The organism is Bacteroides sp. OF04-15BH (genome assembly GCF_003477995.1).
Classification (GTDB): Bacteria; Bacteroidota; Bacteroidia; order Bacteroidales; family Bacteroidaceae; genus Paraprevotella.
This window is the reverse complement of the sequence record NZ_QUEM01000021.1, coordinates 1-57,671: the sequence shown is the minus strand read 5'-3', so window position 1 is coordinate 57,671 and position 57,671 is coordinate 1. Positions and strand designations below refer to the sequence as shown.

Here is a 57,671-nt window from a genome sequence, read left to right as displayed (position 1 = left end):
TTATCATTTGACCCGAAAATTTTCATTTACCCTTAAACATATAAACTAATAAAATGATGCATTTAATTTGGATTGCAGTATTGATTCTGGGAGCAGTGGGACTGGTTTCCGCACTGGTGCTCTTCGTGGCCTCCCGGAAATTTGCTGTTGAAGAAGATCCCCGAATTGGCGAGGTGAGCGAGGTGCTGCCTCAGGCCAACTGTGGTGGATGTGGTTATCCGGGCTGCTCGGGCTTTGCCGGTGCTTGTGTCAAGGCGGCAGACGCTGGAAGTCTGGATGGTATGCTTTGTCCCGTAGGCGGACAGCCGGTAATGGAGCGTGTAGCCTCTATTCTGGGCATGTCGGTAGCTGCCGCTGCGCCTAAGGTGGCTGTGGTGCGTTGCAACGGATCATGTGCCAACCGCCCGCGTGTGGTGAGCTACGACGGTGTGAAGAGCTGTCGTGCGGCCCTGATGACCGGAACCGGTGAGACCGCCTGTGCGTTCGGATGTCTGGGTTGTGGCGACTGTGTGGCTTCCTGCCAGTTTGGCGCCATTTCCATTAATCCCGAAACCGGACTGCCGGTAGTGGATGAAGAGAAGTGTACGGCCTGTGGCGCTTGTGCCAAGACCTGTCCGCGAAAGATCATCGAGCTTCGCCCGAAGGGACCGAAAGGACGCCGCATGGTGGTTACCTGCGTGAACCGTGACAAAGGCGCTGTGGCCAACAAGGTATGTCAGGCTTCTTGTATCGGTTGCGGCAAGTGTGTGAAGACTTGTCCGTTTGAGGCCATCACGCTGATGAACAATCTGGCTTACATCGACCCGGAGAAGTGCCGCCTCTGCCGCAAGTGCGAGGAAGCCTGTCCGAAGGGAGCCATCCACGCCATCAATTTCCCGCCGCGCAAACCGAAGGCTGAACCTGCGGCAGCGGCACCAGCGAGTGAGAAAACGGAACAGCCGGCGGCAGAAAAGACCGCAGCCCGTTCTAATGTTGAATCAAATTAATGGGGATAGACTGTGAAAACATTCAAGATAGGCGGGGTGCATCCCGCTGAAAACAAACTGACGGCCGAGGTGCCGTCACGGCCTGCTGCCATCCCGGCACAGGCGGTGTTCTCTATGTATCAGCACATCGGTTCACCGGCAAAACCGGTAGTGAAGAAAGGCGATGTGGTGAAAGTGGGAACTTTGCTGGCTGAGGCCGACGGATTCGTTTCCGCTCCGATTTACTCATCCGTATCGGGAACCGTATCCAAAGTAGACGCTATTGTCGATGCCAGCGGCTATCGCCGTCCGGCCATCATCGTTGATGTGCAGGGCGATGAGTGGGAAGAGGAAATCGACCGCTCAACTGATCTGGTCACTTTGGCCGACCGTCCGGAACTGACTTCTGAGGACATCGTGGCCCGCGTAAAGAAAGCCGGTATCGTCGGAATGGGTGGCGCCACCTTTCCGACCCACGTTAAATTGACTCCTCCTCCGGGCTCCAAGGCCGACTGTGTGGTGATCAATGGTGTGGAGTGTGAGCCTTATCTCACTGCCGACCACCGACTGATGCTCGAAAAGACCGACGAGGTGCTTGTCGGCATTTCGCTCATCATGAAGGCCGTGAAGGTAGAGAAAGCCTATGTGGGTATTGAGAATAACAAGCCCGATGCCATCGCCCGCATGCAGGAGAAGGCAGCCCGCTATCCGGGCATTGAGATCGTGCCGCTGAAAGTGAAGTATCCGCAGGGCGGTGAGAAGCAGCTGATTCAGGCTATTACCGGCCGCGAGGTTCCGCCTCCTCCGGGACTGCCTATTCAGGTAGGTGTGGTCGTACAGAATGTCGGTACCGCTTTTGCCATCTATGAGGCCGTGATGAAAAACAAACCGCTTGTGGAGCGCATGATCACCGTAACCGGTAAACCGTTGGCGCGTCCGGCCAATCTGTGGGCCCGTATCGGTACTCCGATGAAGGCGCTGATTGACGAATGCGGCGGTATGCCCGAGGATTGCGGCAAGGTGATCGGCGGCGGTCCGATGATGGGTAAGGCCCTGATGAATCTGGATGTGCCGGTGTGCAAGGGTTCTTCCGGCCTGTTGCTGATGAATGACAAGGAATCCCGCCGTGCAGCCATACAGCCCTGTATCCGCTGCGCCAAGTGTGTGGGTGCCTGTCCGATGGGACTGGAGCCTTATTTGCTGGCCACTGCTTCGGCCTTCAAGAAGTGGGATGTGGTCGAGGCAAACGACATCGTTTCCTGCATCGAATGCGGTTCCTGCCAGTTTACCTGCCCGTCCAACCGTCCGATGCTCGACAATATCAGAATAGGAAAATCAACTGTGATGGCGCTGATCAGAGCGCGTAATGCTAAAAAATAGAACAATGGCAAAGAAGTTAATAGTATCGCTGTCACCGCATGTGCATGGAGGCGACAGTGTTCAGCGAAATATGTATGGCGTATGCGTGGCTTTGATTCCCACCTTGCTCGCCTCATTAATCTTTTTCGGACTGGGAGCCGCAATCGTGTTGGTTACTTCCGTCCTCTCCTGTGTGTTCTTCGAGTGGGCCATTTCCCGCTTCCTGTTGCACAAGGAACAGCTCACCATTACCGACGGTTCAGCCGTACTGACCGGTCTGTTGTTGGGCTTCAACCTGCCGTCCAATCTGCCGGTATGGATCATCATTATCGGTGCGCTGGTAGCTATCGGTGTGGGTAAAATGACCTTCGGTGGCTTGGGATGCAACCCGTTCAACCCGGCGTTGGTGGGACGTGTATTCCTGCTGATTTCTTTCCCGGTGCAGATGACCACCTGGCCTTTGCCCGGACAGCTTACCTCTTATCTGGATGCACAGACCGGAGCCACTCCGCTGGCGGTGATGAAAGAAGCCGTGAAGACCGGTGACACCTCCGTGTTGGAAAAACTCCCGAATGCCTTTGACATGCTGCTGGGACAGATGGGAGGTTCCTTGGGCGAAGTCAGCGCTCTGGCCATTCTGATCGGTCTGGTGTATATGCTCATGCGCAAGATCATCACCTGGCATATCCCGGTTTCTATCCTGCTCACCGTATTGGTGCTGAGCGGTCTGCTGCACTTGTATAACCCGGCTTACGCCGATCCGGTGAATACGTTGCTTTCCGGTGGTCTGTTGTTGGGTGCCTGCTTCATGGCTACTGACTATGTCACCTCACCGATGACCCCGCGCGGACAGATCATTTATGGTATCGGTATCGGTGCCATCACCGTGATCATCCGTACCTTCGGAGCCTATCCGGAAGGTATGTCGTTTGCGATTCTGATTATGAACGCATTCACTCCGCTCATCAATACCTATAACAAACCAAAAAGATACGGGAGGGTTGCCAAATGAAAAAACTGAAATCTAATCTGGTAAATATGACGGTAGTGCTGACCGTTATCTCAGTGATTGCCGGCGGTGTGCTGGCCTATGTGAATCAGGTGACCCAAGGACCGATTGCCGCCATCAACGAGCAGAAGTTGCAGGACGGTATCAAACAGGTGATTCTGGGCACGACAGACGGTGAACTCAATGTGGAGCAGCCCGACACGCTCGACGGTGGTTATGTGCTTTACAAGACCGACAAGGGAACAGCCGTTATGGCCATTGAAAACGGTTTCGCAGGACCGATCTCTGTGTTGGTGGGCTTCGACGAGCAGGGTGCTGTCAAGGGATACACCATTCTGGCCACATCAGAGACTCCGGGTCTGGGTGTCAAGGCAGATACCTGGTTCCAGAAAGACGGTAAGGGAAGCATCATCGGCCGTAACCCGGGCGAGAAGGAACTGGTGGTTTCCAAGGATGGAGGAGATGTAGATGCCATTACGGCTTCGACCATTACCAGCCGTGCTTTCCTGAAAGCGGTGAACAATGCTTATCAAGTATATAAGAACAACGGACAGTGGACCGACACCAACAGCGGTGCTTCGCAGAAAGCACATTAATATATGTGGAAGGTTTATTGTTGAAACATACGGAAAAGGAGAATAAATATGAATAACTTTAAAGTTTTGATGAATGGCATCATCAAAGAGAATCCTACCTTTGTGTTGCTGCTCGGTATGTGTCCGACACTCGGAACTACCTCATCGGCTCTGAACGGTATGTCTATGGGACTGGCCACCACCTTTGTGCTGATCTGCTCCAACGTAGTCATCTCGCTCATCAAGAATCTGATTCCGGATACCGTGCGTATCCCGGCTTTCATTGTGGTGATTGCTTCGTTTGTGACTGCCTTGCAGATGATCATGCAGGCTTTTGCTCCCGATATCTATGCGTCTCTCGGTCTTTTCATCCCGCTGATTGTGGTGAACTGTATCATTCTGGGCCGTGCCGAGGCCTTTGCAAGCAAACACGGCGTGGTTCCGTCCTTCTTCGACGGTCTGGGTATGGGTCTTGGCTTTACGCTGGCACTGACTATTCTGGGTGCGATTCGCGAATTGCTGGGTACTGGCAAACTGTTCGGAATGACTTTGTGGGCCGAGGATTACGGAATGCTGATGTTCGTGCTGGCGCCGGGTGCATTCCTGGTTTTGGGTTATCTCATAGCCATTGTCAATAAGATAAGAAAGGTATAACCTCATCAAAAAAGTCATTATGGAATTATTCTATCAATACATTATCGTTTTTATCACAGCGATATTTGTCAATAACGTCGTTCTTTCCCAGATTCTGGGAATCTGTCCTTTCCTCGGTGTATCGAAGAAAGTAGACACCGCCCTGGGTATGTCGGCAGCCGTTGCCTTTGTGCTTGTACTGGCCACACTGGTGACCTTTGTATTGCAGAAATACGTGCTCGATCCCAATGACCTGGGTTATTTGCAGACCATCGCCTTCATTCTGGTGATTGCCGCTTTGGTACAGATGGTCGAGATTATTCTGAAGAAAGTATCTCCGGCCCTGTATCAGGCTCTGGGAGTTTTCCTTCCTCTTATCACGACCAACTGTGCGGTGCTGGGAGTTGCCATTCTGGTAATCCAGAAAGATTTCGACCTGCTGATGGGTGTCTGGTATGCCCTGAGCACTGCGCTCGGTTTCGGACTGGCATTGACTATCTTTGCCGGAATCCGCGAACAGCTGAGCATGATGCCGATTCCGAAGGGAATGCAGGGAATGAGTATCGCGCTGGTTACAGCCGGTCTGCTGGCAATGGCCTTTATGGGCTTCAGTGGAGTAGATAACGGACTCAAACTCCTGTTTCAGGTAGGCTGATCCGTCCGTTTAACAATAAAAAGGCCCGAAGAACGCTCTTCGGGCCTTTTTTCTGAAAAAATATTTTCATTTTTGAATGGCGGTATCATAAATAATGTCTATATTTGCTGTATAAAACATTAACAACAACATTTAACTGATATGAAAGAAACTATTTTGGTAACCGGTGGAACAGGTTTCATCGGCTCACACACGACAGTAGAACTTCAGGCTGCCGGATATGACGTAGTAATTGTAGATAACTTGTCAAACTCTCGCGAAGATGTATTGGATGGCATCGAGAAGATTTCTGGTATCCGTCCTGCTTTCGAGAAGATCGACTTGTGCGATTTCGAAGCTACTGAGAACGTGTTCAAGAAATATCCAAAAATCAGTGGTATCATTCACTTTGCAGCAAGCAAGGCTGTAGGTGAGAGTGTAGAGAAGCCTTTGAAATACTACCGCAACAACATCCTTTCATTGGTTAACTTGTTGGAGTTGATGCCTAAATATAACGTTAAGGGTATTATCTTCTCTTCTTCATGTACTGTTTACGGTCAGCCGGACGTATTGCCTGCAACTGAGGAAACTCCTATCAAGAAGGCTGAGAGCCCATACGGAAATACAAAACAGATCAACGAAGAGATCATTTACGATACAGTAAAGAGCGGTTCTCCTATCAAGGCTATCCTGTTGCGTTACTTCAACCCAATCGGTTCTCACCCATCTGCAATCATCGGTGAGATGCCAAACGGTGTTCCTCAGAACTTGATTCCTTATTTGACTCAGGCTGCTATGGGTATCCGCAAGGAGTTGAGCGTATTCGGTGACGACTACGATACTCCAGACGGATCTTGTATCCGCGACTACATCTACGTAGTAGACTTGGCTAAGGCTCACGTATGCGCTATGACTCGTATCATGGAAGATAAGACTACAGAGCCTGTTGAGGTTTACAACGTAGGTACCGGTAAGGGAACCAGCGTATTGGAGTTGATCCACGCCTTCGAGAAGGCTACCGGCGTGAAACTGCCTTATAAGATTGTAGGCCGTCGTCCGGGTGATATCGTTAAGGTATGGGGTAATGTAGACAAGGCCAACAAGGTGTTGGGCTGGAAGGCAGAAACTCCGCTGGAAGACGTATTGGCAACTGCATGGAAATGGCAGTGCGCTCTGCGTGAAAGAGGTATTATGTAATTCGATTACAATTTGTAATTAAGATATTCATTACGTTGAACACTTTATGTGTTCCTATGCAGAAGGTGTGATGCATTCTGAAGTATGTGAATATGACGGAGTGTTACTTATGAACTCATTCATAGACAGATCTTCTGTATTAGTGTTTTGTCGTGTTTTATTTTGTGTTTGTGTTGTTGCTATCCCCCGACGTGAGTCGGGGGATAGTCTTTTTGTAGGACTGTTTGATCATCGTGATTATGGATTTGATAGAGACTTTTTATAATGATATATTGGCAGCTCTCGGGCTGGACAAGATGGATGCGTTGGGCCGTCTGGCCTTTTACCGTTTGATGATTCTGCTTTTGAGTGCTTTGCTCATGTGGTTTGCCTTCTGGTTTTTCAAGCGGATTCTGAAGCCTGTGGTGAGCCGTATTGTGGAACACACTCAGGTGTCGTGGGATGATCATCTGTTTAATGAGAAGGTATTGAACACCACCTGCCACCTCATTCCTCCGATTGTGCTGTTCCTGATGGTACCGGTTATCTTTTATCCTTTCCCCGATATACGGATGCCGGAACAGGATGAGGCTTTCCGTCATTTCTGTTATGCCATGACCAAGATTTACATGGTGGCAGTGGTGATTCGCTGGTGTTTTGTGGTGCTCTCCAGCATCCGCCTGATTACCGACGAGATGCTCGACCACCGCAACAGTTATGTGTTGGGAGTGATTCAGCTGTTTAAGATTATCATTGGCTTTGTGGGTTTCATTATCATTGTGAGCATTCTGATCAACCGTTCGCCGGTGGCTCTGTTTGCCGGACTGGGTGCTGCGGCCACAATTCTGATGTTGGTGTTCAAGGACTCCATATTGGGACTGGTGGCCGGAGTGCAGCTTTCGTCCAACGATATGCTGCGCAAGGGGGATTGGATTACCGTGCCGCAGAGTGGAGCAGACGGTTATGTGGAGGAGATTTCCCTGTCTACGGTCAAGGTCCGCAATTTCGACAATACTATCACCACCATTCCACCTTATTCTTTGATCAGCCAGTCGTTTCAGAACTGGCGCGGAATGCAGACCAGCGACGGCCGTCGGGTGCGCCGTTCCCTGTTGATCGACACCACCACCATTCACCGTTGCAGCGAGCAGGAATGCCGCGAGATTGCTGCTACGGGACTGATTGATGTGGCGGCTTGTCCGGAGAACGAGCGTGTGAATCTGATTCTTTTCTGCCGGGCCATGGAATGCTTCTTGCGGAGCGAAAACGAGCTGGTGAATACGGATATGAAACTCATGGTGCGCCAGATGCCGGTTACGGCGCAGGGATTGCCCGTGGAGTTCTATTTCTTTCTGAGAGACAAGGAGTGGGTAACCTATGAACACAATATGAGCACGCTGATTGCCCGTATCATGACACTAGTGCCCCGTTTCGGACTGAAGCTTTACCAGGCTCCTTCGGGACGCGATTTGCTTGTCTTGAATGCGGCGAGAGAGGCGGAAAGCCAGCATGTTTCCGACGTGCCAAGCGGACGTTGAAAATGTTTTTTGAAAAAGATATTCCTGCGTCGTTCGGGATGGTTCAGGCAAGCAGGGAGGAGAGAATAAGAATGCCCGAAGGGGATTCGGAAAAACGCTCCCGACAAAATTTTCAATCCGTTTCGATGTTTTGAAAATTTCGTCCTGACGATTTTTTGATGCGATAAAAACAAGAATGAGGCATGTCCATGGCGGGCATGCCTCATTCTTGTATAGAAATACCGGGAAACTGTGTTCCGTTGGTCTATAATGACGATCAGAAGTAAGGATTGTTCTCCCGTTCGAAGCCTACGCTGGTCGGTTCGCCGTGACCAGAATAAACCTTCACGTCGGCGGGCAGTGTCATGATCTTGTTTCTCAGACTGCTCACCAGTTGCTCGTAATTGCCACCGGGGAAGTCCGTGCGACCGATGCTCATGCAGAAGAGCGAATCGCCCGAGAAGAGCACCTTCTCTTCGGCACAATAGAAGCAGATGCCGCCCGGAGTGTGTCCTGGTGTGTGAATCACCTGCAAGGTATGGCTTCCGAAGGTTACCTCATCCCCTTCGTTCAGCAAGCGGCCCAGCTCCGGCATGGGATGACGGTTGGCAGAGCCCAGAAACATTTGGCACTGTCCGTCCATATTGTTATAGAGCGCGGCATCCGCCGGATGGCATTCCGGCAGCACCTCATAACGGTTGGCAATGAATCCGCAGCCGAAGATGTGGTCAAAGTGCGTGTGCGTGTAAATCTGATGCACGGGGCGCAGTTGTTCCTCTTCGATATAAGAAGCGATGGCCTGCTCGTTGGCCGCATCATAAGCGCCGCAGTCGATGATGACTGCTTCGCGCGTTTCGTCGCTCACAATGTAGCAGTTCTCCGCCACCATATTGGTGACGATGCGTTTAACTTTCAGCATGTCGTTCAGCAGGTTTTAGAGTGAAACATAAACTACCTTCTTGGTCTCGAAAAACTCCTCGTGGAACACGTCGCTGAGTGATGAGATGGTCACGTGGTTCTTCATCGGCATGGTTTCCTTGTCCAACTCGCCACCCTTCAGACAGATCAGTCCGTTGGGCAGAGCGTTCTTCTGCTCCTTCTTGATGTTCTTGCGGATGATCTTGATGAGATCCATCAGTGGCATCACGGCACGGCTCACCACGAAGTCAAACTGCTGTTTTTCCTCCTCGGCGCGGCAGTGGCGGGTGGTGACATTTTCCAGTCCGAGTGCTTCGGCCACGGCGGTGCACACCTTGATCTTTTTGCCGATGCTGTCCACCAGATGGAACTTGCATTCCGGAAACATGATGGCCAACGGGATGCCCGGGAAACCGCCTCCCGTACCCAGGTCCATAATCTCGGTGCCCGGTTTGAAGCGGATGTAGTCTGCAATACCCAGAGAGTGCAGCACATGATGCTCGTACAGATTGTCAATGTCTTTTCGGGAAATGACATTGATTTTTGAGTTCCAGTCGTGATACAGTTCGTCGAGCATGCGGAACTGTTCGATCTGACGTTCGGTCAGGTTGGGGAAGTATTTTAAAATCTGCTCCATAAGTCTTTGGTTTTGTCCGTTAGAATGTTTTTAAGTTTCTTGTAAGAGAGGTGGATTTCCACCGGTCCGGCTTCGTAGGAGGCCAGTTCGTCGCGCTGGTAATAAAAGCAGATGCCCTCTTCCAGAAGCAGGAAGTTGTCGGTGGCATACATGTTGGTCAGCCGCAGGAATCCCTTTTGGCGGAGCTCTTCGAGCGACTTCACGTCCTGTTCCTCTTCCAGCTCCTGCAAGAGCAGTGCCTCCAGCTCGATGCGGCTGCCTTTCTTGAAGATGCTGTCTGCGGTGAGCAGGACTCCGCTGCGTGCGTCAAAATTCAGAAAAAGTTTCTCCTCATAGGGGGCAGAGCCTCCTTCGTGAAAACTATGCGTCACCTCATACTGAATCAGTTCCTTGCTGCCCGTAAGATGATGGGCCGCAATGGTCCGGCTGTATTCATACCAGGCTTTGGTCACCTGAGTCTTTTTCTCCTGACTGTACAGCTCCTGCAAATCCTCGCGGTAGCGCTTCAGATATTCTGTGGCAAACGAGTCGGCAGCAGCCTGCGGGGCCAGCGATACGCTCCGTTCATACATGCGTTGCATCACCGTGCGGTTGGCCGATCGGCCGATGGAATCCTGAGCGGTCAGATAATCCATCTCAATGCGTATGTGCCTCGAAGGTGCATCCGCATCGTTGTTCAGGCGTTCGGTCCGTTCGGTGCGGAACGTCTTGAATTCATGCTCCGGCGGGGGAGTCTCCTCCTTGCAGGCCGAAGCCATCAGAATGCTGCAAAGAGCCAGCGTTCCGATCAGCATGTTCTGTTTCATGATGTTATGAATATTTTTTCGGATACCGGAAGAGGATGCTCAGCAAGGCGCAGCCTCCCATCAGCATCGGATAGTACAGATACGGGATAATGTTTATCGGATTGATGCCCGCCAGTCCGGCCGCCATCAGCATCTGTGCTCCGTAGGGAATCAGTCCCTGGGCAAAGCAGGAGAAGGTGTCCAGAATGCTGGCACTCTTCCGCTTGTCCACTCCATAGCGCTCGGCGATGTCGTTGGCCAGAGGACCCACGGTGATGATGGCCACCGTATTGTTGGCCGTACACAAGTCCGTGAGGCTCACCAGAGCGGCGATGCTCAGCTCGGCACCCCGTTTGGAGTTCACCTTGCGGGTCAGCATGCGGATGGCATAGTCAATACCTCCGTTGTAACGGATCAGTTCCATCAGGCCGCCGGCCAGCATGGTGATGATGATCAGTTCGCCCATACCCAGGATTCCGCTTCCCATGGCGTCGAACCAGGAATACAAGTCATAGTTGCCGTTGGCAAAACCTACGATACCCGCCAGTACGATGCCCGAGGTGAGCACTAGCATCACATTCAGTCCCATCACGGCTGTGACGAGCACCACCAGATAAGGGATTACCTTGAAAAAGTTCACTTCCGGAATGTGCTGCGGCGAATTGATCTGTGCGCCCATGATGAAATACAGAATCAGGGCGATGACCGCTGCCGGTACCACAATCTGGGAGTTCACCCTGAATTTGTCCTTCATTTCGCATCCCTGCGTGCGGGTGGCCAGAATGGTTGTGTCCGAGATAAACGACAGGTTATCCCCGAAATAGGCACCGCCCACTACGATGGCCACAATCATGGGCAGGTCGGCTCCCGTCTTGGCCGCAATACCGGCAGCAATCGGTGTCAGAGCCACGATGGTGCCCACTGACGTTCCTACCGAAAGCGAGATAAAGCATGAGGCGATGAAGATACCCGCCAGCAGCAGGTTGTCGGGCAACAGATGCAGGGCCAGATTTACGGTGGCGTCGATGGCACCCATGTTTTTTGCCGAAGTGGCAAAGGCGCCGGCCAGAATGAAAATCCAGATCATGAGCATCATGTTCGGATGTCCCGCTCCCTTGGAGAAAATCTTCACGCGTTCTTCCAGTTTCTCGCCGGTGGTGATGGCCACACCGTAGATACAGGCAATCAGAAAGGCTACTACGATGGGCACTTTATAGAAGTCGTTGGCAATGATGCTGGTCACCAGATAGGTGAGCAACAGCACGATGATGGGGCTCAAGGCCCATATTCCTTTTTTGTGATGATGCATAGCAGAATGTTCTATTAATAAGTGGTTTTGGCATTTTTCAGATAAAAGTCACAGTTCTCGGCTGTTAGCAGCTCAATCGGCATGAAGTTCGTGCGCTTGATTTCCTTCTTCAGCACGATGTGGTGAAACAGTGCATCCACACAGCCGTAGCCTTGCTGCCAGGGATGTTGCGCAATCAGGAAGCGGATGATGCCCTGTTTCAGGAAATTCACGTTCGGGTCGAGCATGTCGTATCCCATCATGTGCCAGTCCGTGATGCCCTTTTCCTGAATAAACCGGGCCACGACGTGCGTGTGAGAACAGAAGGTACACACGAAATGCACTTCGGGATGCTTCTCCCGAAAGTCGTTCAGCACTTCATGAGCATTGGGATCCTTGGGACTGATGCTCAGTTCGTGAATCACACTGCCCGGATGGTTCTTGTGGATGAATTCCCGGAATCCTACTTCTCGGTTGTATTGCTGAAGCGAAGGGATGTCGAAATGCACAATCAGGAATTCCTTTTCCGGAGCCGCTTCGAGCACACTCATGCGGGCGGCAAAACGTCCGCTCATCAGCGAGTCCTGACCGTAGAAGGTCAGCGCATCCAAGTCATGGATGTTGGAGTCGAGAAACGTGAAGGGGATGTTGTTCTCCTTCAGGTGCTGACAGAAGTTATATGTGATGGCCGAAAGCTGCGGGGCCAGGATGACTCCGTCGGGCTGTCGGTCCAGAATCTCTTTCAGTCCTTTGTTGTAAGATTCGGGCGAGAAGATGTTGTAATACAGTTCCTCTAGAGAAAGATTGAAGTCCCGATAATTCTGAATGGCATCTTGCAGCCCCTGAGACACTTCGCCCCAGTACGGCTCCAGTTCCGGAGAAGGGATAAAGGCCACAAACCGGTAGTCCTTGTTCGATGCCAGAGCGCTTGCATAGCGGTTGGGTTCGTAATCCAGTTCCTTCAAGGCCTGTTCGACCCGTTTGCGCACTTCTTCCGAAACATTGGGTCGTCCGTGCAGCACACGGTCTACCGAACCGATAGAAGTTCCGGCCTTTTCGGCAATGTCTTTGATCCTTATTTTGCTTGTGGATTTGTTTTTATTCATTCTGAAAAAACGGCAAAAATGTTATCTTGAAAAAAATCTTTTGCGAAAATACAACTTTTTTATCATAAAAACCCTCTTTCTTTTATATATTTTGCACTTTACCTCAAATCTGTATGATTTTGGTTGACTGATATTTGCGCGCTTCTTGCTGTTTATTATGCTCTTCTTTGTGTGATAATTGATAAAAAAACTGTAATTTTGTGTGCGTATGGGGGATTGTCAGCACACATATCTGTCGTGGTGGACAAAGGCTTTGGTCTTTGTCTCCTTTTTCTGTGTCCTTTTTGTGGGCATATCGTGTCAAAGCAGTTCGGCCGAGGCCGACCGCAGAGAAGTGGATACCCTGAATCATCAGGCTTATCTCTGGCGCTATAAGAATCTGGATTCTTCCTTTCATTATGCCCGACAGGCCGAGCAACAGGCTCTTGCCTGCGGCTATGGACTGACGCGGGCTTTGCTGAACCAGGCTTACGTTTATTATTTCCGCATGAATTTTACGGAGGTGGAAAGTTTGGTTTTGCAGATATATGCGCATTGCAGCAATCAGATAGAGCTTCTGGATGCCGATGTACTGATGATGCGGGTTTGCCAGCGCACCTCGCGTAACCAGATGTTTTATACCTACCGCAACCGTGCTTTGGACCGGATTAACCGTATCAATGAAGAGTTTGACGATCTGAGTGAATCAGAACGCACGCAGGCCACACATACCATCGTCGGTTATCATCTTTCTGCCGCTTATTACTATTATAATATGGAACTGATGAGCCAGGCTTCGGAAGAACTGGCCAAAATCCGCGAAGAAGATATTGAAGATGATGTGCCTTTGCACCTGCGTTACATGTATCTGGTGGGGTATACCGGTTCCAATCTGGGAGTGGAAAGCCGGGAAATCCTTTTGCGTAAGTTTGACGTGCTCTTCAAGGCTTTTGCCACTTCACGCTATTACGGATACACTTATCTGGAGGCCTATGCCAGCTGGTCCATGTCTTTAATCTTCATCAACACATACTACCGTAAAATTTTGCGCGAAGAGCGTCCCGGATGGTACGATTACCTCTATACCCAGTTCATGGGGTGGTATGATCCGGCCGACAGCGATGACGGCCGACTGGCCATACTTCTGGCCGAAAAGGCTCTGAATTCTTTCCGCGATTACGGCTATCAGTATATGGTCGTTACCGTATATCAGACTTTGGGCTTCTTCTATATCGCCAACAAAAACTATGAGCAGGCCGAAGAATGTCTGCATGCGGCGATGGACCAGATCAACAAGTATCACCAGCCCTATTTCGAGCAGTTGCACATTTCGCCTTTGCAGATGTATACACCGGGTACTACCAGTCCCGAGGACCAGCGCTGGCTGTTGGACGAAGACAAGTATACCGTGCCCGAGTGGATTGCCAAGGAGCGCGAACACCTCAGTGTGCTTTATACCGTGCTCGGCAATAGCGAGGCGGTGGCCTATAACCGGAATACCTATCTGGACATTCTCGAAGTGATTCGTCAGGACCGCGAAATGGAGAGCAAGTACAAGGAACTGGAGGGGCAGACCCGTTCGCTGAACGCTCTGCTCATGTTCGTCCTGCTGTTTGTTCCTATTTTCCTGGTGGCCTTTTTCGTCTTTTTCCGATTGTGGACTCTGCGTTCGCGCCGGCAGACCGAGGCCTTGCGCCATACTTTGGACTTTTGCGATTCCTTTGCCAACCCCGAGGCTGTGCGTCAGGAACTAGTGGAAGGATCAAAGTGGAATAAGTTTGAAGACAAAATCGTGCAGCAGGTGTTTCATGCCTTTTCGCTTTGGGCCCAGAATGTTTTGGACAAACTGAAGAATCTGGATGAGGAGTTTCAGCTGATTCGCGACGAACAGTTTATGTTGGAGCACCGTATTGCGCAAAACAAGCGTAAGAATATCAGCAAGCGCGCCAAGGTGAATCTGATCTATTCTGTATTTCCTTTGATAGACCGCCTGCTCAATGAAATCCAGAAATACCGTAAGGAAGGAGATTCCGGTTCCAAGAGACTGGAGTATGCCGTGGAACTTACAGACCGGATTAATCTCTACAACGAGATTCTGGCGCAGTGGATTATCATGAGCCGCGGCGAACTGAGCCTGCATATTGAGAATTTCGCCTTGCAGGATTTGTTGCAGGTGCTGAAGAAGAACCAGTACACCTTCCAGCGAAAAGGAGTGGAACTGCAAGTGGCGGATACAGAACTTTGGGTGAAAGCCGACAAGGCGCTGACGCTGTTTATGATGAATACACTGATGGATAATGCGCGTAAGTTTACCGACCGAGGCGGAAAGGTCTCCGTTGAGGTGGGTGAGGGAGACCAATATGTAGAGATTGCCGTGCGCGATACGGGTGAAGGTATGTCGGCCGAAGACGTGAAGACGATTCTGGAGAATAAGGTCTACGACAGCAGCCGTATCGGAAACAATCATCAGGACAGCCGCAAGGGGCATGGCTTTGGCTTGATGAACTGCAAGGGAATCATTGAGAAATACCGGAAAACCAACCCGATATTCCAGGTTTGTCTGTTCCAGATTGAAAGTGAACTGGGGCATGGAAGCCGTTTCTATTTCCGTCTTCCGAAGGGAATCAAGCGGGCCTTCCTGTTGCTCCTGCTGCTTCTGCCGCTGGGAACGATACGTGCCGCATCTACGGCGGTGGCCAACGAACGGCAGGGAGCCCGGGGCACCCAGAACCTTTCGGTGTGTATCGACCCCGAAATTCAGAAGGCTACAGCCTGGGCCGATTCGCTGTATTTTGCCAACAACGAACATGCTTATGAAAAGGCCATGCTCTTTTCGGATTCGGCTTTTGCCTGTATCAACCGCTTCTATAAGCGCCGCTATCCGAAAAGCAAGGAAAGGCTTTACTCCTATAAACCTGAGTTCATTTCCGTACCGTTGGAAGTGAAGTGGTGCCAGCAGCGTATACCTATGGATTATGCCCTGCTTCTGGGGTTAAGAAACGAAACCGCCATTGCTGCCATGAATCTTCACGACTGGGCACGTTATTACTATAATAACCGGGTATACACCCAGTTGTATAAAATTCTGGGTCAGGACACCTCTCTGGCAGAGTACTGCTCTATGTTGGAAGTGTCGCAGAACAACATCAAGACCAGCATTGTGCTTTTGATCTTTGCATCGTTTGTGGCTATGGTCGGGTTCTATATCCTTTACTTCCGCAAGCGTATAGCCTTCCAGCTGAACATGCAGCAGATAACGGAAGTAAACAAAGCCCTCTTCGACCGTTTCCAGGATGTGCATCAGGAGGAGATGCCCGAAAAGATGCAGGAGATGCTCGATTTGCTGTGGCATGGTTTCAATGAGATTCATCAGGTGCGGGGCGTGCGTCTGCTGCTTTTGCGCGATGACCAGTCGGAACTGATACGGATCACCAGCGGTGAGGTGCCCGACGTCTTTCTGGTTGATGAGCTGATGGAGCGCGTGGTGCACACGCTGGAGCCTTTGGAGCGGGTATCGGGACTCTGTGCCTATCCGCTTTATGTCCGTCCCGATGAAGGAAGCTACAAGGCAATCGGTTCCGTGCTGCTCAACGTCGACAAGACCAGTTTGCAGGATTCGGACATGCTGCTCGATAACTTTATCATCCGTTGTTTCTCCATCATCCTCTATCAGAAAGTCATTCTGGTGAGTCGGGAATATGAGAATATTGAGATGGCCCGCGATGAGCGCGACCGCGTGCGTTATGAAGAAGATGCACTTTATGTGCAGAATCAGATATTGGACAATTGTCTTTCTTCCATCAAGCATGAGTCCATGTACTATCCGAGCCGTATCCGGCAGGTGTTGCAGAAGTTGCAGACCACCGATGATCCGGCGGAAAGACAGGCTATGGCGGCCAATCTGGATGAGCTGATCGTATTTTACCGTTCTATTTATACCACACTGTTCCAGCAGGCCAAGCGGCAGCTCAACGCCATTATATTCCGGCGTCGGGATTTCAAAGCCTCCGAGTTGCTGACTCAGGCAGCCCAGCTGTTTACCAAGATGTGTGCCAAGCGCCGTATTGATGCCCGGATGGAGATACTGGACGATCCCTGTGAGATTCGCGGTGACGAAGAGATGCTGCTCTTTTTGCTGGAGAATCTGTTCCGCGCGGCTTTGGACCGCAAGGAGCAGTTGCCGGGAACGGTGTTCCTGCTGATCCTTCAGTCAGAAGGTGACTTTGCGCGCTTCAGTCTGGAAGATCCGCGCGATATCTACACGCAGGAAGAACTGGAAGAACTGTTTATGCCCGAAGGAGGAGGAATACCATACCTCATCTGCAAGCAGATCATTCGGGAGCATGATACCTATATGAACTTCTGCGGATGCCGTATCAATGCAGAAAAGACTACCGACGGTGCCCGCATCTGGTTTACGATACCCAAAAAGAATTAAAGAAGCATGAAACCTTTTAAAGTAATTATTGTTGAGGATGTAAAATTAGAGCTGAAGGGAACGGAAGAAATCTTCCGGACCGAGATCCCTGAGGCGGAAGTGGTGGGTACGGCCATGAACGAGGCCGATTTCTGGACACTCATAGAAAAGCAGGTACCCGATTTGCTGTTGCTTGACCTGGGATTGGGCGGGTCTACCACCATCGGAGTGGACATCTGCCGGCAGGTGCGCCGGAAATATCCCGATTTACATATTCTGATCTTTACGGGCGAGGTGCTTAACGAGCGCCTGTGGATTGACGCTTTGGCTGCCGGTACCGACGGCATTATTCTCAAAAGCGGTGAGCTGCTTACGAAGAATGATGTGCGTCAGGTGATGGACGGCCGCCGGTATGTATTCAACCAACCCATTCTGGAGAAGATTGTGGAGCGTTTCCGTCAGGCCGTTCTGAACGACAACAAGCGCCAGGATGCGGTGATTGACTATGATATTGATGAATACGACGAGCGCTTCCTGCGTCACTTGGCGCTGGGCTACACCAAGGAGGCCATTACCAATCTGAAGGGAATGCCTTTCGGAGTGAAGAGTCTGGAGAAGCGTCAGAACGATCTTATCAACCGTCTGTTCCCGTCGGGCGACCGCATGGGAGTGAATGCCACTCGCCTGGTGGTCCGTGCTTTGGAACTGGGTATTCTCGATCTGGATAAACTCGAAGCTGATGATGAATAAAGTCGCCAATTTTGTCCTGCTGGTCGAAGTGTTGTTGCATATCCTGCTGGTCATTTCCTCTTTGGTCCTTTCTTCGGCCGGCTATCCGGTGAACAACATTCTTTCGTCCGAGGGACTTCGGTGGTCTTTCCTGAACGCCGTGTCGAATGTCTTGCACGAGCCGTTGATCTATCTCATCGGCTTTTTCCTGAGCTGGGGAGCCTTCAAGCGTTCGGGGCTGGACAAAGCTCTGTTGCGCCTTTGCATAGGCATGCGCGGCGTGCCTCTTTCCTTCCGGCAGCGGCGTGCCTTGTGGTTTGCCTTGCTGCTCACCCTGCTGTTTGTGCTTCTGCTGCTTGTGCTGGTGCTCTTTCCGCAGGGCATTCTGGTGAGTGTCACCGGCCGGGTATTTCCGTCCCCTTTCAGTGTGGGACTGGTGCCTACCTGTATGGTGGCTCTGGTGCTGGTGTCCGTAACCTATGGTGTAATCGGCAATACCCTGCGCACCTTTCACGAAGTGGTGCAGTCCATTTATTGCGGCTTGGGCGAATATGCAGGCTGGATTCTGGTGTACCTGCTGGGAGCACAGTCCTATGCCTGTCTGATGTATATCTTTCCAAACCTTTAGAATCAAGATGACCAATTTTTTGAACGACTTGAACAGCAGCCAGCGAGAGGCTGTAACCTATATCGACGGTCCGAGTCTGGTGATTGCCGGAGCCGGATCGGGCAAGACGCGTGTGCTGACCTGCAAGATAGCCTATCTGCTGCAGCAGGGCTGGCATCCCAGTTCCATTCTGGCGCTGACCTTTACCAACAAGGCCGCCCGTGAGATGCGCGAGCGTATTGCCACCCTGGTAGAACCCGAACTGGCCGCCCGTCTGTGGATGGGCACTTTCCATTCCGTGTTCTACCGTATTCTGCGAACCGAGGCCGAGGCTATAGGCTTCAAGCCCTCGTTTACCATTTACGACACCAGCGACAGCAAATCCCTCATTAAGAATATTCTGAAGGACAAGGCGCTGGATGAGAAACAATACAAGCCCTCGTCGGTGCTGGCCGTGATTTCGCGTGCCAAGAACCGTTTGGTGCGCCCCGAAGACTATGTCCGTTCTACGCAATGTCTGCGGGCCGATGCGGCGATGAACATGCCTCGGGTGGCAGAGGTTTATCAGGAGTATTGCGACCGCTGCCGCCAGTCGAACGTGATGGACTTTGATGACCTGCTGTTGTATACCTATCTTCTGTTCCGCGACCATCCCGATATCTGCGAGCGATACCGCAACCGTTTTGCTTATCTGCTTGTAGACGAGTATCAGGATACGAACTACGCCCAGCATGCCATCATCTGGCAATTGGCCGGAGGACATCAGCATATCTGTGTGGTGGGCGATGACGCACAGAGTATCTACAGTTTCCGTGGGGCGGAGATTGAGAACATTCTGGGCTTTACGAAGCAATACGAGCAGGCACGTATCTTCAAACTGGAGCAGAACTATCGTTCCACTCAGGTGATTGTCAATGCCGCCAACAGTCTGATCAAGCACAACCGTCGTCAGATAGCGAAGGATGTGTACAGCATGAATGAACACGGCGAGCCCGTGCAGGTGATCAGTGCCTACAGCGATCTGGAAGAAGGCGAGCTGGTAGCCGCCCGTATCAGTCAGCTGGTGCGCAGCCGTGAGATGAACTATTCCGATTTTGCCATTCTCTATCGTACCAACGCGCAGAGCCGTATCTTTGAGGAGGCTTTCCGCAAGAATGGAATGCCATACCGCATCTATGGCGGTCTGTCGTTCTATCAGCGCAAGGAAATCAAGGACATCATCGCCTATTTCCGGGTGCTGGTCAATCCCGATGATGAGGAAGCCATGAAGCGCATCATCAACTACCCGGCGCGCGGTATCGGGCAGACCACTCTGGAGAAAGTGCGCCGTGCAGCCCGTGAGGCTGAAGTGAGCCTGTGGGAAGTGCTTTGCAACCTGTCCGATTACCTGCCTTCACTGACCAAGGGTACGGCCGGCAAACTGCTGGCTTTCCGGGGCTTTATTGAAAGCTATCAGGAACGAGTGAAGCGGGAAAACGCTTATGTGCTGGCCGAAAGCATGATTAAGGAGAGCGGTATTGCCCGCGAACTGACACGCTCTATGGACCCTGAAGACCTGGCCCGCCGCGAAAATGTGGAAGAGTTGCTCAACGGTATGCAGGCTTTTGTGGAGCAACGCTTGGAAGAAGGCTCGTCAAACTATCTGTTAGCCGACTTTTTACAGGAAGTTTCTTTGATGAGCGACACGGAAGAGGACGATGAAGAAGGCGATGACAAGATTACGCTGATGACGGTTCATGCCGCCAAGGGACTGGAGTTTCGTGTGGTGTTTGTCGTGGGACTGGAAGAGAATCTTTTCCCCTCTGCCTTGTCTTTGGAGAGCCCCCGCGAGATGGAAGAAGAGCGCCGCCTGTTCTATGTGGCTCTGACGCGTGCCGAGGAACTCTGTTTCCTTTCCTATGCCGGCAACCGTTACCGTTACGGCAAGATGGAGTTCTCCAACCCCAGTCGTTTTCTGTATGAGATTGATCCCGTCTGTGTGAAAGGATTGAGTGGGGGAGGCGCCCGCTACCGTCGGGAAACAGACGATACCGATTCCCGTCCGCTGGCTTCTGTCAGTCGGGTGGTGCCTAAGGCCAGTCTGTTGCGCCCGGTCACCCGCATGCGTCCTGTTACTCCAGCTGCATCCGTATCGTCGGCTTCATCTGCCGTTTCACCGGCTTCGGCATCTGCTGCTTCGTCGGGTGATGCGGGAGGCTTGCGTGTGGGGCAGACCATCGAGCACGAGCGTTTCGGTCGGGGAACGATACAGGCCATCGAAGGCAGTGGCGAGAATCTCAAGGCTACGGTGGCTTTCAGTTCCATGGGCACGAAGCAACTGCTTCTGAAATTCGCCCGATTCAAAGTGGTAGATTAAAAGGTGTAAACGCTTATATTTTGTTTGGATTTTGCCATTCTGGCAAACAAACGCTTTTTCTTAGAATGTGATTATAGCGGATGTTCCGCATAAATATGCAGCAGAATTTGGACATTATTCCGTATATATGCAGCCGATATGCAGAAAAAGGCTTGTCGGCTGTTTCTATTCACCGTGGTGCTTTTTCCTATTCATTACGATAATCCGGAGAAAGCACCACGGTGTTTTTTATTTTCCATCGGAAGGAAGTAAAAAAGTTCTCCTTTTCCCGTTGCTTTTTAACAGATTGCTTCCGGATGGATTGCCCGCGAATACTAAAGGATTTTACTTTACTTGTTGAGAGATAGCGCATTATGTTTCAAATGCTTCTTTGAGATTTTCATTTTTCAGTTCAGCTCACTCCTTGCCCGTAAAAAACGGGCTTCTTGCCGAATGGAAATATCATTTTGACAAAATGATATTTATTTCCGATAAAGTTCGCAGGGTTTCCCGGTTGATGGATGGCTGATATTTATTCTGATGAGAAGTTCTATTTCTGTTTCATCTTTTAGACTGCTGAAATCGGCATTTTCGATAACGTGACATCCGCATTCTTCACATTGTTTGTCAAAGGCTATATGTTTTGCTCCTTTTTCAGCTATTCCATGAGAATCCAGAATAATAAATACCGGTTTTTTATTCAATATTTCTTTTAAAACCTCATCTGTAAGTGAGGTATCTTTCTGAAAATATTCTTCAGAGCCATACTCGTTTTTCTCCAAGTTTCCGGTATGCAGGATGAGAGCCTTGTTTTTCAGTGCAGGCAAGTCTTGTATGTCTTTGCAGTGAGGCATTCCGCTTCGGCAGTCAAGAACGATGGCGGAAAGAAGATATTCTTTTTGTTCCGGTACAGTTGTATAGCAGTCCAGATGAGTGCCGACATGCCCTTTTGCCCCTATCTTGTCTGCTTGTGTATTAGCCCATTGTATAGCCGGTGAGTTTTCGTTTAAGGTCAGATGAAATTGATTCATGTTTCTTGTTTTTGGTTCGCGGGCAAAAGTAATAAAAAACTGATGCAAAATAAAACGAGATATTGTTATTTTGTGTATCTTTATCCTTTCACTTTGAGATTATTTCCTATCTTTAAATCAAACTTATTAATTCGTTCTTGATGAAGAAAATGGTATACGCACCCGGTTGTGCGCTGCTTTGTTACAAGCCGTATCTGGCGGAAAAGTTGGGAAAGGTGATTGCGGAGCTGTATGGAGATGTGGATTTGCAGCAGATATGCTGTTTTGACCGTCCTCCGCTGGACAAAGGAACCCACATCATCACGCCTTGCAGTACCTGCGTCAGGCAGTATGAACAGAACTATCCCCAGTGCACCACGGAATTCTTTCTGAAAACGCTGCTCCAAAGCGAAAGCTTTCCTTTTCCGGATTACGGGGGCATCCGGATGACGATTCAGGACACCTGTGCGGCCCGCACACAACCTGAGCATCTGGAAACGGTGCGCCGCTTGCTGGGGCGCATGAATATCGAGTTGTTGGAGCCTGAGAAGACCGGTGCGAGAGCCAAATGTTGCGGGCAGGTCTTTTACGGCAAATTGCCGAACGAAAAGGTGGCCACCCTGATGAGAAGCCGGGCCGATGAAATGCCGGTGGAGGACGTGGTTGTCTATTGCGCTTCCTGTATCATGAGCATGACGGTGGGCGGGAAAAAGCCCCGCTATCTTCTGGACCTGCTTTTTGGCGAACCAACTGTGATGGCCGATGCCGATATAGAACCCTGGAATGGAAAACTGCTGGCTTTCCGCCGGATGCAAAAGACAGAATAGGGACGGGGACTGCGAAAGAACGATGATTCAGAATGTTTCACGGAAAAATGATCTTGTTATGAGAACAAAAATTCTTATTGCTATGGGAGCGGTGATTTTAGTCACCTTCCTGCTCTTTGGAGTGTTTGCCTTGCCGGTAGGAATTCCGGTGAGTGGTGTGATTGGAATTTTAGGTGCCTTGAAGTCTCACGACCGCACGTTACTGCTCGGTTCCGTAGGCTTGCTGGCCATCGGTATTGTCTGCATCATCTACACTCTGGTGCTGATATATTCCATGTAATCAAGCAACGACACATATCTAAAATCTGACGGTTATGGCCATTCGATATACAAAAGGAGAAGAGCGCACCAACACCTGGTCGCATGCCGGAGGGGCTGTGCTGGGCATTCTGATAGGGGTGCTGATGCTTCAGGTCTGTTGGCAGGCGGGCAGCCGCTGGGCGGTGTTCGGTGTCAGTCTGTATCTGTTCGGCATGCTTTCGTCCTATCTGTGTTCTGCCATCTATCACGGACTGCCGGCCCGGAGCGTGTGGAAAGAACGGTTGCGGCGCTTTGATCATGCCGCCATTTACTGGCACATTGCCGGCAGCTATTCGCCTCTGGTGCTCACTGTGTTGCGTGAGGAAGCCGGTTGGGGATGGGGACTGTTTGCCTTTGTGTGGACCTGCGCGGCGGTGGGTACGGTGCTCACTTTCCGTAATCTCAAGGAACACAGCAATCTGGAAACCCTCTGTTATATCGGTATGGGGCTGAGCATTGTGGCCGCTTTCCGTCCGCTGATGGAAAGCGTGCGTCCCGAAGTGCTCTGGTGGATTGCGGGCGAAGGACTTTGTTTCATCACCGGAGCGTTGTTTTACAGCATGAACCGGCGGCGCTACATGCACTCCGTGTTCCATTTCTTTGTGCTCGGTGGGTCGTTCTGTCACATCTGGGCTGTCTGGATTGCTTTGGAAGATTATTTGTCCTGATTCCAAAGAATCGGTAGATCCCGCACATTGCGGGATTTTTTTATGCCCCGCTTTCTTTTATCTTCGTCCGTTTTTTGCTAATTTTGTTGATACGATAAGAATAGAATACAACCTTTTTACTTTACCCTTATTTACATTATATTTTATGAACAAACTGCTTTTGACCACCATGTTGCTGTCTGCGTCCGGACAGCTGATGGCACGAAATGCACAAGCTCCCAATATCGTACTGATTTTGTGTGATGATATGGGCTTTTCTGATTTGGGCTGCTATGGCAGCGAAATACAAACCCCGAATATAGACCGTCTGGCCGATGCCGGAATCCGCTTCAGCCAGTTCAAAAATACCGGCCGCAGTTGTCCCAGCCGTGCGGCCTTGCTCACCGGAAGATACCAGCATCAGGTAGGTATGGGATGGATGGCCGAGGTGGACGAGCATCGTCCGGGTTACCGCGGTCAGATTGATGCCGAATATCCCACGATTGCCGAGATCATGCGTGCCGGTGGCTATGCTACTTACATGAGTGGCAAATGGCATGTGACAACGACCGGTGCTTATGACCGTCCTAACGGAAGCTATCCGGTGCAGCGGGGCTTTGACCGCTATTACGGTTGCCTGCATGGCGGCGGCAGTTATTATAAGCCCAAACCTTTGTATAACGATCTGACTCCGATTACTGAGGTGCCGGATGACTATTACTACACCCGGGCCATTACCGATTCGGCCGTGTGCTTTGTGCAGCGCCATGATGCGAAGAAACCCATGTTTCTGTATGTGGCCCACTATGCGCCCCACTTGCCGTTACAGGCTCCGGCCGAGGCGGTAGCAAAATGTCGTGAGCGCTATCGTGTGGGCTACGATGTGTTGCGCCGTCAGCGTTTCGAGAAACAGAAGCAGTTGGGTCTGGTGCCCGATACGATGACTCTGCCCTTGTTCGACCGTGAGTTCGGAGGAAAGCGTCCGGCATGGACCGATCTGAACGAACAGCAGCAGAAGCAGTGGATTGAAGGTATGGCTACTTATGCCGCCATGATTGAGATTATGGATGAGGGCATCGGCAAACTGGTGCAGGCCATTCGCGACAAAGGAATGATGGAGAACACCGTGTTCCTGTTTTTAAGTGATAACGGAGCCACCGAGGAAGGTGGATTTATCGGTCAGCTGATGTCCGACCTGTCGAACACCCCTTATCGCAGTTATAAGAAATGGTGCTTTCAGGGCGGTACGAGCACACCGTTTATCCTGACCTATGGCGACCCGAAAAAGAATATACACCAGGGAGAGGTCTGTGACCAGCCGGCGCATATCATAGATGTGATGCCTACCTGCATGGCTTTGGGCGGTGTGCGCTACCCCAAAAAGATGGCTCACTCTGATTTGCCGGGTGAGAACCTGTTGCCGGTGATTCAGGATGGAAAAACTCACGAGCGTACGCTTTTCTTTGAGCATCAGGGATCGTGTGCCATGATTCACGGTACCTGGAAGCTGGTGTGTGCCAACCGCAATGTGGCGTGGGAACTATATGATCTGAGCCGTGATCCGTTTGAGACTCAGGATCTGGCAAAGCAGGACCCTGAACGGGTGGAGGCGCTCGAAGCCGAATGGGTGGAGTGGGCCAACACCCATAAGGTGTTCCCGCTCGAAGACAAGAGCTGGACGGAACGAATTAACTTCTATAAAGCCAAGAATCCCGACCAACGCGGGGAATAAACACTTTTAATTCTAAGAAAGACTATGAAGACATCATTCTTATTTTGCACAGCCATATTGGCATTCTGCTCGGCTTGTGCCCCCAAAGTTATTGCGCCGGACGGTGACAGTCAATACCGTTCTTTTGCTCCCGACGGCATTCCGTTTGTTGTGGCCGACTCCATGTGGCAGGCCGATCAGCACGGCAATCATCGGGCAGTGGTGCAGGTGGACGGCGCGCAGGGACGGAATGCGGTGCAGGTGCGTTTGCCTTGGCGGCGTCCGGATTTGAGACCCGAAACCAAAAAAGTGGTCGTGGTGGATGCGCGTTCTGGTAAGGAAATCCGGAATGTGCGGGTTTCCGACTTTTCGGCCGAATCGGCAACGGTGGCCTTTGAACCTGTGGCCGGCGACGGTTTGTATTATGTTTATTATCTGCCCTATAAATACCGGAAAGGATGGGACGATGCCCGTTACGGGAATCCGTGGAATGATTATCTGCCTCCGGTCTATGAGGCGGATGAGAATTGGAAGAACAGTCTGTCCGGAGAGATTCGCAGCGCTAAAGTGGTGCGCTTTGAGAGCCGTTCGCGCTTTGATGCCTTTACGCCGATGGGACTGGCTGCCACCCGGCGGGAGACGGACAGTCTGAAAAATGTCTATGCGGGCAATCCCGTGCTCTTTCCCGAAGACCGTGCTTTCCCCATCCGGCTGACCAACAGTCTTCCGGCCCGCTGGGTAAAGACCGGGGCGAAAAAAGGTTTTTCGGGAGTGGCGCAGCGCAATGAGTATTATACCTGGCAGATTGGAGTCTGGGCCGCCCGGCAGGACATCAGCGAGGTGCATCTTGCTTTCTCCGATCTGTCCAACGGAAAGGAAATAATCCCCAAGGAGAACATCACCTGCTTTAATCAGGAAGGAATCAACTGGGACGGCAAACCGATAAAATTCACGGTGAATGTCCCTCAGGGAAAGGTGCAGGCCTTGTGGTGTGGGGTTCAGATACCCGAAACGGCGGCACCGGGCGTATATAAAGGAAATGTGACTTTTACCTGTGTGGGCGGCGACACTCGGAACATTCCGCTGGAGATACGCGTCACGAAAGAGGTGCTGGCCGATAAGGGAGATAATGACCTGTGGCGGCATGCCCGTCTGCGGTGGCTGAATTCCACCATCGGGATGGACGACAATCCGGTAAAGCCTTATACGGCCATGCAGCTCGACGGGCGCACCATAACGGCTACGGACAAGACCTTGCAGGTGGATGGAAACGGTCTGCCGGCTTCTATCCGTGTGAATGACCGGGAAGTGTTGGCGGCTCCGTTCCGTTTCGTCGTGACGACCGACCGCGGTCCGGTGGCTTTTGAGGCCCAGAATGTTTCCTTGCAAAAGAAGGCCGACGGGCTGGTGACCTGGACGGCTTCGTGCCGGAGAGAGGGCATATCCTTCGAAAGCGAGGCTTCGATCGAGTACGACGGTTATGTTCATTACAACCTGAAAGTCTCTTCGTCCTCTCCGTTGCCGGTGAAGGACGTCCGTCTTGAAACAGACTATACACCTTATGCTTCGGAATATTTCATGGGAACAGGCTTCAGCGGTGGCTTCCGTCCGGCTTCCTACCGGTGGGACTGGAAAGGTCCGTGGGACAGCTACTGGATGGGCAATGCCAAGGCCGGTCTGCACGTGGAATACCGGGGAGGCAGTTATCACGGTCCGTTACTCAACGACTATAAGCCGGCTCCTCCCGAGGCCTGGGCCAATGGAGGACGGGGAACGGTCAGCGTGTCGGGAAACAAAGGCGAGAAGGCTCTGGTGGTGGCCAGTACGGGAGCCGATACACTCCGTGCGGAACCGAGTCAGTATGAATTCGATCTGCTGATAACCCCGGTGAAACCTGTAGACAGCCGGAAACATTTCTCTGAGCGCTATTACCATGCGCCGCACACCGGTTTTGACAAGGCGGCAGAAGAAGGGGCCAACATCATTAATATCCATCATGCCCAGAAACTGAATCCGGTCATCAATTATCCGTTTATCGTGCAGGACTCCCTGAAGGCCTTCATCAGACATGAGCATGAGTTCGGCCGCAAAGTAAAGCTTTATTATACCATCCGCGAACTGACAAACTATGCCACGGAAATCTATGCCCTGAAGAGCTTGAACCATGAGATTTTTGCTCCGGGAGTGGGTTATGGATTACCTTGGCACTGCGAACATCTGATTGATGACTATCGTCCGGCCTGGTACACGGAGCTACCTCAGGAAACGGCTGATGCCGCTCTGGTGCTGACCGGTTTCTCCCGCTGGATCAATTACTATCTGGAGGGACTGCGCTGGATGTTCCAGAATTATGACCTCGACGGCATCTATATGGATGATGTGTCCTTCGACCGTCCGGTGATGAAGAGAATGCGCAAGATTATGGAGCAGTATCACCCCGGAGCCTTGATCGACCTGCATTCCAATACGGGATACTCTGTCGGTCCGGCCAACCAGTACACCGGTTTCTTCCCTTATGTGGACCGCCTGTGGTTTGGGGAAAGTTTCCGCTATAACCAGATGAGGCCCGATGAGTGGTTCGTCACCTTCTCCGGAATACCTTTCGGGCAGATGAGCGAGATGCTTCAGGACGGAGGAAACCGTTTCCTGGGAATGGTTTACGGAGCTACTGCCCGTCATTCTTACGGCGCCTATTCTCCGGCTCCCGTCTGGGCCCTTTGGGATTCCTTCGGTATCGGTGAGGCCCGCATGTTGGGTTATTGGGATGAGGACTGCCCGGTACGGACTTCGGATCCGGAGGTAAAGGCCACGGCTTATGTGAAGGCGGATCAGGTACTGGTGTCTGTGGGTAACTTCAGCAATCAGGATAAGACGGTCACTCTGTCGTTTGACTGGAATGCGTTGGGCATGCGTCCCGATCAGGTCACTCTGGAGAAGCCGGAGGTGGCCGACTTCCAGACTGCCGGATCGTTGCAGTTGCAGGCACCGATTCCGGTGAAGAGCAAGGAAGGCTGTCTGCTTCTCTTGAAAAGGAAATAGTATTTTGTGATTGATAATTACCAAAACATCTGATAATCATGGAAAAGAAATGTATGATACAACCCGTTTCGGTTCGGAAACTGGTGTTGTTTGTGTTGTGGGTGTTTTGCGCGCTTTCGTTGCGAGCGGCCCATCAGCCGGAATTCTCTGCGGCTGGTTTTTTTGAGTTGCCCAATACCGGGCGTCAGGCTTACAGTATGAATCCTGCGTGGCGTTTCCACAAAGGTGCAGTTACCGGTGCCGAGCGTGTGGATTTTGATGACAGCGAATGGGCATTGGTGTCTCTGCCCGATGGTACGGAACTGCTGCCTTCGGAGGCAAGCGGCTGTGTGAACTATCAGGGTGAGGTGTGGTACCGCAAGCATTTCATGCCCGAGGATGCCTGGAAAGGCAAGAAGATGTTCCTGCATTTCGAGGCCATTATGGGCAAGTCGAAAGTGTGGGTCAACGGCAAACTGGTGAAGGAGCATTTCGGCGGTTTCCTGCCCGTCATCGCCGACGTGAGTGAGTATCTGGAATTCGGACGCGACAATGTCATCACCGTATGGGCCGATAATAGTGACGATCCGACTTATCCTCCCGGAAAGCCGCAGGACATGCTGGATTTTGCCTACTTTGGCGGAATCTATCGCGACTGCTGGATGGTGGTACATAACACGGTGTTTATTACCGACCCTAATTATGAGGATGTGAAGGCCGGAGGCGGTTTGTTCGTGTCTTTCGATGATGTGTCTGAAAAGGAAGCCGGGATTCGTCTGGATGCTCACATCCGCAACAATGCCGGAAAGGCTTTCACCGGAAAGGTGGTGTATGAGCTTTACGACTGCGACCGGAAGCTGGTGCGCCGTGCCGAGCAGAAAATCTCGATGGCCGACGGACAGACCGGAGTGGCTACTGCCCAAATGACGGTGCGCCAGCCGCATTTGTGGGCACCGGATTCACCATATCTGTATCAGTTGCACGTTCTGGTCAAGGACCGCAAAGGGCATGTGGTGGATGGTTGCCGCCGTCGTGTGGGCATCCGCAGTGTGGAGTTCAAGGGGAAGGATGGCTTCTGGCTCAACGGAAAGCCTTATCCCGAACCGCTGATCGGAGCCAATCGTCATCAGGATTTTGCCGTAATCGGTAATGCGCTTTCCAACAGTTTGCACTGGCGCGATGCCAAAAAACTGCGCGATGCCGGTCTGCGTGTGATCCGTAATGCGCATTATCCACAGGACCCTGCCTTTATGGATGCCTGTGACGAATTAGGACTGTTTGTCATCGTGAACACACCGGGATGGCAGTTCTGGAACGAGGAACCGATTTTTGCCCAGCGGGTGTATAGCGATATCCGCAATATGGTGCGCCGCGACCGCAATCATCCTTCCGTATGGCTTTGGGAACCGATTCTGAACGAAACCTGGTATCCGGAGGATTTTGCCAAGAATGTGGTGGATATTGTTCAAGAGGAATATCCTTATCCATATTGCTATACCGGTTGTGATGTCACCGCCAAGGGGCATGAACTCTTCCCGGTGCAGTTCACGCATCCGCTGAACGGTGCCGGGGGAGCCTTCAATACCAATGAACTGAGTCCGGATGTGGCTTATTTTACCCGCGAATGGGGTGACAATGTGGACGACTGGAGTTCGCATAATTCTCCGAGTCGTGTCAGCCGTTCGTGGGGTGAGGTGCCGATGCTGGTACAGGCTCAGGGATACGCCAAGACCGATTATCAGTATACCAACTATGATGCGCTGTATCGTAATCCGCGGCAGCATGTGGGCGGTTGTCTGTGGCATTCATTTGACCATCAGCGCGGATACCATCCCGATCCGTTCTATGGCGGCATTATGGACGCTTACCGTCAGCCGAAACTGTCGTACTACATGTTCTGTGCGCAGCGTCCGCCTTATGAAAATCCGGAGCTGATTGCCGAAAGCGGACCGATGGTATATATTGCCAATGCCATGACTCCTTTCTCTCCTAAGGACGTAACGGTTTACAGCAATTGTGATGAAGTGCGTCTGACCTGCTGTCAGGGCAGTACTCCTTATATCTATAAGAAAGACAAACAGGCTGGTGGCATGCCGTCGCCGATTATTGTATTCCCGAATGTGTGGGATGTGATGCACGATAAGAAACTGGCCCGGGGAGGAAAGCATGCGGAGTCTTATCTGTTGGCCGAAGGATTGATCGATGGAAAAGTGGTGGCTACCCATAAGGTATATCCGGCACGTCGTCCTTCCAAAATCAAACTGTGGGTAGACAACGAAGGGGTGGAAACCCGGGCAGACGGCTCGGATCTGGTTACCGTAGTAGCTGCCATTACAGATGATCAGGGCAATATCAAGCGCTTGAATAACAGTACGATCCGTTTTGAGATTGAGGGACCGGGTGAACTGGTGGCTGATGAAGAAGACTTCACGAACCCGCGTGCCGTACAGTGGGGCACCGCTCCAATATTGGTACGTGCGTTGCCGGAGAGTGGAGAGATTCGGATCAAGGCATCGCTAACTCTGCAAGGAAAGCATACTCCGGTATCGGGAGAGTTGGTCTTGAAGACCACAGAACCGATGCGTCCGCTTATTGCCGACAAGGAAGAGTTGGAAACCTTATATCAGCAGAACCAAACGAAAAAAGAAAACCGACTGCAAGCCGGGGATGCTGCTTCAGAGGAGATGCGCCGTTTGCAGCAGGAACAGAACCGCAAACGCTTGAAAGAGGTGGAACAGCAACAGAGTGACTTTGAATAAATCATACAAGAAAAGAGCAGTTGTATGCTAAAATAACTTTTTTCAAAATACGCAATTTACATTTGAAAAAAGAGCATTCTAAAAAGACTAAAGAAAGGATTGTATCAGGACTCGAAAATGAGTTTGATACAATCCTTTCTTTAATCTTTATAGGTATCAATCGTATTTCTTCGAAAGATACTTGAGGGGATAGTTCTGTTTACCCTCATTAATCAAAGTGCATGCGCAGCAGGCGGATGGAATTCAGTACGGCCAGCAGGGCTACACCGACATCGGCAAAGACGGCTTCCCACATGTTGGCCACGCCGAATGCACCTAGCAGAAGCACGGCCAGCTTGACCCCTAATGCAAGAATGATGTTCTGCCATACAATGCGGCGTGTGGCCTGACTGATGCACAGGGCGGTGACAATGCGTTCGGGGTGGTCGGTCTGCAGAATCACGTCAGCCGTTTCAATAGCGGCTTCCGAACCGTTTTTGCCCATAGCAATGCCGATGGAACTGAGGGCCAGCGAAGGGGTATCGTTGATACCGTCACCCACATAAGCCATTTCATCCTGCGTTTCTGCTTTTATCCGTTCGATATGTTTTACCTTATCTTCAGGCAGTAGATCACCGTAGATACGGTCTATTCCGATTTCTTTTCCCACCTTCTCGGCCAATTGTTGCTTGTCTCCACTCAGCATGACGGTCTGTCCGATACCGGCCCGTTTGAGTTGTTGTATGGTGCGTGCGGCATCCTCCTTGATGCGGTCGGCAATGAGGAAATAGCCGGCATAGGTGCCGTCAATCAGAAGATAGATTACGGTTTCGATGCGCTGGGCCACTTCTTCCGGTATCGGCAGGTGGTGTGCCGTCAGCAGATGGGCATTTCCCATTTCTACGGTATGACCGCTTACGGTTCCGGTCAGTCCTTTTCCGGCCACTTCACGCACTTGTTCGGCGGGTAGAAGCGTAAGGTGTTGCTTTTTTCCATATTCCGTAATGGCATGGGCCACGGGGTGCGAGGACAGTTGCTCCAGCGAGCAGGCCATGCTCAAGGCGTTGTCCGGTGCACCGGCTTCCAGATGGGCTTCCAGAACAGTGAAATCACCGTAAGTCAGGGTGCCGGTCTTGTCGAAGACAATAGCCTTCAGATGCGGAAACCGGTCCATGAAGCTGGCTCCCTTGAACAGGATGCCCTGACGGGAAGCGGCGCCGATTCCGCTGAAATAAGCCAAGGGAATGGAGATGACGAGCGCACAAGGGCAGGAGATGACTAAGAAAATCAGAGCACGGTAAATCCAGTCGGTGGTTTGGGCCTCGGCCAAAAACAGCGGAGGTAGTACGGCAATGAGCAGAGCCAGTACGAAGACCGTGGGGGTATAGACACGAGCCAGACGACGGATCATCAGTTCGGTGGCTGACTTTCGTGAGCGGGCCTCACGTACCAGTTCCAGAATTCGGGCACGGGCGCTGTCTTCGTAACGGTGGGTTACCTGCATCTCGATGACATGTTCCTCGTTGATCATTCCGGCCAGAAGCGCATCGCCACGGTGCTTGCTTTGGGGAACACTCTCTCCCGTAAGGGCTGCCGTGTTGAAGCGTCCCTTTTCAGACTGCAGGATGCCGTCGAGCGGAATCTGATTGCCTGCGTGCAGACGGATGGTTTCGTTTACCTGAATCTGCTCCGGCAGGTCGTGTGTCCACGCACCGTTTCGGAACACTTCCACTTGCTGCTCCTTCATATCGAGCAAAGAGTCGATGTGACTTTGGGCCTGACGCACGGCGCGTTCCTGAAATTCTTCTCCGATGGTGTAGAACAACATCACGGCTACGGCTTCGGCAAATTCGCCGATACAGAAAGCGCCTACGGTTGCCAGTGCCATCAGTACGAATTCATTGAACCAGTCTCCGTGGCGCATTCCGTTCCACGCATGCTTCCACACCGGCCAGCCTACGGGCAGATAGGCGAGTGCATACAGAATGCGTGCCGGTAATATTTGTGCGAACAGATGTTCGGCGATGAGGCCGCCGCCAAACAGTAGGGCGGTGATCAGAACCGGGAGCCAGGCTTGCATGCCGTGACCTTCATGGTGGTCGTGATGACTGTGGCAGGAGCATCCGCCGCTGCAACAGCATTCTTCATGATCATGTGGTTTCATATTCTTTGTTGTTTTATGGATTTCTGAAGGCAAAGATAGAATCTTTCTGATGCAATTTGGTTGCAAATGCGTATCTTTGTCTGACCAAAAAGGTTTGAAGGAGTATTTGTTTATGGAAAAAGAGTTTGTTCTTTATATTAAGAATATGGTGTGCAACCGCTGCATCTGGGTGGTGCAGGAACTGCTTCGTGAGTTGCAGGTGCCTTATCTGCGGGTGGAGTTGGGGCAGGTGGTGCTGTCTGCTCCCTTGTCCGAGTCCGTGCGGAAGGAGCTGGCAAAGCGTCTGGAGCAGCATGGCTTTCTGTTGTTGGCCGACCGTAAAGAGCAACTAGTGGCGCTGATCCGCTCTGCCGTTATCCGAATGGTGCGAAACGAGGATATACAGGAAGACCAGAATCTTTCTGCCGTCCTTACGGAAACCTGTCACATGGATTATAGTGCCTTGAGCAAACTCTTCTCCGAACAAACTTCAGTCACGGTGGAGCAGTATTATATTCTTCAGAAGGTGGAGCGGGTCAAGGAACTGTTGTCATACGGAGAACTCACGTTGGCCGAAATTGCTGATCGGGTACACTATTCCAGTCAGGCGCATCTCTGTGCTCAGTTCAAGAAGATTACCGGGATGACCCCCACTCAATACCGCAAGCAGAAAAACCATCCCCGCAGTCCGCTGGACGAGGTATGATATAAAAAATATCCCGAATTATGTAATAATCTTCCTTCGTGGCACTTGTATTTTTGCAGAGAAAAAAGGATAGGATATGCAAGATACAACAAAAGAAACCCGAATTTTCCCGGTTGTGGGAATGAGTTGTGCGGCCTGTGCCGTGCGGGTAGAGAAGGAATTGTCCAAGGTGCCGGGTGTCAGTCAGGCCGGTGTGAACTTTGCGGCTTCGAATGTGCGGGTGGTTTTCGACAACAGCAGTTGTTCGCCCGAGCAGTTGCGTCAGGCCCTACAATCAGCCGGATATGATCTGATTCTGGAAACGGAGCAGTCGGAGAATGACGCTGTGGAGCAGATGCATCTGAAATGGATGCACCGTCTGAAACGGCATGCTACCAGCGCTTTGGTGCTTTCAGTGCCGGTTGTGGTGCTGAGTATGTTTTTCATGGACTGGGCTTATAGCGCAGCGATTTCCTGTATTCTGTCAACGGTGGTGCTGTTTTTCTTCGGACGTGTGTTCTACGTCAATGCTTGGAAACAGTTGCGCCACGGTGCGGTGAATATGGATACCCTGGTGGCCAACAGCACCGGAGTGGCCTATCTGTTCAGTCTGTTCAACTTGTTTTTCCCTGAATTTTGGTTGAGCCGTGGTCTGGAACCGCATGTTTATTTTGAGGCATGCAGTGTGATTGTGGCTTTTATCTTGTTGGGCCGTTTTATGGAAGAGCGTGCCAAAGGCAATACTTCGGCTGCAATCCGCAAGCTGATGGGATTGCAACCCCGCATCGTGTCGGTGTGCCGTGCGGACGGCAGTGTGGAACAGTTGCCGTTGGCACAGGTGGAGCCGGGCATGCAATTGTTGGTCAAACCCGGTGAAAAGATCGCCGTGGACGGAGCTTTGGTTTCGGGAGACTCATTTGTCAACGAAAGCATGCTGACGGGCGAATCACTTCCGGTACGCAAGCGTCCGGGAGCAAAGGTCTTTGCCGGTACGGTCAACCTGAAAGGTTCTTTTGTTTTCAAGGCGGCCAAGGTGGGAGCGGACACGCTTCTGGCACAGATTATCCGTCAGGTGCAGGAAGCGCAGGGCAGCAAGGCTCCCGTTCAGCGGCTGGTGGACCGCATCGCATCGGTTTTTGTGCCTGTAGTCATGGGCATATCATTCATCACTCTCCTGGCATGGGGATTACTGAAACCCGAAGACGGTTGGGTTTTCGGTATTCTGTCTATGGTAACCGTGCTGATTATTGCCTGTCCCTGTGCATTGGGATTGGCTACCCCTACGGCGATTATGGTGGGAATCGGTAAGGGTGCCGAATTGGGAATTCTGGTGAAAGATGCGCAGAGTTTGGAAACAGCCCGTAAAATTGATACCGTAGTACTCGACAAGACCGGTACCATTACCGAGGGGTGTCCGGTACTGACCGACTGTATCTGGAAGGAAGGCGCTTCATCTGCTCGTCGTGTATTTTATAGTTTGGAGCGTTGTTCCGAACATCCGTTGGCTGAGGCTGTGGTCCAGTCTTTCCGCAATGTGTCCACGCTTTCAGTAACAGACTTTGTCAGCCACACCGGTTGCGGTATCAGCGGACGGGTAGACGGAAAAACCTATTTTGCAGGAAGCGTGAAATGGTTGCGCGAGCAGGGTATCGCTCTGGATGAAGAACAGGAAAGCGCCTGCCGTCGTTTGGCGGATGAAGCCAAGACCGTGATCGCTTTTGCCGATGAGACAGCTGTACTTGCCGTGTGTGGCATCCGTGATGCGGTGAAAGCAACCTCTGTTGAGGCCATAAAGATGTTGCAGGAACGCGGCATCCGTCTGGTGATGCTGACGGGCGACCATGAAGCCACGGCACGTTCCATTGCCCGTGAAGTGGGTATCACCGAAATGAAAGCCTCTCTTTTACCGCAACAGAAAAATGAATATGTCCGTCAGCTTCAGGCTGAGGGAGCCTGTGTAGCTATGGTGGGTGATGGAATCAACGACAGTGCGGCTCTGGCCAGTGCCGATTTAGGTATTGCCATGGGGCAGGGAAGCGATATTGCGATGGATGTGGCCAAGATGACGATTATCTCCTCCGATTTGCGCAAGATTGTCGATGCGATAGAGTTGTCGCAGGCCACGGTTCGCACCATCCGTCAGAATCTCTTCTGGGCCTTTATCTATAATATAATAGGTATTCCGGTGGCCGCTGGTGTTCTCTATCCGCTGTGGGGATTCTTGTTGAACCCGATGCTTGCCGGAGCGGCTATGGCGATGAGTAGCGTCAGTGTGGTGACCAACAGTTTGCGTCTGCATGTCTCTTCATTAAGTTCTACGGGCCCGACAACGGGCAGTCAGCTGGTGCGCAAACGCTATCAGGTGGAAGGCATGATGTGCGACCACTGCCGTCAGCATGTGGAGCAGGCCTTGAATGCTTTGGACGGTGTACTGGCAACAGTTACTTTGGAACCGCCTGTGGCTACCATTGATTTTGTCCAGGCACCGCTTTCTGTGGAGCAATTGCAGGAAGCGTTGTCCAAAGCCGGAAAATATTCGATTAAGGAAATATAACATTTGTGGAGGAAATGCCGCATGTTTGCTATGTAAATATAGCAAACATGCGGCATTTCCTGATGTCAAAAACAGTAATATTCTAATAAAACTGTAATAATTACAAAAATGATGAAGATTGTTTGTTTTAATCATTTTATTGGAATATCTTTGCAGTAACTAAACTAAATTATGTATAACTATTAATTATGAAAAAAAATTATGTAGCTCCTTCTTTGAAGGTGGTAAACCTGAATATGCAGGTATTGTTGTGTGGCTCAGAAATTAGTAACATGGAAAAATTTCCTAGTGATCCAGGTCATTCTGACTATAACACCTCGTCTTCTAATATTTGGGTTTCCAATACCTCTTCAATTTGGGATTAACGAAGAAAAAAGAAAGATTGTTTTCATGACTCGATTTTTATTAGGATTTGGATTGTTTTCGATGGCACTGTGTGCACAGGCACATGTTGCAGACAGTGTAGAGGTATATCGTTCTTCTGATTTGGACGAGGTCTTGATTTCTGTTAATCGGGATACGCAAAAGAAATTGAATACGACGCAACAAACGTTTACCTTCTCAAAAAGCAAGATAGATTTCGCAAACAAACAGAATATGGCCGATCTGTTGATGGAGAGCGGTCAGGTGGCAGTTCAGAAAAGCCAGCAGGGAGGAGGCAGTCCTATTCTTCGTGGCTTTGAGGCATCACGTATTCTTTTGGTGGTAGACGGAATCCGCATGAACAATCTGATTTATCGAAATGGTCATTTGCAGAACTCCATTACCGTTGATCAGTTCGTTCAAAATCGCGTGGAGGTGCTTAATGGCCCGGCTTCGTTGAATTACGGAACCGACGGACTGGGCGGTGCCATTGTGTTCAATACCCAGAATCCGGTTCTGGCCGTTCCGGGACAGCACCACTTTACGACCGGAAATGCAGCCGTGCGCTATGGTAGTGCCAACAGCGAAGGCTCTACACACGTGGATTTCAACTACGGAACCGAGAAGTTTGCTTCGCTCACTTCATTCACCTACAGCCATTTTGGCGATTTGAAGGCCGGAAAGAACCGCAATCCTTTCCTGCCTGATGACGATGCCTATATCCGTTGCAACTATTACGTGAAGCCGTGGGGCGGAAAAGCTGATGAGGCTATAGCGAATGATTCTCCGGAGAAACAATACCGCTCCGGCTATGACCAGTATGACATTTTACAGAAGTTCCTGTATCAGCCGAACCGCGAGGAGCAGCATATCCTGAACTTCCAATTATCAAATACAACAGACTTTAACCGATATGACCGTCTGAGCGAAATGAGCACAGCCAAAGATGGAACCGTCACCCCGAAGTTTGCGGAGTGGTATTACGGTCCGCAGTTCCGTTTGCTCTCGGCCTATCATTTTCATGGATGGAACAAGTTGGGTGCCGATAAGGTCAACCTGACTCTGGCCTATCAGAATGTGAAGGAAAGCCGTCACGACCGCAAATTCCAGAAAGAGGATCTCTATCACAACTGGGAGCAGGTGCACATGGCCACCTTGAATACCGACTGGATTAAGTATTGGGATCAGCACACGCTGCATCTGGGTGTTGACGGAACATTCAGTTTCCTGAAATCGACCGCCGAAACCGAGAATGTGGTGACCGGTGAGCGTTCGGAAAACGGAACCCGTTATCCTGACGGTAAGAACCGGATGCACACGGTTGAGGCTTTTGCCACTCACGAATGGCAGATCACGCCCAAGGTACGCATGAACGACGGTGTGCGTTTGGGTTATGCCACCACCTACTCCAGTGTGCTGGATGAGGATGTGTTCCCGTTTTTTGCCGGTAAGGATCAGCGCAAGCAGAACATGACCTACAGTCTGGCTTGGGGACTGAATTATCTGCCGGCCAAGACCTGGAAACTGGCCTGGTCGGCCAGCACGGCCTATCGCGTGCCCAATATCGACACCGCCTCAAAAGTCTTTGAATCCAAAACCAGCACAGTGACGATTCCCAATGAGAATCTGAAACCGGAAAAGACGGTAACCGTGGATATGAACATCACCAAGCATATCGGCGACCGTCTGGTGTGGGAGAATGTCGTGTACGGAACCTATTATTTTGATGCCATCACTACAGCCCGCGGTCTTTTCAAGGGAGAGAGCCAGATGGAGTATCAGGGTACCCTGTGCGATGTCTACACACAGGTCAATGCCAAGGCAGCCGTATTGTGGGGCTTCAGCAGCAGTCTGACTGCCAAGCCTTCGCGCAATCTGGAGTTCAATGCCACCTATAATTATACCTACGGACGCGTGGTTAAGGGAGAGAAGCACCAGCCGCTGGATCACATCCCGCCGATGTTCGGAAGAGTGGGAGTGGCTTACCTTACCTCGAACGGTAAGGGACGTTTTGAGGCCTATTCCCTGTATAACAGCCGCAAGCGCGCATCCGATTATAATTCCGACGGTGAAGACAACATCAAGTATGCCACTGTGAAGGGAGCCGACGGCGACGGTATGCCGGCCTGGTTCACTCTGAATCTGAAGGGCAGTTACAATGTGACTCAAAACGTGACGCTTCAGGCCGGTGTGGAGAACCTGCTCGACACGGAATACCGTATGTTTGCTTCGGGCATCAGTGCGCCGGGCCGGAATATTTTCGTGGCCGCCCGCGTAGGATTCTGAAAAAATGAACAGAAATACTGAAAAATGCGCTATATTTGTATCAGGATTCCAAAAGGAAATAAAAACAGATATAGATGTTAGAACTCAGTATTGTAATACCCGTATATAATGTAGCACCCTATTTGCCTGCCTGCCTGGAGAGTATCTTCGGGCAGACAGGCTTTTCTTTTGAGGTCATCCTCGTGGATGATGCTTCTACCGACAACAGCGGTTCGATCTGTGGCGAATATGCCCGTCGTGACTCCCGGGTGCGCTATATCCGCCATGCCCGCAACGGCGGTCTGAGCAGTGCCCGCAACACGGGACTGGTAGCCGCACGGGGCAAATACATCACCTTTGTCGATTCGGATGATTTCCTGGCTCCCGACACGCTGACCCGCAATATGGAGACGCTCCGGGCGCATTCCGATGCGGATGTGCTGGAGTATCCCGTGCAGGTGCATCATGGGGCCGAAGAAACATTCTGTTATAAGCCTTCGGAACATCTTCGGGTGGAGACCTACCGGCAGTGGATTGAGCGGGGCGGATACGCCCACAGTTATGCCTGGAACAAGATTTACCGGCGCAGCCTGTGGCAGGGACTGACCTTTCCCGAGGGACTTTATTTTGAAGACCTTTATGTGGTTCCGCTGGTCATGCAGCGTGCCACCGGTATTTTGGCCGTTACTACCGGACTTTATTACTATTGCAGCCGCAACGGTTCCATTACCACACAGGTCTCGTTGAAAAAGCGTTTGGATCTTTTTCACGCCGCTTTGGAACTCTATCAGCGCCTGCTGTCAGAGTCCGGATGGCAGTCGGAGACGCTCGGCCGCCTTTACCTTTATACGATGGACCGCCAGATAGAAGTCCTGCAGGCCGGCGGCAGTACCGAACTGCCTTCGCGCCGTTCGGTCATCCGTCTGTTGGGAGCGCCCGGTCTTTCTGTGGCTTCGCGTTTCAAGGCCCTGCTGAGCGGTCTGTTGGGGCGGAAAGCCAGTCCGGTTTATTCTTCAATCAGTAAAATGTTGCGCTTATGAGTGCTTCGGTCAGTTTTATCCTTCCTTATTATCGGATAGAAGGAATGCTGCTGAAACGCTGTCTGGACAGTCTGCTGTCCCTTCCTTCGGATATAGACTATGAGGTGATTCTGGTGGATGACGGTACACCGGAGACTTCTGTGCCTGCCTGGCTTTCGGAGTGGCAGGTACCCTCTTGTGTGCGCTATTTCTATCAGGAAAACAAAGGATTGGGCGGGGCCCGCAACACCGGTCTGTCGCTGGCCACGAAAGAATACGTCCAGTTTGTCGATCCGGATGATTATCTGTTTGCGGAGCGTTATGCAGCCGTGTGGTTGCTGTTGCAGGAAAAGCAGCCCGATTTGCTGACGTTTGATTTCCGTAAGGTGTACGACTGTACCCGTTTACCGGATGCCGAGGGAGATACTTCCGTATGGTTTGAAGGGAGCGGCACAGCCTTTATGCTCCAGCACAACCTGCGCGCCGGTGCGTGGGGCTATCTTTTCCGTCGTTCCTTGTGTCGCGACCTGACTTTTCCGGAGCATACCTATCACGAAGACGAGGCCTTCACGCCCCAACTGTACTTGCGGGCACGTGTTGTGGTCATTACCGATATTCCGCTGTATGCCTATTATCAGCGCCAGGACTCCATCATGAACAGTCCGAAGCGCGAGAAACTGCACAAGCGCTTTACGGATCTGCTGGGCATCCAGTTGGGCTTGTCTGCTCAGGCCAATCAGCTTCCGGCAGAGCAACAGCAGGCATTACGCCGTCGCATCGACCAGAACTATATGTCCATGCTCTACAAGCTTTTTACCGACAGTCCCGACCGGGCGTTTCTGCAACTCTATGTCCGTCGCATGAAAAAGCAGGGAGGCTATCCGCTTCCTCTACACGGTTATACGCTGAAATACATCGTTTTTGCCTGTGTTACGGCGTTGCCCGGTGTGCCTGCCTTGCTATGGCGTCTGCTGGCGGGCCGACGGCATTAAAAAAAGATGGTAATGATTGGATAAGATCATCCGGACGATTGGAAATTTTCATCGAAATCATTTTAAAAATAAAAAACGGGAATCATATCACGAAACTCGATATGGCTCCCGTTTTTTGTGAAAGAAACTCTATGGGCTTATTGCAGGGCCGGAGCGATCTGTTCGACCCAGGCTGCGATCCGGCTGTCGGTCAGTTCCGGTTGGTTCACCTCATCCAGCGCCAGTCCCAGGAAGTTGCCTTCCGCATCCAGCGCCACCGAATCCGTATGCAGATAGCCGTCGGTACTGATTCCGCTGCCGGCCAGTGTGCATCCCTTGTCCTTGATTTCCTGATACAGCAAGCCGATGGCATCGCAGAACGTGTCGCCATACGACTCGGAATCTCCGCAGCCGAAGAGCGCCACAATCTTACCGTTGAGGTCGGCGCTCTGGAGCACCTTCACCCCGTCGTACCAGTCGTCCTGAAGTTCGCCGCATCCCCAGGTGGCAGAGCCCAGAATCAAGGCTTCGTTTTCGGAAATCATGTCCGGAGTAAGTTCCGAAACATTGATCACCGCACTGTCGTCCAGTCCCAGAGCTGTCGCAATCTTTCCGGCCAGCTCCTCGCAAGTTCCGGTTGAGGAACCATAAACTACAATTGTCTTTTTCATAAATCCAAATATTAATAATCCAAATCGTTGCCAGCAAAGTAAGGAGATTTTCTTGCGATATGAAATACCCATGTTTTATGATTTTTCCGCTCTGTCTGCTGCCTGTTTTTGGGTATGTTCGCTGATTTTGGGTAAGAATCCGGTGTTTTGTCTCTATTTTATGTTATTTTTGGGGGAATTTTTCAAAAACCTAAAGTCAGACACTTATGAAAAAATACTTTTTAAGGATTGCTCTCCCCCTGATGCTGCTGTCGTCAGGACAGGCTTTCGCTCAAGGCACACTGGAAGACTATAACCGTGCCTACTCACTCCGTCAGAAGTTTAGTGGTTATCAGGTATATCATAGCGATGTGAATCCCCATTGGGTAACGGGCACCTCCTCTTTCTGGTATCTGCAGCGCACTCCTCAGGGAAACGAGTATCTCTTGGTGGATGCCGACCGTCAGATCCGCCGTCCGCTCTTTGTACGCGACTCTCTGGCGGTGCAGTTGCAGCAGTCTCTGGGGCGCCGTGTCGATGCCCGGAACTTGCCTCTGGACAAGGGGAATCTGGAAGCCTCGCTCGATGTGTTCCGCTTTGTGTGCGACGGATACAACTGGCGCTATGAGATTGCGGCCAACCGACTTACGCGCGAAGGTAAGGTGCCTCCACGCGGAAAGGGGCGGCACTGGATGGAGACCGACGATGAAAAAGGGTGGGGACCTGTTACTTCGCCCGACGGAAAGTATGAGGCCTATATCAAGAACGACAATATTTTTGTTCGTGACAAGGCCAACGGACGCGAGCGTCAGTTGAGTCAGGACGGAACCCTGAGCAACTATTATTCCTCTTATATCCAGTGGTCGCCCGATTCGCGCAAGGTACTTTCCTGCCGCATCCGTCCCGTGCAGAAACGCTATGTCTATTATGTGGAATCCTCGCCGCGCGACCAGCTTCAGCCCAAACTGCACCAGCAGGAATATGCCAAGCCCGGTGATGAACTGCCGTTTAAGGTGCCCTGTATCTTCCATGTGGAGACCGGTCAGCGCTGCATTCCCGAAACCTCCTTGTTTGCCCATCAGTACAGTCTGTCTTACCTGCGTTGGGATGCCGACAGCAAGAGTGTAACCTTTGAGTACAATGAGCGCGGTCACAAAACCTATCGTGTGCTGGAACTCTCAGCCGAGGATGGAAAGGTGCGCACGCTGATTGAAGAGAAGGAAGAGAAGTATGTGAATTATCCGTTGATTTACCGCAACTATCTGCAAGACGGCAAACACATTCTCTGGACCAGCGAGCGCGACAATTACAACCATCTGTACCTCTACGACCGCACGACGGGTCGCCCCGTGCGTCAGATCACCAAAGGCCGCTGGTATGTGCGTGGCGTGCAGCATGTGGATGAGCAGAACCAGTGGATATATTTCTCGGCCAACGGTATGAATCCCAAGGAAGACCCTTATCTGATACACTATTACCGGATCGGATTCGACGGAAAGGGTCTGGTGGAACTGACGCCCGACGAAGGGATGCATCAGGCATGGTTCTCTTCCGACTATCGTTATCTGGTCGATGTATATTCCAAGGTAGACACCCCTCCGGTGGCGGTACTTCGTGATGCCCATACCGGCCGGCAGGTCATGCCGTTGGAGCAGGCCGACATATCCCGTCTGGAGGCCAACGGATGGCGCGCTCCGGAAGTGTTCTCAGCAAAAGGGCGTGACGGCAAGACCGACATCTGGGGTGTGATTTACCGACCTACTAATTTTGACCCGTCACGCAAATATCCGGTGGTGGAATACATCTACTCCGGTCCCGGCGGACAGCATGTGCCCAAGAGCTTCTCATCCTATAACTGGTGGATGACTTCGCTGGCTGAACTGGGATTCATTGTGGTTCAGGTGGACGGCATGAGCACTTCGTTCCGCTCGAAGGACTTTGAAGAAGTGTGTTACAAGAATCTGAAGGATGCCGGACTGCCCGATCACATGGCCTGGTTGCAGGAGGCGGCACGTCGCTATCCCTATATGGATCTGGATCGGGTGGGTATTTTCGGCAGTTCGGCAGGCGGACAGGAAGCCATGTCGGCGGTGCTGTTCCATCCCGAATTCTATAAAGCCGCCTATTCGGCCTGTGGCTGTCACGACAACCGCATGGACAAAATCTGGTGGAACGAGCTTTGGATGGGTTATCCCGTCGATTCGTCATATATAGAAAGCTCCAATGTGGAACAGGCGCACCGGCTGGAGCGCCCGTTGATGTTGGTGGTGGGAGAGATGGACGACAATGTGGACCCCGCATCGACCATGCAGGTGGTCAACGCACTGATTAGAGCCAACAAGGATTTTGAGCTGGTGGTGGTTCCCGGAGCCGGGCATACGATGGGCGACAACTTCGGCGAGCATAAGCGTTATGATTTCTTTGTGCGCCATCTGATGGGCGTGGAACCGCCCAAGTGGAATGCCATCACCTATTGATGTGCGACCGATGAAAATGAAAACTCCTCAAATCCGGTGTGGACGACCAACATCGGGTTTGAGGAGTTTCTTATAGTAATATGAGTCGGTTTACTGTACGATGAACCAGGGATTCAGCAAATCTTCCTTATTATATTGCAGCGGCGACTGCAAGTCTGTGTGCCAGATATTTTTTCCGGCAGCCCGGGCGATGGCATGTCCGGCGGCCGTGTCCCATTCCATGGTCGGTGCAAAGCGCGGATATACATCGGCAGCCCCTTCGGCTACCAAACAAATCTTGATGGAACTTCCGCTGGAGCGTGTCTCCACTTTCTCGTGAAGACTTTCCATCTTTTCGATATACTCCTGGGTTTCGGGAGTGAGGTGCGAGCGTGAAGCTACCACAACGAAGGCATTCTTCTCCGGCTGCTCCATCGGCAGTTTGCAGGCACCGGCCAGCAGCGACTCCAGATTCTCGGGACAGCTTCCCGGAGCGATGTGCTGCAATTTAAAGGCACCCAATTGTTCTTCAGCCAAATACAGCTCTTCCTTCACCGGCACATAAATCACACCCAGTACGGGAACTCCCTCTTTTACCAGAGCGATGTTTACGGTAAACTCTCCGTTCTTTTTGATAAACTCCTTAGTGCCGTCCAGCGGATCCACAATCCAGAGTGTGTTCCATTCCTTGCGTACGGCATAGTCCATGTGTTTGCCCTCTTCGCTCAGCACCGGGTATGGAGTCTGTGTGAGATAAGTCATGATGCGTTCGTGCGCCTTCTTGTCGGCAATGGTCAGCGGTGAATTGTCCGCTTTCTTTTCGATGCCGAAGTCCGAGTTCGGGTCCAGATATACATCCAGAATATCCTTACCGGCCGCCAAAGCGGCGCAGGCAGCACAATAAAGTAAATCCATTGAATTCATATAACAGTCAATTTTTTGTTTTTACAAAGGTAGTAAGAAAATTCAAACCGTCTATTTTTTAAGGAAAGATTCATTTCTTGAAACTTTTGTTGTGACTTCCTGATAAAAATTGTAAGTTTGTGTATTCTTAAATTCCTAAAACCCGAAACATGAATTCTATCGTTAAGATTTTTCTCCCCGTGACGCTGGCCGCCTGTCTTTCGGCCTGTCACAGTCAGAAGGCTCTTCAAGCCGATTACGAGATTATTCCGCTGCCCAATCACATAGAGAAGCAGCAGGCCAAATCTTTTACTTTGAGTAAAAACACAGTCATCAGCTACCCGTCGCAGAATGCCGACATGGAGCGCAATGCCCGTTTCCTGGCGCAATACATCGAGGAGCAGACGGGCTATCGTCCCGAAATCAAGGCCGATGCCGATGCTTCGTCCAACTGCATCCGTCTGGCACTCGACCCGTCAATCCCTGGAGCCAGCGAGACCGTTGATTTTGAAGGAAAAATCAATGAAGGCTATCGCCTGGAAGTAGGCAAGAACATCACCATCACAGGAGCCACTCCGGCCGGTGTGTTCTATGGTATGCAGGTGCTGCGCAAATCCATTCCTGCCGGTGCCAAGGACAAGAAGATTGCATTCAGTCCCGTAACCATTCAGGACGCTCCCCGTTTCGGCTACCGCGGTATGATGCTCGATGTGTGCCGCCATTTCTTTACGGTGGACGAGGTGAAGCGTTATATCGACATTCTGGCACTGCATCAGGTGAACCGTTTCCACTGGCACATCTCCGAGGATCAGGGCTGGCGTATCGAAATCAAGAAATATTCGCGCCTGACCGAGGTGGGCAGCAAGCGTAAGGAAACCGTAATCGGCCGCAACTCCGGCAAGTACGACGGAAAACCTTACGGCGGTTATTATACACAGGAGCAGATCAAGGATATTGTGGCTTATGCTGCCGAACGGTATATCACCATTGTGCCGGAGATTGATTTGCCGGGACACATGCAGGCCGCTTTGGCCGCTTATCCGGATTTCGGTTGTACGGGAGGCCCTTATGAGGTGTGGACCCAGTGGGGTGTGTCCGACAATGTGATTTGTGCCGGTAATGAGAAGGCGCTGACTTTCCTGGAAGACGTGCTGAGCGAGGTGGTGGAACTCTTCCCTTCACCTTATATCCATGTGGGTGGTGACGAATGTCCGAAGACCCGTTGGAAGGAGTGCCCCAAATGCCAGAAACGCATTGCCGATGAAGGAATCAAGGGCGATAACCGCCATACAGCCGAGGAATATCTGCAGAGCTATGTCATCTCGCGTATGGAACGTTTCCTGGAAAGCAAGGGACGTCACATCATCGGTTGGGACGAAACACTCGAAGGCGGTCTGGCACCGAATGCCACAGTGATGAGCTGGCGCGGTGTGGGCGGCGGTATCGAGGCGGCCAAGCAGAAGCATCCGGTGATCATGACTCCGAATTCACATGTTTACTTCGACTATTACCAGACAGCCAATACGGCCGACGAACCTCTGGCCATCGGCGGTTATGTTCCGGTAGAGAAAGTCTACTCTCTGGAGCCTACAGCCGGCATTCCGGAGGACGGCAAGAAGTATGTAATCGGTGCGCAGGCCAATCTTTGGACCGAGTATATCCCGACTTTCAGTCAGGTGGAATACATGGTGCTGCCCCGTATGGCCGCTCTTTCCGAAGTGCAGTGGACACAGCCGGAGCACCGCAATTATGAGAACTTCCTGCAACGTGTGCCCGACATGATGGACCAGTATGACGTGAACGGTTATAATTATGCCACCCATCTGCTGGATATCCGCGCCACACTGGAGCCCGACACCGAGAAGGACGCTCTGAAAGTGACCTTCAAGACTTTGGGACAGGGCGATATCCGATATACACTCGATGGTACCGACCCGACAAAGGACAGCGCTCCATACGATTCTCTGCAACCGCTGTTCATCAAGAGCGATGCGCAGATCAAGGCCGCAGTGTTCCGTCCGGGTGGCGCGCGCAGCCGTATCTTCTCCGAGAAGGTTACCCGCAGCAAGTCATCCATGAAGCCCATCACCCTCAAGCAGCAGCCCAGTGGCGGTTATGCCTTCAACGGAGCGCCGGCGCTGAACGACGGTTTGCAGGGTGACGGTAACTACAAGACCGGACGCTGGCTGGGCTTCCAGGGCAGAGACCTTGAGGCGGTGATCGACCTGAAGGAAGCTACCGAAATCAGCAAACTGTGCTTCCGTTGCAATGTGGTGAAAGGCGACTGGATTATGGGACCGCGCGGAGTACGCATCCGGGTGTCCGATGACGGTGTGAACTACCGTGAGATTCTGGCGCAGGATATTGCCGATCTGAAGCAGGCCGACAAGGATGGAATCTATCCTTATGAGTATTCTTTTGCTCCGGTGTCTGCCCGTTATGTAGAGGTGACCGTCCGTAGCGGCAAGTTGCCCGACTGGCATCCCGGAAAGGGCAATTCGGCTTTCATTTTTGTAGACGAACTGAACCTGTATTAAAACGGGGTGCACGAAACGAAAAAATGATTTCGATGAAATAAAAAAATGGTCGTGATGATTTGCAAAAATCATCACGACCATTTTTTTATCTGTTTATCGGGCCGATACTCAGCTCCTTTTATAAAGTGTGTGCGGCCAGGATGCGCTGCACCTCGATGATGCTGGAGCTCTTGCCGAACTTCTGTTCCAGCGGTTCTTCTTCGCCACGGATCCACAGTTTCATGTCCGCGTCCATGTCAAAGGTGCCAGCTGTCTCCACCGAGAAGCGCTCTATGGAGCGGTAGGGGATGGACATATATTCCTTTTTCTTTCCCGTGACTCCCTGAATATCCTGAATGATGAGGCGTTTGTTGGTGAATACCCATTTGTCGCGAATCAGTTTGAAAGCCTTCTCGATAAATTCTCCATCGCAAAGCAGCGGGCCGTACTCCTTTTGCAGAGACGCAGCGTCCATTTCGGAAGCATTACCCAAAATCGTGTCTAGAATTCCCATGTTTTTTAGTTTTTAGATTTACCGGCTAAAGATAGCGGCATTTTCCCGATTGACGGTTTCCCGGACTGCTTTTTTGTATTTTTTTCAACATTCGGTTATTGCTCCAGAGCTTTGAGCCAGCCTTGTATTGCCTTGCGGGTGGCTGACGCATCGTGCTGTGCCGTGCTTCCTTGAATGGCTATTCCCCGGAGAACCTTTGCTCCCTGGCAGGCCGATTGGATGCGGCGCTCCGTGGCCGACAGACCGCTGCCTTCGTGGGTGCAGAAGGGGGCGATGAGTTTTCCGTTCCAGTCGTGCTTCTCGATAAAGGTATAGACTGCCATCGGCAGTTCGCTCCACCAGTTTGGATAGCCCAGGAAGATCATGTCATAGTCCTCAATCCGGATGTCGCTTTTGACTTCCGGACGGGCACCGGCCTGTTTTTCCTGTTGGGCAATCTCGATGCAGCGGTCATACTCCGCGGGATAAGACTGTACGGGCTCTATCTGAAAGAGATCGGCTTCGGTTTCCGAAGCCAGCATTTCTGCAACAATATGGGTGTTTCCTTTGGTAATGTAGCCCACTCCGTAGTTTTCGTCTGTACGTGAGAAGAATACCACGAGTTTCTTTTTTTCAGTCATATTCGTATTCATATCTTTCTGTTTTTGGATTATAGTTTATAGCGCAGCCATAATACATCGTTTTCCAGTGCTTCCACCTGCTGCAGACGGAGGCGCACCGGCATCCGGCTTTTGTCTGAAATGCCGTCAAACAAGGAGGTTTCTCCCTTTCTGCCGTCGATGCCCGGTGCCAGCAGCAGACTTACCTCGTCCACCAAGCCTGCTTCCAGGAATCCGCCGTTGATGTGTCCGCCGCCCAGCAGACCGAGTCTTTTCACGCCAAACTGGGTGTAGAGAATTTCCATGGCTTTCTCCAGGTCAATGTGTTCCTTGCCCACGGCAATCCAGGAAATCTCCTGTCGGCGCAGGGTGGCCAGATATTCTTCGCTGGCTCTTTCGCTGACGATGCAGATGAGCGGTACATCGTCGATGGTGTTCGATTTCCAGCGCAGACGGCCCTGAGTGTCTACGGTGACCATGTAGGCATCCGATTTTTCAGCCATGTAGACCGACGGTTTGCCTACCGGTTTGTTTTCTATCGGAATGAAAGGTTCCTTGTCGGCACTGTAATGCTCCATGGTTACCCGCCCCTCCAATAGAGTGGGGCAATCCAGTTGCTCCAGTGTGGTGTAGTATTCGTCTCCGCTGATCTGCTCCACCATGGCGCAGTCGATACGTCTGTCTATGGAAGCCACCATGTGGCAAATGATATAAGGTCTCATAATTTAAAAAGGTTTATGGATTTGAATGTTTCTTTTCGCCGCCATTCCGAAGCAGACGTTTTTCTTGAATTCCGTTTGGGGATATGGCTTTGATGGCAGCAAATTTACCGGGTATTGTCGAGAAACGAATAAAATAAATCACGGATTGATTTACCCAAATTACGGTTTCCCATTTGCGAAGGGATATAAAAACGGCAAATGGTTGTATTGAGGGTATCTCAAAGAAGAAATCTAAAACAGTAACCTTCGGAAAACAAGAAAGGTGATCCGAAGATCACCTTTTTAAATCCTCTGCGGAAGCTGGGGGTCCTGAACCCTTTCAGCATAAATCCCTTATAATCAGGTTCCTGTTAAATAATCACTTTTAATAGTAACGATTTAGTAACTAAACCTTGTCTGTTTATGTCACTCATAGACTTTCATTTGTCTATGCCTTTTCATTACATTACAAAGATACATTTTCCTATTTATAGTTCCAAATCATTGTCTTCTTTTATGCTTTTACATTATTATTCTATATTCTCTTCTGAAAAGCCGTTCTTGACTTCTGAAATGATACAGCAAAATGGAAATTCAATAACATATGTGACTGTCAAATAGCCTTCAAAAATCAATTGCCTCCCTATCATGTAGATAATGAATGTCAATAATTGATTTCACATACTCTTGGGCATCTGGTTTAAACATTCTAACTAACCGACCGTCATTATAATTAAAATACAGGGTTACAGGCAGTTTTGAAGAAGCAGAAATAATTCTTGCTATAGTTTCTTTGTTTGGTAGACAATGGCGATTTATTCCATCAGCACTAATAATATACTTTTCACATTGTATCACCTTAAATAAAGCTAAGCTATTATTTGCTACACTTCCATGATGCGAAAGCAAGACAGCATCACAATGCAGTTTGTTCGCTTCACTATATCCTAATTTAAACAATGAGCGTGTTATAACTGATGGTACAGAGTCAGAAAGCCATAAAATTCTTTTCCCGACATACTCAAACAATGCGGCTATACTACTGGTGTTCTCAACACTTATGTCTTCTTGAAAACAGTTTGTATTAAAATCATTAAGTAATGTTGCATAATCATCAGCAACATTACCCGCTTCAACACTAACCTCATTTGTTTCAGACTTACAAAATGGACGATTTTTTGAATATTTTTCCCTAAGCAGGTTCAGTTTGCACTCATCAGGAGAAAGTATTGTTACCTTCATTCCGTCAATATTGAAAGACATCCCTTCTATAACATCACACATATCTAATGGACTATGTGACTGAATATATTCATAGACCTTATCCCCTGAGACTATGCCACAGAGCACCCCGTTCTTATTATCAGAGGCTTGCTCAACTTCATACTTTCTTGGTGGATTATATATCCACCGACTAACAATATTCTCCAAAGTACAATCTTTTTGAATATCTTTTATAAATCTACTAGCTCCGCCAATATGATCATCATGGATATGAGACAGGAACAAAGCATCTATCTGTTCTGAACTCCCCATAATATTTGAAATAACACCTTTCAACACTTGGGTATAAGTTTTGGAGTACCCCATATCAAGAAATATATTACGACACATACCGCTTTCACCCTCATATTGTAGATGAAATGCATCTCCACACTTTGCTTTATAACAGAACAGTTTCATATCACACTCTCTTATATGTTCTGAGGACACCTTCTGGGACATTGTTATCATCCAAATAATATACTCCACATGGATCATATAAGCATTGACATCCCATTCCTCCACTTATATATACCCGCTTTTCTCCCCGCACAATCCACAAAATGGCCAGCCCACTTTGCTTCAAGAATCGTAAAAGAGGCTCCTTTTTAACCAAAATCTGATCGTACCCGTATGTTAATGCCACAAGATTGCCTTCTTTGTCCAAATATTGACCGTCATGTGAATCATACTCCATGCCCATACCCTCGAATAATAACCTACAGGGAATGCTATATTTACTGATAGTGCCTGACTTATCAGCTTCAATATGTCCGCAGGCTTGCTCACAAGAATAATAATATGGTACATCTAGCCCATCTATTGAATTTGCCCAACCTTGTCGATTCCTATAAACGTCTTTATATGCTGGTGACCAGTATTTTTCCCTATTTACCAGATGTTGCCAGTCATCAGTCGGTAAATTCACACCATTCCATAAATCCCTACCATCTAAAGACTGTATTGCCTTCTCTTTGTCTTGTTGCTTTACGAGGATGGCATCAGCAGCCAAATATACATCATGCTTTAAGAGGTTATATTCATATTTCTCCTTACCAATGTCTTTGGGTTCATCCCAACTCCTGGAGTTATTCAGGGTTAACCATTCTGTGCCGTAATCGTCCAACTTTTGTATTAAGGAAACCGGATCCGGCAAATCTTTAATCATGGATGCCCATGATTCATGTATATCAGAGTACTTCCAGTTATTAAACTGTTCTTCATTATACCATTCGTGTTCTTTTTCCACCCTACTATCATCCGCATCCTCACTTTCGATGCTTTTTACTCTTGCAATCATTGATGGATTGATATTCCTCAGAAAAGATTGCCACGTTCCGTGAAACAGCTCATACCCCCCAGACCCCTCGTTTGCATAATCATCCTCATATTTGTAATTGTCAGCCAATATCCCCATAATCTCATGGAAGGCTATCCACTGATATTTTTTCCCTATACGATCTATTCTATTATCCGAATTTCGGAACGTCCAGTCTTTTGCAAAACGATCGTAATCACCATGCAAATTTACATCAAAGCCTAGTTCATAAGCTCTCTTAACAATCCAATTTCTAACCCCTTCTGTTGGAAATCTGCCATAATGATGTTGCTTTAAAGGCAATTCCCTTACTTTAAAAGGAATCATGACATCGTATAAAGCTTTTTTTTGCTCTTCCGACATTAACTTTTCAGTCTCGTTACAAATTAATTCGAGTATTGTATTTTTTATGCTGGCATCCTTTGGCCCTTTCTGCCTTTTTAATATTGAAATAGCTTTTCTTTCACATATTATTCTGGCTAGTTTCTTCATATCTCCTTTAAACAGGCGTAATGCTTTATCAAATTCTTTTTCTTCAGAAATTGATATCGGATAAAAGTGTTCGATTGTTGGCATAGCAATCTTATTCCAAAAATCAGCTAACAGACCCTTTACCGATTCCCAAATCAGGTTTTGCTCAGAACCTTTTCTTTCCTTGAAATCTGTTGCATCATAATCTATATGAAAGTGATTAACCTCATCATCTGTAGGCCATGTGGGGAGTGTGCTAGTATATTGCGGGCGAACCTTTTTCATATCAACAGCAGTTATAACTCCCTTATATTTAGCGTATTCAACAATATTTCTTGCATAATCTCGCAGTAAAATATTTTTTGGTGGGTTATTACGTTTGAATATGGTCTCATATACATATCTTGCAAGTTTCATCAGCCCATCGCGTGATGAAGTCCGCAATGCGACCCCGTAAGCCACAGCATACAACCGTTCATAGATATACATATCATCCACATTCTCAAACTTACGTAGTGTTTCAATCAATACTTCTACCTGCTCAGAAAGAAGGTTGACAAGAGCTTTTGTAGCCTCATCTCTGTGTTTGATATATGTTGATGACAGCAGCCAACAAAGCATAACGGCTGCTAATCTGGTCGATTCGGAATCCGCTTTTACAGATACATTTTCAGACCATGCCCAGTCTATCAAACGCCGCAGAGGGTTGGCACATCTGTTATCATCATATCCTGCGCAACCATTGAAAAAGAATTGGAATCTGCCATCACGATCTGGCATGGTAAACCTCATCATTAATGCATGAAAATAATCAGCATTAAAAGGATGATTAGGAATAGTAGAAAGCTCTACCAGTTTATTATACCAATAATCAGAATCTATATTACAATATTTGGAGCCTAGAAACTGCCTTATAGTTTTCTTGTCAATAGATTCTATTGTGCGCCAACACAAACTATTTATCTGAGCCTCAGAAATTGTATTAAAACATGTATAATATACTTTTTCATACTCATCTTCTGGAATAAAACGAATAATATCTGTCATCTCATGAGAAAATCTCTCGGGGATTAAGATAGCCATGGCTTCAAGAATTCCTTTGAATGCCCAATGCTTGTCTACAAAAATGGAATGTAAAGTTTTGTCTGTATTTATGTTTTCTGCAAACGATTCCAAGTCTTGAAACTTATTGACAATTTCACGTGCAATTATAAAATCACTGATTCTCTGATAAGAGAAAACAACGCCGTCGATATTTTCTTCATCAAAAGAATTCTTCGTTTTAAGCAGCAAATTGTTGTCTATTAGATCTGCGAGCAAATTATGACAAGCAGGAAATTGTTGTTGTAATAATGAATCTGCATTTTTTATATTCAGAATATTATATTTAGCCTCAAATATAGGGAATGCCAGCAGCTTAACTGCTGCACTGACAACATCCCTATACTTATATTCGGGTCTCTTTTCAGCAAACTTCTTATCCAAATTGTTGAAGTACTGACTAAACAGTGATGAAACGCCATTGAATCCTTTAGGAAAATCTTTCTCTCCAGAGGCTTCAAGTGTATCGCAAATTATCTTCAAGAATAAAGGGTTACAAAACTCAGGTGTCAGAATGGGAACATTGGGTAAGTTCAACTCATACGCCCAACAGAACTGTTTTACCGCCTCATATTCCAGACCTTTAAATCCTTTATGCTCAATAACTGTAGCTCCCAAATCAGTTTCCACCCCATCAGGAATAACATCATCAAAGTATGTATCACGCACTGACACTACTAAACCTATCGCAGGATAGTCTTTAAGAGACTTGATAAGTCCAGAAAGTCTGTCTTTCCATAATACGGCCTGAGGTCCTTCATTCAGCGCATCGATCATCAGAAGTGCTCGTGAACCTACTTGGGTACCTATCTGATTGAAACTGGATAGGAATTCCCGGAAAGTACCCACAAAACCTACTTTTGAAGTAATGGTTGTTTCATAAGTTCCCTCAGAGAAGTCTGTTCCTAAGAACAACAAAGTGGGCAGACCATCATCGATTCTCTTACTGGCAACATCACCTAACAAATGCGACTTTCCGCATCCAGCTTCACCCTTAATTATCAAATAGGGATTGTTTGCTAGATTAATCTTTAAATCTTCAAAGTTTTCAGTGAATGAATACAAATCTTGAGATATTTCTGATAATCTGGCTTCATCAGCCTCGAGCTCTTTCCTTACATTATCATCTTTTTTTGTCGAGGAATAATCAGAATAAAATCTATGTCTTACTTCTCCTAATTCTTTTCTGAGGTCTTTTATGCGTTTCATCAAACTAGAAAAATCAACTACAGCATCTACATGTTGATCCAAATCTGATAATGCTACAATAAAATCGTCTCGAATAGCTTTTAGATGAGATTCTAACTCACCTATTCTAATGGAATTTTTTCTTGTTCTATAGCTTTTCTCAGTCAACCAGGAATCTATATTCCTGTACAATCGTTCAAAATATGCAGGCGTTTTTGCCACGCAGTCAAAATACTTGGCAGTTCCTGTCTTTACATTGACTTTCTGACAATATCTGGGTCCCAAGTTTGCTACGGAATCTTCAACATTGTTTTTTAATATTTTATGTCCTAAACCGTGATGTCCGAGGAATGACAATGAGATTTTCTTTTTATACTCTTCTTCCAGCAGTTTATTGAAGGAAATCAACCTCTGAGCACTTATTACCTTTCCACGCTCTTCGTCAGTGTACCTAATGAAGATCCCATTAATATACAACTCCTCACAAGCTTCTATAAAAATACCGGAACCTGACATTCCAACAATTGTATCTTCACTATAATCGTCATTTGTAGAAAGTTGGAATACATTCTCTGTTGTATCTTCATGAAGGTAATTCATTTTTATCATTGCCAAGAATGACTCTCCATTTTCGTTAGTCTGATCAAGGGTAGCCAGAGGGAACCCTTTACTCACGGCTTCGTCTGTTCCAAAATTTTTATCAACTACATACACCGTTGGAAGGTCAGAGACAACCGATGCAAGCTCTCGTTTATTAATAATAATTATACCAGCATCATCTTCGGAATGGAGCAAAATACTTTGCTTAACAGGGGTAACGTATTCATATGTACTGGTACCAGGGTTATAAATTCTTAACGATACTCTACCTTTTTCCCCTAACTTCGAAAGGCAATGTTTAGCCGTCAAAACATATACCACCCCAGACAATTTCCTATTGGTATAAAGAACGCCAGTCCCCAATTTTTCTTTTGAGATGTCATCTTTATGTAATTCAACCGTTAACTGTGTTATTATATTAAGGCATGTATCCGTCATAAGCATTTATGTCTATTTTTTCCACATTATCTATTGAAAATCCTGTATGTGTTCCACCATAAATAGCGAACACCTGCTTATCCATTATAATCTTAATGATTTCAAGCATCTTCTATTGATGTTGAATCATATCATCAACATTTCATTCTAATCCAAATGAACGTGTTAAGGTCTTATCTTTAATACCAGCATTGTAATTATCTTAGCATATTTGTAACATAATTCTAAACTTTAAAGAAACAACACTTACTTGGTTTGACTTTGTATCAAGATAGCAATTCTTTTTATCAATGGGATTCCAGTTGGAGCCAGAACTATTTACCTCAGAACCAATCATTGCAAAATTACCAAAGCAATGTATATCTTGCAAATTAATTAGCATCTTATCCCCATCCTTGGCTTGTGGATAATAATGTTCTAAACTTTTTCGTGTTCGAAAGAAATAGAAATTTTTGAAAGGTTCCAACTCAAAGTCACTACAACCTAATGCTCTGAAAAACTCTATTCCATTACGAGAACCTTTCTTTTCTTTGTTACTTCGAAGTCCTTCCGAATATTAGAATCTGTATAGTTAAATACATACAAAAGGAAAAGTATCGTAACAAGCAAAACGGCATAGCGATGTTGAAGTCATGGCGATTCTTATCCTGTTCCACTTCGGTAGCTTCCGCTACTTCAAGTATTATTATAAAGAGTTATTGTTTTTGTTCCAAAGCAGTTTAATCCCGATACAGTATGCCAATCTGAAACAAAGGATACACACTGCATAACTTTATAACGCACATTTTGATACATTAATGTTGAAATTAAAATATTCTGATTTTTCTAAATTTATCCCTGAGAGTCTTTATCATACGTAAAAAAATATTTTCTTGATTCTTTTTAACGGATATTTCTTCTCTATTGGGGAGCTCTTTATTGATTGACCATTCAAATTCATTAATGCCAACCAATGCAGAACCCTCAAGAATCTCATCAACAATATGCAAAAGTTGCTTACCAATTGCATCCATACACATTCGCGTAATCATCTGTCGGTTATTATCCTGCATATCATAAATAAAGTATTCAAGCATCGGAATCCAGTCATAAAGGGCACGACATTTATCTAATGTAAATATATCTAAGCACATTTTCCTTTTTTTCGCTGTATACGAATAGCGTTTATGATTACCGATATTTGTATGATATGGGTGTCCATAATGAAACAAAAGTAATTCAAGCCAAAGATGTGCCATTGGTACATCACAAAAACGACATTGCCCATAGAACCAGTTATTAATCTCTGATATCACCTGTTTGACCTCAGATGTCACAACTTGTTTAAAATCTACATCTATATATTCATCATCTGTATCATCACTAGCACCATTCTTTATATGTTCCTTTATTTTATCCCAAACAGTTAGTGAATGGCTATATGGAGACTGCAAAAAAACCTCTGCTATTTTCATACATTCTAGTCGAGATCTTTTGGTTCCATTACTAAGTTTTTCAATAAACCCATCTTCTGAATATTGATTAGAGGGTAAACGTTGGCCATCCATAAAAAACTCTTGAATAAGCACATTATGAAAATTCCGAAAGAAATCCTCTTTTTTTGCTATTACTTTACTATTGATTAGTCTTTTTGAAAGCATATCTTGCTTAAAAACTTCATACGCAGGTTTATGTCTATTGGCATAGTCAATTATTAAAGCTGTTTGAAATGCAGAATATGCATTTTCAAAGTTCATATCAATAATTGACCTTAAATTTTCAATATCGATACCCCATGTATCACAGCCTTCCACTCTATGAACCTTACTATCTTTTTCCTCAGTATCATTGCTTGTGAGAACAGACGATTCGAAAAAAGTGTCATTATAGAAAAAATTGATAAGTCTTTCAATATTCTCTTCAGTTTTATCTGGATATGTTGTATTGACAGCAAGAATACTCATATCACTGAGAGCATTCAAATCCAACATTTTTAATACGACCTTATACTCTTTAAACCTGTTGGCGGAATTAAAAAACCGCCTGAAAATTAG

General features: G+C 49.2%; 41 protein-coding genes (1 of these 41 running past the window's edge). 26 read left to right on the top strand and 15 right to left on the bottom strand.

Annotated features, from left to right (window positions below; genetic code table 11):
- The 9 genes from DXA74_RS10355 to DXA74_RS10315 all read left to right on the top strand — a co-directional run.
- Positions 1-49, top strand: partial view of a SoxR reducing system RseC family protein gene (locus DXA74_RS10355; RefSeq protein WP_118527319.1) — the end only. It extends 371 nt beyond the left edge of the window; the window shows 49 of its 420 coding nt (coding positions 372-420); its start codon lies beyond the left edge, outside the window; it ends in the stop codon at positions 47-49.
- A gap of 7 nt (positions 50-56) precedes the next feature.
- Entirely contained in the window at positions 57-986 is a 930-nt protein-coding gene (locus DXA74_RS10350) for a Fe-S cluster domain-containing protein (RefSeq protein ID WP_118527333.1), read from the top strand.
- Positions 987-998: 12 nt separating this feature from the next.
- Positions 999-2,345 carry an electron transport complex subunit RsxC gene (gene rsxC, locus DXA74_RS10345; RefSeq protein WP_118527317.1) on the top strand — a complete coding sequence of 449 codons (1,347 nt, stop codon included), beginning with the start codon at positions 999-1,001 and terminating at the stop codon, positions 2,343-2,345.
- 4 nt (positions 2,346-2,349) lie between these two features.
- Complete coding sequence (locus DXA74_RS10340) at positions 2,350-3,336, top strand: RnfABCDGE type electron transport complex subunit D (RefSeq protein ID WP_118527315.1); 987 nt, start codon at positions 2,350-2,352, stop codon at positions 3,334-3,336.
- Positions 3,333-3,929 (top strand): RnfABCDGE type electron transport complex subunit G, encoded by a 597-nt coding sequence (locus DXA74_RS10335; protein ID WP_118527313.1) that lies wholly within the window; start codon positions 3,333-3,335, stop codon positions 3,927-3,929. The genes DXA74_RS10340 and DXA74_RS10335 overlap by 4 nt, the downstream gene beginning before the upstream one ends.
- Positions 3,930-3,977: 48 nt before the next feature.
- A complete protein-coding gene (locus DXA74_RS10330; RefSeq protein ID WP_118527311.1) occupies positions 3,978-4,562 on the top strand; it encodes an RnfABCDGE type electron transport complex subunit E in 585 nt (194 codons plus the stop codon).
- A 19-nt stretch (positions 4,563-4,581) separates the two neighbouring features.
- Positions 4,582-5,196: an electron transport complex protein RnfA gene (locus DXA74_RS10325; protein WP_118527309.1), complete on the top strand. Its 615-nt coding sequence runs from the start codon at positions 4,582-4,584 to the stop codon at positions 5,194-5,196.
- 141 nt (positions 5,197-5,337) lie between these two features.
- Positions 5,338-6,372 carry a UDP-glucose 4-epimerase GalE gene (gene galE / locus DXA74_RS10320; protein WP_118527307.1) on the top strand — a complete coding sequence of 345 codons (1,035 nt, stop codon included), beginning with the start codon at positions 5,338-5,340 and terminating at the stop codon, positions 6,370-6,372.
- A 239-nt stretch (positions 6,373-6,611) separates the two neighbouring features.
- Positions 6,612-7,889, top strand: a complete 1,278-nt coding sequence (locus DXA74_RS10315; RefSeq protein ID WP_147401087.1) for a mechanosensitive ion channel family protein — start codon at positions 6,612-6,614, stop codon at positions 7,887-7,889.
- A 256-nt stretch (positions 7,890-8,145) separates the two neighbouring features.
- On the opposite strand, the gene DXA74_RS10310 is transcribed toward DXA74_RS10315, so the two are convergent.
- Genes DXA74_RS10310 through DXA74_RS10290 form a run of 5 tightly spaced genes read right to left on the bottom strand, consistent with a single transcriptional unit; the run spans position 8,146 to position 12,602 of the window.
- Positions 8,146-8,787: an MBL fold metallo-hydrolase gene (locus DXA74_RS10310; protein WP_118527303.1), complete on the bottom strand. Its 642-nt coding sequence runs from the start codon at positions 8,785-8,787 to the stop codon at positions 8,146-8,148.
- 15 nt (positions 8,788-8,802) lie between these two features.
- The gene (gene rsmG / locus DXA74_RS10305; protein WP_118527301.1) at positions 8,803-9,423 is read right to left on the bottom strand and encodes a 16S rRNA (guanine(527)-N(7))-methyltransferase RsmG; all 621 of its coding nucleotides are present in this window, start codon (positions 9,421-9,423) and stop codon (positions 8,803-8,805) included.
- Positions 9,408-10,229 carry an RsiV family protein gene (locus tag DXA74_RS10300; protein ID WP_118527299.1) on the bottom strand — a complete coding sequence of 274 codons (822 nt, stop codon included), beginning with the start codon at positions 10,227-10,229 and terminating at the stop codon, positions 9,408-9,410. The genes rsmG and DXA74_RS10300 overlap by 16 nt, the downstream gene beginning before the upstream one ends.
- 4 nt (positions 10,230-10,233) lie before the next feature.
- Complete coding sequence (locus tag DXA74_RS10295; RefSeq protein WP_118527297.1) at positions 10,234-11,517, bottom strand: Na+/H+ antiporter NhaC family protein; 1,284 nt, start codon at positions 11,515-11,517, stop codon at positions 10,234-10,236.
- A 14-nt stretch (positions 11,518-11,531) separates the two neighbouring features.
- Positions 11,532-12,602, bottom strand: coding sequence for a LacI family DNA-binding transcriptional regulator (locus tag DXA74_RS10290; protein WP_118527295.1), 1,071 nt, complete (start codon positions 12,600-12,602; stop codon positions 11,532-11,534).
- 208 nt (positions 12,603-12,810) lie between these two features.
- Between DXA74_RS10290 and DXA74_RS10285 the strand changes: the two genes are divergently transcribed.
- The 4 genes from DXA74_RS10285 to DXA74_RS10270 are packed head-to-tail and all read left to right on the top strand — an operon-like array spanning position 12,811 to position 20,690.
- Positions 12,811-17,019 (top strand): DUF5113 domain-containing protein, encoded by a 4,209-nt coding sequence (locus tag DXA74_RS10285; protein ID WP_118527293.1) that lies wholly within the window; start codon positions 12,811-12,813, stop codon positions 17,017-17,019.
- A 6-nt stretch (positions 17,020-17,025) separates the two neighbouring features.
- Positions 17,026-17,748, top strand: a complete 723-nt coding sequence (locus DXA74_RS10280) for a DUF5932 domain-containing protein (RefSeq protein ID WP_118527291.1) — start codon at positions 17,026-17,028, stop codon at positions 17,746-17,748.
- On the top strand, positions 17,738-18,355 hold the full coding sequence (locus tag DXA74_RS10275; protein ID WP_158576057.1) for an AbgT family transporter: 618 nt from the start codon (positions 17,738-17,740) through the stop codon (positions 18,353-18,355). Before DXA74_RS10280 ends, DXA74_RS10275 begins: the two co-directional genes overlap by 11 nt.
- Positions 18,356-18,362: 7 nt before the next feature.
- Positions 18,363-20,690, top strand: a complete 2,328-nt coding sequence (locus DXA74_RS10270; protein ID WP_118527287.1) for an ATP-dependent helicase — start codon at positions 18,363-18,365, stop codon at positions 20,688-20,690.
- A 461-nt stretch (positions 20,691-21,151) separates the two neighbouring features.
- On the opposite strand, the gene DXA74_RS10265 is transcribed toward DXA74_RS10270, so the two are convergent.
- Positions 21,152-21,700 (bottom strand): cyclase family protein, encoded by a 549-nt coding sequence (locus DXA74_RS10265; RefSeq protein WP_118527285.1) that lies wholly within the window; start codon positions 21,698-21,700, stop codon positions 21,152-21,154.
- A gap of 140 nt (positions 21,701-21,840) precedes the next feature.
- Here DXA74_RS10265 and DXA74_RS10260 point away from each other — a divergent pair, with 140 nt between their 5' ends.
- The 6 genes from DXA74_RS10260 to DXA74_RS10235 all read left to right on the top strand — a co-directional run bounded on the left by DXA74_RS10260 (position 21,841) and on the right by DXA74_RS10235 (position 30,941).
- Positions 21,841-22,506 carry a (Fe-S)-binding protein gene (locus tag DXA74_RS10260; RefSeq protein ID WP_118527283.1) on the top strand — a complete coding sequence of 222 codons (666 nt, stop codon included), beginning with the start codon at positions 21,841-21,843 and terminating at the stop codon, positions 22,504-22,506.
- 58 nt (positions 22,507-22,564) lie between these two features.
- On the top strand, positions 22,565-22,786 hold the full coding sequence (locus tag DXA74_RS10255) for a hypothetical protein (RefSeq protein WP_147401085.1): 222 nt from the start codon (positions 22,565-22,567) through the stop codon (positions 22,784-22,786).
- A gap of 34 nt (positions 22,787-22,820) precedes the next feature.
- The gene (locus DXA74_RS10250; RefSeq protein ID WP_118527279.1) at positions 22,821-23,474 is read left to right on the top strand and encodes a hemolysin III family protein; all 654 of its coding nucleotides are present in this window, start codon (positions 22,821-22,823) and stop codon (positions 23,472-23,474) included.
- A 145-nt stretch (positions 23,475-23,619) separates the two neighbouring features.
- Positions 23,620-25,185, top strand: coding sequence for an arylsulfatase (locus DXA74_RS10245; RefSeq protein WP_118527277.1), 1,566 nt, complete (start codon positions 23,620-23,622; stop codon positions 25,183-25,185).
- A 24-nt stretch (positions 25,186-25,209) separates the two neighbouring features.
- Entirely contained in the window at positions 25,210-28,203 is a 2,994-nt protein-coding gene (locus tag DXA74_RS10240) for a glycoside hydrolase domain-containing protein (RefSeq protein WP_118527275.1), read from the top strand.
- 38 nt (positions 28,204-28,241) lie between these two features.
- A complete protein-coding gene (locus tag DXA74_RS10235; protein ID WP_370448499.1) occupies positions 28,242-30,941 on the top strand; it encodes a glycoside hydrolase family 2 protein in 2,700 nt (899 codons plus the stop codon).
- Between the two features lie 208 nt (positions 30,942-31,149).
- Here the strand turns inward: DXA74_RS10235 and DXA74_RS10230 are convergent, their stop codons facing one another.
- Positions 31,150-33,084, bottom strand: a complete 1,935-nt coding sequence (locus DXA74_RS10230) for a heavy metal translocating P-type ATPase (RefSeq protein ID WP_118527273.1) — start codon at positions 33,082-33,084, stop codon at positions 31,150-31,152.
- A 112-nt stretch (positions 33,085-33,196) separates the two neighbouring features.
- Between DXA74_RS10230 and DXA74_RS10225 the strand changes: the two genes are divergently transcribed.
- The 5 genes from DXA74_RS10225 (at position 33,197) to DXA74_RS10205 (ending at position 40,941) form a co-directional block, all read left to right on the top strand.
- The gene (locus DXA74_RS10225; protein WP_118527329.1) at positions 33,197-33,769 is read left to right on the top strand and encodes an AraC family transcriptional regulator; all 573 of its coding nucleotides are present in this window, start codon (positions 33,197-33,199) and stop codon (positions 33,767-33,769) included.
- Between the two features lie 76 nt (positions 33,770-33,845).
- The gene (locus DXA74_RS10220; RefSeq protein ID WP_118527271.1) at positions 33,846-36,302 is read left to right on the top strand and encodes a heavy metal translocating P-type ATPase; all 2,457 of its coding nucleotides are present in this window, start codon (positions 33,846-33,848) and stop codon (positions 36,300-36,302) included.
- Between the two features lie 390 nt (positions 36,303-36,692).
- Positions 36,693-38,951, top strand: a complete 2,259-nt coding sequence (locus DXA74_RS10215; protein WP_118527269.1) for a TonB-dependent siderophore receptor — start codon at positions 36,693-36,695, stop codon at positions 38,949-38,951.
- Positions 38,952-39,025: 74 nt separating this feature from the next.
- Positions 39,026-39,970, top strand: a complete 945-nt coding sequence (locus DXA74_RS10210) for a glycosyltransferase family 2 protein (protein ID WP_118527267.1) — start codon at positions 39,026-39,028, stop codon at positions 39,968-39,970.
- Positions 39,967-40,941 carry a glycosyltransferase family 2 protein gene (locus tag DXA74_RS10205; protein ID WP_118527265.1) on the top strand — a complete coding sequence of 325 codons (975 nt, stop codon included), beginning with the start codon at positions 39,967-39,969 and terminating at the stop codon, positions 40,939-40,941. The genes DXA74_RS10210 and DXA74_RS10205 overlap by 4 nt, the downstream gene beginning before the upstream one ends.
- 137 nt (positions 40,942-41,078) lie before the next feature.
- Here DXA74_RS10205 and DXA74_RS10200 read toward each other — a convergent pair whose 3' ends face one another.
- Positions 41,079-41,591, bottom strand: a complete 513-nt coding sequence (locus tag DXA74_RS10200; RefSeq protein WP_118527263.1) for a flavodoxin — start codon at positions 41,589-41,591, stop codon at positions 41,079-41,081.
- 206 nt (positions 41,592-41,797) lie between these two features.
- Between DXA74_RS10200 and DXA74_RS10195 the strand changes: the two genes are divergently transcribed.
- Complete coding sequence (locus tag DXA74_RS10195) at positions 41,798-44,047, top strand: S9 family peptidase (protein WP_118527261.1); 2,250 nt, start codon at positions 41,798-41,800, stop codon at positions 44,045-44,047.
- A 90-nt stretch (positions 44,048-44,137) separates the two neighbouring features.
- Here the strand turns inward: DXA74_RS10195 and cysQ are convergent, their stop codons facing one another.
- A complete protein-coding gene (gene cysQ / locus DXA74_RS10190) occupies positions 44,138-44,941 on the bottom strand; it encodes a 3'(2'),5'-bisphosphate nucleotidase CysQ (RefSeq protein WP_118527259.1) in 804 nt (267 codons plus the stop codon).
- Positions 44,942-45,099: 158 nt separating this feature from the next.
- On the opposite strand from cysQ, the gene DXA74_RS10185 reads away from it, so the two are divergent.
- Entirely contained in the window at positions 45,100-47,466 is a 2,367-nt protein-coding gene (locus tag DXA74_RS10185) for a glycoside hydrolase family 20 protein (RefSeq protein WP_118527257.1), read from the top strand.
- Positions 47,467-47,584: 118 nt separating this feature from the next.
- Here the strand turns inward: DXA74_RS10185 and DXA74_RS10180 are convergent, their stop codons facing one another.
- From DXA74_RS10180 to DXA74_RS10145, 6 genes are all read right to left on the bottom strand, one after another.
- Positions 47,585-47,959 carry a PH domain-containing protein gene (locus tag DXA74_RS10180; protein WP_118527255.1) on the bottom strand — a complete coding sequence of 125 codons (375 nt, stop codon included), beginning with the start codon at positions 47,957-47,959 and terminating at the stop codon, positions 47,585-47,587.
- A 95-nt stretch (positions 47,960-48,054) separates the two neighbouring features.
- Positions 48,055-48,591 carry a flavodoxin gene (locus DXA74_RS10175; protein WP_118527253.1) on the bottom strand — a complete coding sequence of 179 codons (537 nt, stop codon included), beginning with the start codon at positions 48,589-48,591 and terminating at the stop codon, positions 48,055-48,057.
- Between the two features lie 17 nt (positions 48,592-48,608).
- Positions 48,609-49,280: a dihydrofolate reductase family protein gene (locus tag DXA74_RS10170; RefSeq protein WP_118527251.1), complete on the bottom strand. Its 672-nt coding sequence runs from the start codon at positions 49,278-49,280 to the stop codon at positions 48,609-48,611.
- A 603-nt stretch (positions 49,281-49,883) separates the two neighbouring features.
- Positions 49,884-50,942, bottom strand: a complete 1,059-nt coding sequence (locus DXA74_RS10160; protein ID WP_158576056.1) for an MBL fold metallo-hydrolase — start codon at positions 50,940-50,942, stop codon at positions 49,884-49,886.
- A 1-nt stretch (position 50,943) separates the two neighbouring features.
- Positions 50,944-55,644, bottom strand: coding sequence for an AVAST type 2 anti-phage system protein Avs2 (avs2, locus tag DXA74_RS10155; protein WP_118527245.1), 4,701 nt, complete (start codon positions 55,642-55,644; stop codon positions 50,944-50,946).
- 800 nt (positions 55,645-56,444) lie between these two features.
- A partial coding sequence (locus tag DXA74_RS10145; protein ID WP_233550513.1) for a hypothetical protein occupies positions 56,445-57,671 on the bottom strand: 1,227 nt, incomplete at its 5' end.

Bases quoted from the DNA above. Each gene is read 5' to 3' on its own strand.
- DXA74_RS10225 (WP_118527329.1), top strand. From the start codon at position 33,197: ATGGAAAAAGAGTTTGTTCTTTATATTAAGAATATGGTGTGCAACCGC.
- DXA74_RS10295 (WP_118527297.1), bottom strand. From the start codon at position 11,517: ATGCATCATCACAAAAAAGGAATATGGGCCTTGAGCCCCATCATCGTG.
- DXA74_RS10220 (WP_118527271.1), top strand. From the start codon at position 33,846: ATGCAAGATACAACAAAAGAAACCCGAATTTTCCCGGTTGTGGGAATG.
- DXA74_RS10310 (WP_118527303.1), bottom strand. From the start codon at position 8,787: ATGCTGAAAGTTAAACGCATCGTCACCAATATGGTGGCGGAGAACTGC.
- DXA74_RS10275 (WP_158576057.1), top strand. From the start codon at position 17,738: ATGATGAATAAAGTCGCCAATTTTGTCCTGCTGGTCGAAGTGTTGTTG.
- DXA74_RS10270 (WP_118527287.1), top strand. From the start codon at position 18,363: ATGACCAATTTTTTGAACGACTTGAACAGCAGCCAGCGAGAGGCTGTA.
- DXA74_RS10200 (WP_118527263.1), bottom strand. From the start codon at position 41,591: ATGAAAAAGACAATTGTAGTTTATGGTTCCTCAACCGGAACTTGCGAG.
- DXA74_RS10245 (WP_118527277.1), top strand. From the start codon at position 23,620: ATGAACAAACTGCTTTTGACCACCATGTTGCTGTCTGCGTCCGGACAG.
- DXA74_RS10160 (WP_158576056.1), bottom strand. From the start codon at position 50,942: ATGAAACTGTTCTGTTATAAAGCAAAGTGTGGAGATGCATTTCATCTA.
- DXA74_RS10265 (WP_118527285.1), bottom strand. From the start codon at position 21,700: ATGAATCAATTTCATCTGACCTTAAACGAAAACTCACCGGCTATACAA.
- DXA74_RS10250 (WP_118527279.1), top strand. From the start codon at position 22,821: ATGGCCATTCGATATACAAAAGGAGAAGAGCGCACCAACACCTGGTCG.
- avs2 (WP_118527245.1), bottom strand. From the start codon at position 55,644: ATGCTTATGACGGATACATGCCTTAATATAATAACACAGTTAACGGTT.
- DXA74_RS10285 (WP_118527293.1), top strand. From the start codon at position 12,811: ATGGGGGATTGTCAGCACACATATCTGTCGTGGTGGACAAAGGCTTTG.
- DXA74_RS10235 (WP_370448499.1), top strand. From the start codon at position 28,242: ATGGAAAAGAAATGTATGATACAACCCGTTTCGGTTCGGAAACTGGTG.
- DXA74_RS10175 (WP_118527253.1), bottom strand. From the start codon at position 48,591: ATGAATACGAATATGACTGAAAAAAAGAAACTCGTGGTATTCTTCTCA.
- DXA74_RS10185 (WP_118527257.1), top strand. From the start codon at position 45,100: ATGAATTCTATCGTTAAGATTTTTCTCCCCGTGACGCTGGCCGCCTGT.
- DXA74_RS10280 (WP_118527291.1), top strand. From the start codon at position 17,026: ATGAAACCTTTTAAAGTAATTATTGTTGAGGATGTAAAATTAGAGCTG.
- DXA74_RS10350 (WP_118527333.1), top strand. From the start codon at position 57: ATGCATTTAATTTGGATTGCAGTATTGATTCTGGGAGCAGTGGGACTG.
- DXA74_RS10230 (WP_118527273.1), bottom strand. From the start codon at position 33,084: ATGAAACCACATGATCATGAAGAATGCTGTTGCAGCGGCGGATGCTCC.
- DXA74_RS10240 (WP_118527275.1), top strand. From the start codon at position 25,210: ATGAAGACATCATTCTTATTTTGCACAGCCATATTGGCATTCTGCTCG.
- DXA74_RS10325 (WP_118527309.1), top strand. From the start codon at position 4,582: ATGGAATTATTCTATCAATACATTATCGTTTTTATCACAGCGATATTT.
- DXA74_RS10260 (WP_118527283.1), top strand. From the start codon at position 21,841: ATGAAGAAAATGGTATACGCACCCGGTTGTGCGCTGCTTTGTTACAAG.
- DXA74_RS10315 (WP_147401087.1), top strand. From the start codon at position 6,612: ATGGATTTGATAGAGACTTTTTATAATGATATATTGGCAGCTCTCGGG.
- DXA74_RS10195 (WP_118527261.1), top strand. From the start codon at position 41,798: ATGAAAAAATACTTTTTAAGGATTGCTCTCCCCCTGATGCTGCTGTCG.
- DXA74_RS10255 (WP_147401085.1), top strand. From the start codon at position 22,565: ATGAGAACAAAAATTCTTATTGCTATGGGAGCGGTGATTTTAGTCACC.
- DXA74_RS10210 (WP_118527267.1), top strand. From the start codon at position 39,026: ATGTTAGAACTCAGTATTGTAATACCCGTATATAATGTAGCACCCTAT.
- DXA74_RS10205 (WP_118527265.1), top strand. From the start codon at position 39,967: ATGAGTGCTTCGGTCAGTTTTATCCTTCCTTATTATCGGATAGAAGGA.
- DXA74_RS10170 (WP_118527251.1), bottom strand. From the start codon at position 49,280: ATGAGACCTTATATCATTTGCCACATGGTGGCTTCCATAGACAGACGT.
- DXA74_RS10340 (WP_118527315.1), top strand. From the start codon at position 2,350: ATGGCAAAGAAGTTAATAGTATCGCTGTCACCGCATGTGCATGGAGGC.
- DXA74_RS10180 (WP_118527255.1), bottom strand. From the start codon at position 47,959: ATGGGAATTCTAGACACGATTTTGGGTAATGCTTCCGAAATGGACGCT.
- galE (WP_118527307.1), top strand. From the start codon at position 5,338: ATGAAAGAAACTATTTTGGTAACCGGTGGAACAGGTTTCATCGGCTCA.
- rsmG (WP_118527301.1), bottom strand. From the start codon at position 9,423: ATGGAGCAGATTTTAAAATACTTCCCCAACCTGACCGAACGTCAGATC.
- DXA74_RS10330 (WP_118527311.1), top strand. From the start codon at position 3,978: ATGAATAACTTTAAAGTTTTGATGAATGGCATCATCAAAGAGAATCCT.
- DXA74_RS10300 (WP_118527299.1), bottom strand. From the start codon at position 10,229: ATGAAACAGAACATGCTGATCGGAACGCTGGCTCTTTGCAGCATTCTG.
- DXA74_RS10335 (WP_118527313.1), top strand. From the start codon at position 3,333: ATGAAAAAACTGAAATCTAATCTGGTAAATATGACGGTAGTGCTGACC.
- DXA74_RS10215 (WP_118527269.1), top strand. From the start codon at position 36,693: ATGACTCGATTTTTATTAGGATTTGGATTGTTTTCGATGGCACTGTGT.
- DXA74_RS10290 (WP_118527295.1), bottom strand. From the start codon at position 12,602: ATGAATAAAAACAAATCCACAAGCAAAATAAGGATCAAAGACATTGCC.
- cysQ (WP_118527259.1), bottom strand. From the start codon at position 44,941: ATGGATTTACTTTATTGTGCTGCCTGCGCCGCTTTGGCGGCCGGTAAG.